Below are 56,437 nucleotides of genomic sequence, written 5' to 3'. Positions count from 1 at the left end.
CAGCGATGTCTGGCGCGACAGCCCCGAGCCGGAGGAAAACGCCTCGCTCAAGGCCCTGCTGCTGATCGCGGGCTACGACCCCGCCGAGCTGCACGACGTGCCGCTGGAGCGTCAGGCCGTGATCGGTTTCCTGCGTGCCAGCGGCCATCCGCTGGGCGAACTGACCGATGCCGCGCTGCAAGGCGTGATCCGGGTGGTCGAGAACAACAACCGCCTGGTGCGTGGCCACCGCCACCGCCGCTACGAGGGCGACGTGCTGTACTTCCGCGCGGCGCTCGACCATGTCGGCACCGGACTCGATCCGGCCCTGTGGCAGCCTTATGTCCGCGGCATCGAAGTCCACGATGTGCCGACCCTGCACGCCCACCTGACCGGCACGCAGGCGGTGCAGGCGATCGCGCCCGTGCTCAATCGCCTGCTGGCGACGGACTGAGCGCCGGGCGGCTGCGACGCGGGCGCGTCCTTCGGCGCCCAGAGACACGAAAGTCCGGCACGGCCACATGGCGCGCCGGCCCGGACCGGGCGACAATAGCACCGGTGCCGGATGCCTCTCGCGGTTTCCGGCGCCCTCCGGCCCCTCTGCCCCTGTCCTGCCCTTCTGCCTACCCGTGACGACCGCCGACGCTTCTTTTTCCCCTGCCCTGCCGGACATGCCGCCCCCTTCGGGTGCGCTGACCCGCAACCGGCCGGGCCGTGAAAGGATCATGGCCAGCATCCGGGCCGCGGCCATCACCGAGTTCAGCCGCCACGGGCTCAAGGGCTCTTCCACCCAGGGCATCGCCGAGCGGGCCGGCCTGACCAAGCCCCAGCTGCATTACTACATCGCCGGCAAGGACGAGCTGTACGAAGAGCTGCTGATGCAGGTGCTGCACGACTGGAAGGTGGTGTATGCCTTCGAGGGGCAGCTGCACGATCCGGCGGCCGTGCTCGGCACCTACATCCGGCAGAAGCTCGACCATGCCTTCGACCATCCCGAGATCTCGCGCATCTTCACGCGCGAGATGCTCGACGGCGGTCACAACCTGGCCGCCTTCTGGCCCCACGCCCGCCAGTGGACCCAGAAAAAGGTCGACATCATCAACGGCTGGATCGCGCGCGGCCTGATGCGGCCGCTCGACGCGCGCCTGCTGCTCATGCACATCTGGGCCATGACGCAGCACTATGCCGACTTCGCGCCGCAGGTCGAGGTCATGCTCGACAGCGGGCACGGGCCCCAGCAGCCCGATCGCGAGGTCATCGCCCGCGAACTGATCGCCTTCATCCTGTCCGGCTGCGGCATCGCCGTGCCGGCCTGACGCATCCGCCCGCCGACATCTCGGCCGGGCGCGGGCGACACCCCACCGATATCGCAAGCTGCAGGGCGGGCTCGCCGAACGCAGTGCTTCGCCTCGATTTGGCACAGTTCATGCTTAATTTGACCGATCGATCAAATTAAACGGTCAAATTAACAACCGCCTGCACCCGTGTCCGATTTTCCGCACCTTTCCAGCGCACCCCGCCGGGTACGCATCGAACAAATCACCTGGCAGACGGCCGACGTGATCAGCCTGCGGCTGCGTGGCCTGGACGGTTCGCTGCCGGGCTGGCAGGCCGGGGCGCACATCGACATCCATCTGCCCGACGGGCCGGTCCGGGCCTACTCGCTGTGCGGGGTGCCTGATCCGGGTCCCGACCATTACGAGATCGCCGTCAAACGCGAAGCCCAGAGCCGGGGCGGTTCGCAGGCGGTGCACGACCGTCTGCGTGTCGGCATGGAACTGACGATCGGCGCACCCCGCAATCTGTTCGGGCTGGCCGATTCGGCGCCCCATCATCTGCTGCTGGCCGGCGGCATCGGCCTGACGCCGCTGGTGGCCATGGCCCATGCCCTGCATGCGCGCGGCGACGCGTTCACCCTGGCGGTGTTTGCGCGCAGCGCCGAAGCGGTGGCCCTGCGCACCGTCCTGGTGAATTCGCCCTGGCAAGCGCGGGTGCAGATGCACCTGGATGATGCGCCGTCGCGCCGGACGGTGGACAGCCTGGTCGCCGAGGCGCCCGACGGCAGCCACGTGTACTTCTGCGGCCCCGCCGGATTCATGCAGCGGGCACGCGAAGCGGCAGCCCACTGGCCCGCAGAGCGCGTGCACGCCGAGTACTTCGCGGCACCGCCCGCGGCCCCCGCTGCGGCGCAGGCGTCCCCGGCTGCCGGAGGCTTCGAGGTGAGGCTGGCCCGGCGCCGGATTCAATTGACCGTCGCCGCCGACCAGAGCATCGCCCAGGCGCTGATGGCCGCCGGCGTGGCCGTCGACACCGTGTGCGAACAGGGCATCTGCGGTTCGTGCGTGACGCCCTACCTGGAAGGCGACATCGACCACCAGGACCTGTGCCTGTCGCCGCAGGAACGCGGCAGCCACCTGGCCCTCTGCTGTTCGCGCGCCGGCGCGGGCGGCGTGACCCTGGATCTCTGAAGCATGACGACCGACACATTTTTCCCCGCGTCCGCCGCCGAGACAGCCCCCCGACGTCTGCTGGGCGCTCGCCTGCCGGCCTGGCTGCTGCCGGCGCAATGGCCCGCCGCCTCCAGCGGCCAGCCGGCCTGGGCCGATCTGACGCTGGATCGGGACCGCATCGCCGCCATCGCGCCGCATGCCGTTTCCTCGACCGGCGCGGCCCCGCAGGCGGGCGACGAACGGCTGGACGGGGCCCTGGTGCTGCCCTGCTTCGTGGACGCACATACCCATCTGGACAAGGCCTACACGGTGTCGCGCCTGGGCCAGGCCGAGCCCGGCCTGCTGGGCGCCATCGAGGCCATGGTGGCCGACCGGGCACACTGGACGGCGGCCGACGTGCGGACACGCGCCACACGCGGCCTGGCACGCGCCTGGGCGCACGGCACACGGCATCTGCGCACCCACGTGGACTGGACCGAAGCCGACGGCATCCCCCTGGCCTGGCCGGTGCTGCGGGAGCTCGCGCAGGAATGGCGCGGACGCCTGGTGCTCGAGCAGGTGAGCCTGATGAAGCTGCCGATGTTCGAGGACCCCGCGCGGGCCGACTGGCTGGCCCGCCAAGTCGCGGCGACCGGCGAGGGCGCGGTGCTCGGTGCCTTCGTGCACAGCACCAACTGGAACGAGAACGCCCTGCGTCATCTGTTGCAGGCCGCCCAGCGTCACGACCTCGACGTCGACCTGCACGTGGACGAGGAACTGCAGCCCCGGGCCCAGGGGCTGGCCGCCACCGCCCGGATCATGCGCGAGCTCGGCTTCGAAGGCCGCGTGGTGTGCGGCCACACCTGCGCCCTGGCGGTCCAGGACCACGACAGCGCCCTGCGCCTGCTCGACGAGATCGGCCAGTTGCCCCTCACCCTGATCGCGCTGCCCACCACCAATCTGCTGCTGCAGGACGCCACCACCGGCCGCACGCCACGCACACGCGGCATCACGCTGATCAAGGAAGCCCGCGCACGCGGTATCCCGGTGCTGCTGGCCAGCGACAACGTGCAGGACCCCTTCTGCCGCATCGGCAACTTCGACCCGGCCGAACTCATGGGCACAGCCACCCTGGCCGCGCAGCTCGAACGGCCCTTCGACGACTGGTCGGACAGCCTCTGCCGCAGCGACTGGCTGGCACGCCCGGGTGCCGCATCCGCGCCCGCCGCCCGGCCCACGCTGATCGGCCGGCCCGCCGACCTGGTGGTCTTCGACGAAGCCGATGCCTGGAGCTGGCCCGCCCATGCCACGCCTCGCCGGGTGCTGCGCGCCGGCCGCTGGCGCCAGGCGTCCGCCACCTGATTCCCGTCTTTTTGTTCGACACCCGCAACCCAACGACCTCACCATGCTGCACGGCTACATTCCCCCGCACCGTTTCCTGCCCTACCTGAGCTGGACCGACATCAACGCGCTGCCGGACCGCGAGAACACCGTGGTCGTGCTGCCGTGCGGCGCCATCGAACAGCATGGCCCGCACCTGCCGTGCTCGGTCGACAGCGTGATCGCCTCGGGCGTGATCGGCAAGGCGCTCGAACGCCTGCCTTCGGACGTGCGGGCCTTTGCCATGCCGCCCATCACCTACGGCAAGTCGGAAGAACATCTTCATTTCCCCGGCACGATGACGCTGACCGGCACCACCCTGCTGTCGACCCTCGTCGAGATCGGCGAGTCGGTCTACCGCAGCGGCTTTCGCAAGCTGCTGCTGGCCAACGGGCACGGCGGACAGCCGCAGGTGCTGGAGATGGCCGCCCGCGAACTGCGCCTGCGCCATGGCGATTTCGTGATCGTGCCTTTCGGCGTGAGCCGGCTGCCGAGCGCCGCCAGCCGCCAGGTCGGCGAGCAGGAAAAGAAACTGGCCATGCATGCCGGCCATTCGGAAACCGCGCTGATGCTGGCGCTGGCGCCCGACACCGTGCACATGGAACGCGCAATCGCCAACTTCCCGCCGGCCTTCCCCTCGAAGATGCTGTCGTCGGACGGCCGCCCGGCCTGTGCCTGGGTGGCACGCGACTTCGGCCCCACCGGCATCATCGGCGACCCGACCACCGCCACCCGCGAACAGGGCGAGGAAATCCTCGACACCCTGGCCGACAGCTGGGTCCAGGCCCTCACCGAGCTCTACCAGTTGCAATGGGCCGAACGCCCGCAGGCCACCTGGGGCCGCAGCAACGAAACCGGCTTCATCCAGGGCTCCGAACAGCACGTTCCCACCCCCTGAAGCGCCGGCTCCCCGGCCGTCCCGTTTCCTTTTTTCCTCTCGTCGTCGTCCGTCTCCCTTATCCATCGATCCGGAGTTCTCCATGTCCGCACCCGCCCGCGCCACTTTCCGCCTTCGCCCCCTGGTCCGCTGCAGCGCCCTGGCGCTGGCCGCATTCGCCGCCCTGCATGCACCCGCGCAGGCCGAAGAAAAGTTCACCTACATGACCAACTGGTATGCCCAGGCCGAGCACGGCGGCTTCTACCAGGCCGTGGCCACCGGCATCTACAAGAAGCTGGGCCTCGACGTGACCATCAAGATGGGCGGCCCGCAGGTCAACATCCTGCAGCTCATGGGTGCCGGCCAGACCGACTGCATCATGGGCAGCAGCGATCTGCAGATCATGACGGCACGCGCCGGCGGCCTGCCGGTGGCCACCGTGGCCAGCACCTTCCAGAAAGACCCGCAGGTGCTGATCGCCCACGAAGACGTGAAGTCGTTCGAGGACATGAAAGGCAAGACCATCCTGATCTCGCCCAGCGCCACGCGCGGCTACTGGGCCTGGCTCAAGGAACGCTACGGCTTCACCGACTCGCAGACCCGTCCCTACACCTTCAACATCCAGCCTTTCATGGCCGACAAGACAGTGGTGCAGCAGGGCTACCTGACGTCCGAGCCGTATGCGATCCAGAAGGCCGGCGTCAAGGCCAACACCTTCCTGTTCGCCGACCACGGCTATCCCTCGTATGCGGCCACGATCTCGTGCATGGACCAGACCATCGCCAAGCGCGGCGCGGCCGTCTCGGCGTTCGTGCGCGGCACCATGGAAGGCTGGAAGAGCTACCTGGCCGATCCGGCGCCGGGCAATGCGCTGATCAAGAAGGACAACCCCAACATGACCGACGAGCAACTGGTCTACAGCGTGGCCAAGCTCAAGGAAATGGGCATCGTCACCAGCGGCTACGCCGTCACCCACGGCATCGGCGCCATCGACCCGAAACGGGCCCAGGAAAGCTACGAGTTCCTGCTGCGCAACAAGATGATCGAGGACGGCAAGCTCAAGCTGGCCGAGGCCTACAGGCTCGACGTCATGAAGGACATCAAGGTCCTGCCCTGATCCGTCGCGATTGCCGCAACCCGCCCGACCCCGAACCGTACATCGCCCCATGACCGATAGACCCGATGCGTTCGCCGCCGCCCCGCCGGCCGTCGAGATCCTTTCCGCCCAGAAGACCTACCCCGACGGCACGGTCGCGCTGCAGCCCGTGGACCTGCGCATCCGCGAAGGCGAATTCGTCACGCTGATCGGCCCGTCGGGCTGCGGCAAGAGCACGCTGCTCAAGATGGTCGCCGGCCTGCTCGACACCACCGACGGCCGCATCCATGTCTGGCGCAAGCCCATCGAGCAGTTGACCGACAAGCGTTTCACCTTCGTCTTCCAGGCCCCCACCCTGATGCCCTGGGCCAGCGTGCAGACCAACGTGCGCCTGCCGCTGGATCTCGCGGGCGTGGAGCGCGGCGAAGCCGACCGCCGCGTCGCCGATGCCCTGCGCCTGGTGGGCCTGGACGCCTTCGCGCAGGCCCTGCCGCGGGCCCTGTCGGGCGGCATGCAGATGCGGGTATCGATCGCCCGCGGCCTGGTCGTCCAGCCGCATCTGCTGCTCATGGACGAGCCGTTCGGTGCACTCGACGAGATCACCCGCAACCGGCTGGATGCCGACCTGCTCGAGCTGTGGCGTGACCGCAAGCTGACCGTGATCTTCGTCACCCACTCCATCCACGAGGCGGTGTTCCTGTCGTCGCGTGTGGTGGTCATGGCGCCCCGTCCGGGCCGGGTGGTCGAGGACATCGCCATCGACGCCCCTTACCCCCGTGGCGCGGACTTCATGGTCTCGCCCGAGTTCTCGCGTTACGCCAAGCGCCTGCAGGATGCGCTGCAGCGCGCCAGCGCCCAGGAGATTTCCGCATGAGCACGCCAACCCCACCGATCAACGCCCGCGCCCTCAAGACCCCCCTGCTGCACGACCGCCGGGTGCAGCGCGTGCTGCTGCCGCTGGCCGTCGCGCTGGTCCTGCTGTCGGCCTGGCAGTGGCTGGTCGTGGCCCTCGAGCTGCCGCCCTACGTGCTGCCCACGCCGCTGCAGATCATGGCCACCCTGTGGACCGATGCCGGCATGCTGAGCTCGGCCCTGCTGGTCACGCTCAAGATCACGCTGCTGTCCTTCGGCATGGCCACCGTGCTGGGCGTGCTGATCTCCTTCCTGTTCGTGCAGAGCCGGCTGATCGAGACCGCCCTGTTCCCCTACGCCGTGCTGCTGCAGGTCACGCCCGTGGTGGCCATCGCACCGCTCATCATCATCTGGGTCAAGGATCCGACCCTGTCGCTGGTGATGTGCGCCACGCTGGTGGCCCTGTTCCCCATCATCGCCAACACCACGCTGGGCCTGCGCAGCGTGGATGCCGATCTGCAGAGCTATTTCCGGCTCAACCGCGCCACGCGCCTGCAGACGCTGGTCCGCCTGCGCATCCCCAGTGCGCTGCCCTACTTCTTCGGCGGCCTGCGCATCTCGAGCGGCCTGGCGCTGATCGGCGCCGTGGTGGCCGAGTTCGTGGCCGGCACGGGCGGTTCGGCCACCGGCCTGGCCTATCAGATCCTGATGGCCGGCTACCAGCTCAACATTCCGCGCATGTTCGCCGCGCTGCTGCTGATCTCGGTGGCCGGGGTGGGCCTGTTCGCCGCCATGGCCTGGCTGAGCCGGCTGGCACTGGGCTCGTGGCACAGCAGCGAGTCGTCGCCGGACTGACGCACGGCCCCTTCACGCCGTCCCTTCACGCCGCCCTTACACGCCGCCTCTTCCCGACGTATTCGATTGCATCGCATGACCTCATCCCCCTCTCCCTCTTTTGCCGAACAGTTGCCCACCCTGGACTGGGTGACCGACGCCCTGAAAGTGGCCCGCCTGTCGCAGGACTTCTTCTGGTTCAGCCCGGTGCTCAAACGCCAGTTGCAGGGCCTGTGCGCCGACGGCGTGGTGCGCCCGCGCACCGAGGACGACGTGCGCCAGATCGCCAGCTTCTGCGCCCGCAACCGCCTGCCCCTGACGCTGCGCGGCGCGGGCACCGGCAACTACGGCCAGAGCGTGCCCCTGCAGGGCGGCATCGTGATGGACATGAGCGCCTTCAACGGCATGCTGTGGCAGCGGCCCGGTGTCGCACGCGCCCAGGCCGGCATCCGGCTGGGCGACTTCAACCGCCTGCTGCAGGACGGCTCGGGCCAGGAACTGCGCTGGCTGCCCTCGACCTACCGCAGCGCCACGCTGGGCGGCCTGTTCTCCGGCGGCTTCGGCGGCGCCGGCTCCATCACCTACGGTCCGCTGGCGGCACCCGGCAACATCCTGGGCGCCAAGGTGATGACGCTCGAAGAGCACCCCCAGGTGATCGAACTGCGGGGCGCGGAGGCCATGCGCCTGCATCACATGTGGGGAACCAACGGCATCGTGCTGGAAATCGAAGTGGCACTGGCGCCGGCGCATGAATGGCTGGAAAGCATCGGCGTGTTCGACGATTTCGAGGCGGCCCTGCGTTTTGCCGACGCCGTGGCGCGCAACCCCGGCCTGGTCAAGAAGGAAGTCGCCGTCCTGGCCGACCCCATCCCCGCCTACCTGACCGCGCTGAAGGCCCATCTGCCGGCCCATCGGCACGCCGTGCTGCTGGTCCACGCCGCCTCGGGCGAGTCCACCGTCGAGGCCCTGGCGGCGGCCCACGGCGGCGCGATCAGCTATCGCCAGAGCCATGCCGAAGCCCAGGCGGGCGGCCACACCCTCATCGAATACGCCTGGAACCACACCACCCTGCACGCCCTGAAGGTCGACAAGGGCCTGACCTATCTGCAGACCGCCTTCATCCCGGGCAAGCACATCGAACAGGTGCTCAGGCTCAAGGCTATGTTCGAAGGCGAAGTGCTGATGCACGTCGAGTTCATCCGCAACGTCGACGGCCACCTCACCTGCACCGCGCTGCCCCTGGTGCGCTTCACGACCGAAGAGCGGCTGGCCGAGATCATCGCGCAGCACCGGGCCGAGCAGGTGCGGGTCAACAACCCCCACACCTTCATCATCGAGGAAGGCAAGCAGGGCGGCGACCTGGCCCCCGAGCTGCTGGAGATGAAGCGCCGGCTCGATCCGCATGGCCTGCTCAACCCCGGCAAGATGCGCGCCTGGCCCGCGCTGGGCCCTCAGGAGCAAACCGCATGAGCATGGGCAAACCGATGGCCAACTACGCGGCCGCCAAACGCGTCGGCGATTTCGTCTTCATGAGCGGCGTGGTCGCGGTCGACCCGGCCCGGCGCCAGGTGGTGCGCAGCTTCGAGGACATCCCGACCGAAGCCCGCGCGCAGTTGCAGACGCTGGGCTACTGCACCGGACAGATGACCGTCGACATCTTCGAGTCGCCGATCGTGGCGCAGAGCTGGTTCGTGCTCGAACGCATCCGGCAGCTCGTCGGCGAGTACGGCGGCACCATGCAGGACGTGTTCAAGCTCGTGCAGTACTTCCGCGAACTGCCCCACTACGCGCCCTACAACCGCGTGCGCGGGCTGTTCTATCCCGGCGAGCCGCCCGTCAGCACGGTGGTCGAGGTCTCGCGTTTCATGCCCGGCGACGAGGTGCTGATCGAGATCGAAGCCACCGCCTACCTGCCCCTGCGCCAGGCCTGAAGCCACGCCGGGAGGGATACCGGCCCCGCCCGGCCGCCAAATGCCGAATAATCACAGCCTCACCGGGCTCACGCCCCGGCCACCCTATTCGCGCGAACGGCCATGACACTCGAAACCCCGCCTCTCATCCTGTCCATCCAATCCCATGTCGCGTGGGGCCATGTCGGCAATGCGGCCGCGGTGTTCCCCCTCCAGCGGCTGGGCTTCGAGGTGCTGCCCGTGCACACCGTGCAGTTCTCCAACCACACCGGCTACGGCCAGTTCAGGGGACAGGTTTTCGGGGCCGACCACATCCGCGAGATCATCGCCGGGCTGCGCGAGCGCGGCGTGCTGCAGCGGGTCTCGGCCGTGCTGTCGGGTTACCTGGGCGATGCAGGAACCGGCGCCGTCATCCTCGATGCCGTGGGCGAAATCCGCCGCGAGAACCCGGCCGTGCGTTACCTGTGCGACCCCGTGATGGGCGACGTGGGGCGCGGTGTCTTCGTGAACCCGGCGATTCCGGATTTCCTGCGCGACCAGGCCATGCCCAATGCCAACATCATCACGCCCAACCAGTTCGAGTTCGAACTGCTGACCGGCAGCAAGCCGGCCAGCGTCGCGGAAGCCGTGCGGACCGCGCGCCTGCTGCGCGGACGCGGGCCCGACACCGTGGTCGTCACCAGTCTGGCCACGCCCGACATCGCCGCCGATGCCCTGGGCACGCTGGCCGTCAACGGCGAAGGGGCCTGGCTGGTCACCACGCCCAGGCTCGACCTGCACCCGCTGCCCAACGGCATGGGCGATGTGTTCTCGGCCACGCTGCTGGGCCGGCTGCTCAGCGGCCGGGCACTGCCGCAGGCCCTGGAGCTGGCCACCTCCACGCTGTATGCGCTGGTGCACGCCACGGCCGCCGGCGCACGCGATTTGCCGCTGGTGGCCGCGCAAGACCGGATCGCCGCGCCCGAGCCGCGTTTTGCCGCCCGCGCGCTGGCGCCGGCCTGACACCTCGTCCACGGTTTTCAGGGACTGAGCAACGCCACGCGGCGGATGCGGCCGGTCGGGGCCGCCGCCTTCAGGACGGAAAAACGAACAGCACACCCGCATAGGTGTGCAGCAGCCGGTCGCTGACCTCGCCCGCCGTGAACACGCCCACCAGCGGCACATGGCCCAGCGCACGCCGAACGATCTGCAGTTCCGCGTTCGGTCCGCCGAAATAGGCGCCGCCGCGCGAGGCGCAGCTGAAATAGATCGCTCCGGCCACGCCCCGTCCTGCAGGCGCCAGCGAACGCGCCTCGTCGTCGAGCCGGGCATGGATCTGGTCGTGCGACAGCGAAGCCGGCTCCAGCATCTCGCGCACCTCGGTGCAGGCCCTCACCAGGTCGCGCCGGGCCGTGCGCAGGTCGCGCTGGCAGAACGTCATCTCCATGCCCACCCGGACGGCGCCGTTGCCGCCGGCCAGCGCCAGCCCCTGGCGGGCCAGGTCGACACCGATGATGGGCCGCGCCTGCGACTCGATCGGGCCGTGCACACGATGCCCGCCTTCCTCGACACCCAGCGCGGGTACTTCCGTCATGCCGCTCGCCGATGTGGCCTCGGACCAGCTCGCCGCCACTTCGCCCTCGCCGAGCTCCAGGCAGATGAGCGTGCGGCGCAGCAGCGCCATCAGATCGGCCCGGGCCTGCAGCGAAGCGTCGAGCGGCAGTTGCGAGTCCTGCAGCAGCATGGCCAGCGCGGGCTGGCCGTCGAGCTCGGTCACCACCTGCCCTTCGGCGGCGGTGATGCGGCGCCGCGGCCCGATCGGGTGGCAACCCTGCGCCAGCTTGGCGGCCCAGACCACCTCGGTGCCCAGCGCCACGCCGCTGATGCCGCCTTCGATCATGCCGCGCCCGTCCACCTGAAGATCCGGCAACTGGCCATGGCTGCTCCAGGCGACCTGCCAGGGCTGGCGCCGGCTGGCCACCAGTCCGCCGTGCAGACTGCGTTCGCGGGTGCGCTCGGCCAGTTCGGCCACGAGCTCCTGCAGATCCGGCGTCTGCGCGTCGGCATGGACCAGCATGGTCGAGGCCGCAAACTGCTGCGGCAGCGGCGAGATGCCCGAAAACACCCGGTACTGCGAAGCATCGAGATCGCACAGCATGACGGCCAGGGCCGGCTCGTCCATGTACTCGGCCTCGCCGGCCATCACGCCCAGGCCCGCGCTGCCGACCCAGTCCGACACGTGCGGCAGCGCCGCCGACAGGGTATCGAGCAGCTCCTGCGCATGCTCGGCGTAGTGATCCGTGAAATAAAGCAGTCCCAGCGGCGGCGCGGACGCGTAGTCGGGCAGGGCCGACTGCGCACGCAGTTGCGCGACGATCAGGCTGCAGGCCATGCGCCAGTCGGGATGCGTGGCGTGGGCGTGTGGAAACAACTTCATGACTTGGATGGCAAGGGCGACGCACCGCGGCGGCTGGCGGCGGCGGTCTTCGACTTGGGCTGGGACTTGGACGCGGATCCGGAGGCGGACTTGGGCCTGGGCGTGCCGGGCGGAGCCTTGCCGGCAGACGCAGCGGCACTTCGGCGGCCTGCAGCGGCGCGGGATCCGCTGACCGGCGCTTGGGCAGGCAGGGGCCGGGCCGGGGTCGTCGCGCCCCCCGCACCGCTGGCGGATGCGCGCGGCTTGGCGGCCTTCTGGGCCGATGCCGCCTTTTTCGGGACGGCCTGACGCCGCGCAGTCGGAGGGGCCGCGCCGCCGGCCGCCTTCGGCCGGCTGGCCGATGTCGATGTCGATTCCGCGTCGGCCGCCGGGGCCGATTCCGCGGAACCGTCCGGCGCCGCCGTCGCAGAGGCACTCGCACCCCGCAGCGCCTGCTGGGCAATCGCCTGGAACTGCTGCCCCAGCGCGCTCCACCAGGCCAGCGGATCGGCGCCCGGCGCCGATGCCGACGCTGCTTCTGTGGCGGCCGCGTCCGGCGCGGCCGCATCGCCCTCCGGTTCTGCCACGGTCTCGGGGGCCGGCCGGTCGGCGAAGAACGACGGGGCGGCCGCAGACGGTTCGGCCGCCGCCGCTTCGTCGGCATCGCCACGGGTGCCGGGCCAGGCGGGGGCCGGTTTGGGCTGGGCCGCCGCGCGCAGATTCTCGGCCAGGTCGGCCATGTTCATGTTCATCCGGCGCAGCGACTCGATGGTCAGCTTCTGCACCTCGAGGGCCTGGATGGTGGCGACGATGGCGCGCGTGTTCTGCTCCAGCCAGAACTGCACCGTCTTGAGTTCGTCGATGCGCTTGTCCAGCGCGTCGGCATCCAGCGTGGGCGTCAGCCACGAGGCCAGCGGCGGCATGCCGGGGGGCGCCTGCTGCGCTGCGCCCCGCGTGAGCTGCTGGAAAAAATCGAAACCCTGGCCGAAGCCCGACCACGGGGCGCCGAAACCGAAGGGCGACGCGCCCGCCCCTTCCGCGGGGGCAGCGCCTTCTTGGCCGTGACGGGCAAACGGCGAATGGGGGGCACTCATGCGCGATCTCCTTGGGCTGTACTGGGTTGCCGCCTAGCATACCGAAGAAATCCGCGCGCAGGTCCTCACCCGCACCGCATGCCACGGCCGTCCTACGTCCAGGGGGTGGCCGGCGGGCGCACAATGAAGACCTCGAGACGGCCCTTGCGGCCTGCCGCTGTTTCAAATCGCTGTCCGACCCTCCGGTCGCCACGTGCCCGTTTGCCGCCGATGTCCACCAGAGCCCAACCCTTTCCGATCAAGGTCATGACGATCAACACCCACAAGGGGTTCTCGTCGTTCAACCGCAAGTTCATCCTGCCCGCGCTGCGGGACGGCGTCCGGGCCGTGGGTGCCGACATCGTTTTCCTTCAGGAGGTGACGGGCGCGCACACCCGGCATGCCAGCCGCGTCGCCGACTGGCCCGCCGCCTCGCACTACGAGTTCCTGGCCGACACCATCTGGCCCCAGTACGCCTACGGCCGCAATGCGGTCTACCCCTCGGGCGACCATGGCAATGCCATCCTCACCAAGTTTCCGATCGAGCGTCACCTCAACCACGACGTCTCGATCGCCGGCCCCGAACGCCGCGGCCTGCTGCACTGCGAGCTGCGTGCGCCCGGGTTCGACCGCCCCCTGCACGTCATCTGCGCCCATCTCGGCCTCGCCGAGAACCACCGGCGCAAACAGCTCGAGATGATGTGCGCCATCATCCGCAACGACGTGCCGCCCGACGCGCCCATCATCGTGGCCGGCGACTTCAACGACTGGCGCCGCCATGCGCACCGCATCCTCAAGGACGGCGCCGATCTCGACGAAGTGTTTCTCACCGCCAACGGCCGGTCTGCCCGCACCTTCCCGGCCAAGTTCCCCGTCTTGGCACTCGACCGCATCTACGTGCGCGGTGTCGCCAGCCACCGGCCCTCGCCGCTGCCCAAGCATCCCTGGGCCAGCCTGTCCGACCACGCGCCGCTGGCGGCCGACCTGGTGCTGTAGACCGGGACCGGGATTTACCGCAAATTTGCGTGTCCCCAGGATCGCGGCCCATCGCCACACCGTACCGGACGACACGACTTGCCCATAATGCAAGTCAGGAACCAACGGGGGGCGAGCCGACTCCAGCCCTGTTCGAAGCGCCGCTCGGCCGCACCGGCGACCGGCGCCCGTGCGTTCCCTGTCCGATGACCCCCAGTCCGTTTCGCCAGACCTGATGGAAGTTATGCGTCCCACTGCCTTTTCCCGTCTCTCCGCCGGGCTGCTCGTGCCGGCCGCCATCGTGGCGCTGCTGGCGGGCTGCGCCACCAAGAACGTCGACCTGGCCCACGAGGCCTTCGACGACACCACCACCTTCACGCGCAACTACGGCACCGCCGCCGAGAACAGTTGCGAAGCCGCGCGCCGTGCCCTGCTCAGCCAGGCCTACATCATCACCACGGCCACGCCGACCAGCCTGGCCGCACGCAAGCACTTCCAGCAGAACCGCGAGCAGCACTACGAGATCGAGTTCAACATCACCTGCGTGCCCGACCGCTCGGGAACCAGCACGGTGTTCGCCAACGCCGTCCAGCAGCTCTACGCGCTGCGCAAGACCAACACCTCGGCCTCGCTCGGCGTGAGCGTGCTGGGCTCGCTGTCCATGCCGATCGGCTCGTCCGACGATTCGCTGGTCAAGATCGGCAGCCTCACGCTGACCAAGTCCGGCCTCTACGACCGTTTCTTCGGTTTGCTCGAGGAGTACCTGTCGTCCACCACCACGGGCCAGGAGCCGCCGCCCATTGCCCCGGACGCGCTCACGCCCAAGGCGAGCGACACGGTCCAGCCGCCGACCGAGCCGGTGCCCGTCCGGCCTTCGCCGCAGGCCCTGCAGCCGCTGGGTTGAGTCGCGTCGAATCGCGTTGCGCCGAGCCGAATCGAACGAGCCGCAGGCCGCGCGCCGCAGAGGCTGCGCGGGCACTGCGGCCCAAGAGCTCAGGCGGCATCCCGGGGATGCGCCTCTTGCCTGAAAGCGGGCGGCCCGGCTTCTAGGCCGAGCGACGCCGCACGCGGGCCGGCACCCACACCGAGACCGGCTCGGTCTCGCCCTGGATCAGCGCCAGCACCGTCTCCAGGCTGGCACGCGCCAGGCCCTCGCTGTCCTGCGCCACCGAATCCACAGGCAGCGGCAGGCAGTCGAGCAGCGGATGGTCGTCGAACGTGATCAGCCGCAGCGCATGCGGCGTCGCGTCCAGGCCGCGGCCCAGCAGATGGCTGGCCTGCAGGTCGGCCAGAACCCCTTCGAGCAGGCCGATGCCGCCGGTGAACAGCACATCGGGCACCCGGCCGCCATGGGCCTGCCGCCACTGCGCCATCATGGCCAGACCGGAACTGCGCAGGTAGTCGCGTTCGACCACCGTGCCGTCCCCCTCGGTCACGCCGGCCGCGGCCAGCGCGCGGCGAAAGCCGGCCAGCCGGTCACGGCTGGGCGACAGCGCCGACTGTCCACCGAAATAAGCCACCACCGGCAGCTGCGCCCCGGCCAGCGCATCGCGCGACTGGCCGAGCGCCTGTGCGGTCAGCGCGCTGACCGCATCGGTGGCATCGCTGACGGCAAATGCGATGCCGCAACCCTCGATGCGGCGGTCGGCAAACACCAGCGGCAAGCGGGACTGCCAGCCCAGGTAACGCTGCGCGTCGGCGCTGGCCGGCACCACGATCAGTCCGTCGATCTCGCGCGCCACCAGTTGCGCGATGCCTTGCGCCTCCTGCTCGGCATCGTCGTTGCTCGTGGCGATGAGCAACTGGTAACCCGCGGCGCGGCTCTGCACCTCCAGCGCCTGCGCCAGGCTGGCGTGGGCGTAGTTCACCAGCTCGGGGATCACCAGGCCCAGCGTGCGGCTCTTGCGGCTGCGCAGGGCCCGTGCGGATTGCGAGGGCACATAGTGATGCGCCTCGGCCACCGCCTTGACCCGCGCCACCGTCGCCGCGGCGATCCGGTAGCGTTCGGCCTGCCCGTTGAGCACCATGCTGGCGGTGGTCCGCGAGACCTGGGCCAGCCGCGCGATGTCGTCGATCTTCAGACGTTCGAATTGACTCATGGACGGCAAGCTTACTGCTTGACCAGGTCCAGCGGCACCGGAATGCTCTTGTCCACGGTCTGGCCGTCGATCAGCTTCTTGGCCGTCTGCACGCCGTACTGGCCGATCAGGTCGGGCTTCTGCTGCACGGTGGCGGCCAGGCTGCCGGCCTTGACGGCGGCGACCGCATCCGGCGTGGCGTCGAAGCCGACCACCACCACGTTCTTCAGGCCGGCCGCTTCCACGGCTTTCTGTGCGCCCAGCGCCATCTCGTCGTTGTGCGCAAAGACGCCCTGCACGTCCTTGTTGCCCTGCAGGATGTTCTCGGTCACCGACAGGCCCTTGGCCCGGTCGAAATCGGCCGGCTGGCGTGCCACCAGCTTCACGCCGTCCTTGCCGTCGACCACCGAGTGGAAGCCCTGGCCCCGTTCACGCGCGGCCGATGTGCCGGGCACGCCTTCGAGTTCGACCAGATTGCCCTTGCCGCCCAGCTTCTCGAGCAGGAACTCGGCCGCTAGCTTGCCGCCGGCGACGTTGTCCGAAGCGATGTGCGAAGCCACTTCGGCGCCATTGACGCTGCGGTCCAGCGACACCACGGCGATGCCGGCAGCGGTGGCCTGCTTGACCACATTGGCCACGGCGTCGGAATCCGTCGGGTTGATCAGGATGACCTTGACCTTCTTCTGGATCAGATCCTCGACGCTGGCGATCTGCTTGGCCGGATCGTCCTGCGCATCCACCGTGATCAGGTTGATGCCGTCCTTGCTGGCCTCGGCCTGCGCACCGTCGCGCAGCGCCACGAAGAAGGGGTTGTTGAGGGTCGAGATCGACAGGCCGACCGACACGGCGGCATTGTTGCCCGCAGCCGGTGCGGCAGCGGTCTCGGGGCCTTGCTTGGAGCAGGCGACAAGGCCCACGGCCAAGATGCTGGCCAGCAGAGTCGGGACAAAACGGTTCATGGATGGCTCCTGGTGGATGTTGAAAACGGATGAATGTGTCTAGGCACGAATAGCGGACTGCCGGGGCTGCGCCTGCCCCGCTTATTTCTTGCCCGCGCGGTCGATCAGCACGGCCAGCAGAATGACCACGCCCTTGATCACCTGCTGGTAGAAGGACGACACGCCCAGCAGGTTCAAGCCATTGTTGAGCACCCCGATGAGCAGTGCGCCCACCAGCGTGCCGAAGATCCAGCCGCGGCCACCGGCCAGGCTGGTGCCGCCCAGCACCACTGCGGCGATCGCATCGAGCTCGTAGCCCGTACCGGCCGTGGGCTGGGCCGAATTCAGGCGCGACGTCAGAATCACGCCAGCCATCGCCGCCATCGCACCCGACAGCGTGTAGACGCCGATCTGCACCCGGTCGGTCTTGACGCCCGACAGCCGGGCGGCCTCGGGGTTGCCGCCGGTGGCGTACACATGGCGGCCGAACACCGTCTTGCGCAACACGAACCAGAACACGGCAAAGGCCAGCAGCATCCACACCACGGGCACCGGGACCCAGCCGGCCACGTAGCCGCCGCCCAGCATCGCGAACAGGTCGCTGTCGAGTCCGCTGATCGGGCTGCCGTTGGAGAGCACCAGCGAGAGCCCGCGCAGCACCGTCATCATGCCCAGCGTGGCGATGAACGGCGCCACCTTGCCCTTGGCGATCACCAGCCCGTTGGCCAGCCCCATGAGCGCGCCCGAGGCGATGCCCAGGGCCGTGCAGAGCATCGGATCCCAGCCGTCCTTCATGAACATCGCCGTGAGCACCGACGACACCGCCAGGATGGCTCCCACCGACAGGTCGATGCCGCCCAGCAGGATGACCAGCGTCATGCCGAAAGCGATCAGCGCATTGATCGAGACCTGCCGCATGACGTTCATGAGATTGCCGACCGTCAGGAAATCGGGGCTCAGCGTGGCCAGCCCGACGCCCACGATCAGCAGCGCGAAGAATGGGCCGAGCTTCTGCAGCAGGGCTTTTTGAGAGGGAGACATGATGGTGTTGTGGTGTGCTTGGGAAAAGAAAGGGGTGGCCTCACTGGCCGCCGGTCGCCGCCGTCATCAGCAGCTCCTGGGTCGCGCTGCGGGCATCGAAGATGCCGGCCTGGCGGCCCTGGTGCATGACCAGGATGCGGTCGCTCATGGCCATCACCTCGGGCAGCTCGGACGAGACCATCACGATCGCCGTGCCGGCCGCTGCCAGCCGGTTGATGATGGTGTAGATCTCGGCCTTGCCGCCGACGTCGACGCCCCGGGTGGGCTCGTCGAGCAGCAGCACCTTGGGCGGCTGGGCCAGCCATTTGGCAAAGACCACCTTCTGCTGGTTGCCGCCCGACAGCGACTTGACCTCGAGCTCGGCATCGCGGGTGCGGATGCGCAGGTCGGCGATCAGCTGCTGCACCGCGGCCCGCTCGGCACGTGCATCGACCACGCCTGCGCGGGCATAGTCGGAGAGATGGACCAGCGTGGCGTTCTCGCGCACCGACAGGCCGAGCACCAGACCTTCGCTCTTGCGGTCCTCGGTGACGAAGCCGATGCCGGCCGCGATGGCCTGCGTGGGCGAAGCCAGCGCCACGGCCTGGCCGTCGATGCGCACCGTCCCGGCGGCACGGCGGTTGACGCCGAACAGCGTCTTGAGGATTTCACTGCGGCCGGCGCCCATCAGCCCGGCGATGCCCAGCACTTCGCCCGCACGCACCTCGAACTCGATGCCGCTGACATGGCCCGTGTCGGCCAGGCCCTGCACCTGCAGGCGCACCGGGCCGTGGGCCAGGCTGCGGGCCGGAAAACGGTCGCCGATCTCGCGGCCCACCATCATCTGCACGATCTCCTCGAAGCGGGTCTGCCGGATCACGCGCTCGCCCACGAAACGGCCGTCGCGCAGCACCGAGATCTTGTCGCAGATCTGGAAGATCTCTTCCATGCGGTGCGAGACATAGACGATGGCCACGCCGCGCTGCTTGAGCTCGGTCATGATCTGGAACAGCCGCTCGATCTCGCGCTCGGTGAGCGCGGCGGTGGGCTCGTCCATCACCAGCACGCGGGCGTCCAGCGACAGCGCCTTGGCGATCTCCACCATCTGCTGCTGCCCGATGGACAGCGTGCCGGCCTCGGTCTCCGGATCGATGTGGGCCGCGCCCACCATGGCCAGCCAGTGGCGGGACTGCTCGCGCATGCGGCGGGTGTCGATCACGCCCCAGCGGCTGGGCTCGCGCCCCAGGAACAGGTTCTCCATCACCGACAGTTGCGGGATCAGGTTGAGTTCCTGGTGGATGATGGCGATGCCCAGGGCCTCGGCCTCGGCCGTGCTGCGGATCTGCACGGCCTGCCCTTCCACCGCGATGGCGCCGGCGTCGGCCTGATAGACCCCGCACAGCACCTTCACCAGCGTGGACTTGCCGGCGCCGTTTTCGCCCATCAGCGCGTGGATTTCGCCCGGCGCCAGCGAAAAATCGACGGCTTCGAGCACCTTGACCGGACCGAAGGCCTTGCTGATGCCGCGCATGGCCACCTGCGGCACGGCGGCGGCCGGGGCGGTGGCGTTCGGAGACAGTTCGGCCGACATCAGAAGATCACACCCGAATACAGCACCACGTTGGCATAGGGCGTCGCCTCGCCGGTGCGGATGATGACGTGGGCGCCCTGCGTGAGGCCTTTCAGATCGGCATGGCCGACGAACTCCACCGCCACGCCCTGTTCGGCCAGGGCACCTGCGCGCGCGGCGACCGCTGCGTTGGCCTGCTGCGCCTCGTGCGCAAACACCGCCCGTTCGACCTGGAAGTCGGCCAGGACCGTGTCGAGCACATCCATGAACGACGGCACGCCGAGCTGCAGCGACAGGTCGATGCAGGGCACGCCGGCCGGCACCGGCAGGCCGCAATCCGCGATCACCAGGCGATCCGTGTGGCCCATGGTGGCCAGGACACGGGCGATGTCGCGGTTGAGGTGTCCGAGCTTCTTCATGCGCGGGACTCCAGGAAAGCCTCGAGCTGCGCCCGGCCGGGCATGCCCGACTGCGCGCCGGCGCGTGTCACCGACAGCGCGGCCGCGGCGCAGGCCAGCCGCATCGCCGCCGCCATGCCCAGCGGCCAGAAAGCCGCCAGTGCGCCGTTGAAGGTGTCGCCTGCGCCCGTGGTGTCGACCGGCTCGACCGCAAAGCCCGGCTGGTGGTGCATCGCACCGTCGGCGCCGAGGTGGTAGGCACCATCGGCACCGCGGGTCATGGCCACGCGTCCCGGCAAGCGGGCCATCAGTTCGCGCCAGTCCTGGGCCGGCTCGGTGGTCTCGGCATCCAGGGTCACGGCGAGTTCGTGTTCGTTGGGGGTCAGCAGCGCGCAGCCTGCCAGCAGCGCTTCGGGCAGCGGCTGGGCCGGTGCCGGATTGAGCAGCAGCGGCTTGCCGTGCCGTCCGGCCAGCCGTGCGGCATGCGCCACGGTGTCCAGCGGCACTTCCAGCTGCACCAGCACCACGTCGGCCTGCGCAAAGGCGGCGTCGGCGTTGTCCAGATCGGCCGGCGTCAGCGCCAGGTTGGCGCCGCCCACCACGATGATGGCGTTGTCCGACTGGCTCACCGTGATCGCGGCGATACCGGTCGGCACGCCCTCGGTCTCGAGCACCCACCGGGTGTCGATGCCCTCGGCCACCAGGCCGGCTTTCAGTTGCGCGCCGAACGCGTCGCGGCCCACGCGGCCGATCAGGCTGACCTGCGCACCCAGGCGCGCCGCCGCCACCGCCTGGTTGGCCCCCTTGCCGCCGGCATGCGTGGCAAAACCGTCGCCGGCCAGGGTCTGGCCGAGCTGCGGCACCACCGGGGTGGTCACCACCAGGTCCATGTTGATGCTGCCCACCACCAGTACCCGAGTTACCGGGGATTGCGCACTGCGTTCGATATCCACTGTCGTCTGCCTCGTTCAATTCAAGCGGAAAACCCGACCTGCCCCCTGAACCGGATGCTCGGAACAGCCCAGGTAACCGCTTCGTAATTCAATTACAGGAATGCTGAAATCGTTTGCTAAAACGTTATCAGCACGGTCGGATTTATAGCAGAACGGCTTCAAAAAGCATCCGATCCTAGGGTTTTCACTGAGTTACCGTTGGGTTTCCGCTCTAGTCCCCAAGGCCATGGACACGCGGCTGTTGCAGGAATGCCGCAGCACCCGACCGCGCCATCGCCTCCAGCGCATGCGCCGCCTGCGGCTTGGGCGATGATCCGGGTCGGCGCTTCGGTGCCGACCCCGCGCGAGCCCCGCCGGCCCGCTGGCGGACCCGCTTGGCCCCTCTCCTCCCTCTACTTCCTTCGACGGATTGCCGCCCCATGCTGCTCGCGCTCACTTTGTTCGTGGCCACTCTGGTCCTGGTCATCTGGCAGCCGCGCGGCCTGAGCGTGGGCTGGAGCGCCAGCGCGGGCGCCGCGGCCGCCCTGCTGACCGGCGCCGTGCAGCTGTCCGACATCCCGGCCGTCTGGCACATCGTCTGGAACGCGACCGCCACGCTGATCGCCATCATGGTGACCAGCCTGCTGCTCGACGAGGCCGGGTTTTTCGAGTGGGCGGCGCTGCACGTGGCGCGCTGGGGCGGCGGCCAGGGGCGCCGGCTGTTCGTGCTGATGGTGCTGCTCGGCGCCGTGGTCACGGGCCTGTTCGCCAACGACGGCGCGGCGCTCATCCTCACCCCGATCGTGATGGCCATGCTGCAGGCGCTGGGCTATGGGCCCGGCCCCACGCTGGCATTCGTCATGGCCGCCGGCTTCATCGCCGACACGGCCAGCCTGCCGCTGGTGGTCTCCAACCTGGTCAACATCGTCTCGGCGGATTTCTTCGGCATCGGCTTCGGCGACTACGCAGCCGTCATGGTGCCCGTCAACGCGGTGGCGATCGTCGCCTCGCTGGCCGTGCTGATGGCGTACTTCCACCGCAGCATTCCCGCACGCTACGATCCGCAGGCGTTGCGCGCGCCGCACGAAGCCATTCGCGACCGGGCCACCTTCCGGGCCGGCTGGATCGTGCTGGCCCTGCTGCTGATCGGCTTCTTTGCGCTCGAACCGCTGGGCGTGCCCATCAGCGTCGTCGCGGCCGCCGCCTCGGCCCTGCTGCTGGCCGTGGCCGCACGCAGTCCCGCCATCCCCACCCGGCGCGTGCTGCGCGAGGCGCCGTGGCACATCGTGGTGTTCTCGCTGGGCATGTATCTGGTGGTCTACGGCTTGCGCAACGCCGGCCTCACCGACGCCCTGGCCCGCCTGCTCGACATCCTGGCCGGCCACGGCGTATGGGCCGCGGCCCTGGGCACCGGGGTGCTCAGCGCAGGCCTGTCGTCGATCATGAACAACCTGCCCGCCGTGCTGGTGGGCGCACTGTCGATCGATGCCAGCCACGCCACCGGCAGCGTGCGCGAGGCCATGATCTACGCCAACATCATCGGCAGCGACCTCGGCCCCAAGATCACGCCCATCGGCTCGCTGGCCACCCTGCTGTGGCTGCACGTGCTGGCGCGCAAGGGGGTGGTGATCACCTGGGGCTACTACTTCCGCACCGGCATCGTGCTGACGGTGCCGGTGCTGCTGCTGACGCTGGCCGCGCTGGCCCTGCGCCTGTCCTGAAGGCCCTTCGGCAGCCCCTCAATACGCCGCCACCGCACCGTCCGACCGCGGATCGAAACCGCCTTCGAAGGTCCCGTCCGGACTGCGCACGATGCACCCGGCATGGCCGAAGGTCTCGTCGAAATCGCCCAGCACATCGACCGCGTGGCCCCGCGCACGCAACGCCTCGACCGTCGCGGCCGGGAAACGGCCCTCGAGCTTGAGCGTGTCCGAACTCTCGCCCCACGTGCGGCCCAGCAGCCAGCGCGGCGCCGAGACTGCCGCCTGCGGATCCATGCCCTGCACGACCGTGCGGGTGAACACCGCCGACTGGCTCTGCGGCTGGCCGTCTCCGCCCATGTTGCCGTAGACCAGCGTGCGGCCGTCCTCGAGCAGCGCCAGCGCCGGATTGAGCGTGTGGAACGGCTTCTTGCCCGGCGCCAGCGCGTTGATGTGGCCCGGCACCAGCGAGAACGAAGCCCCCCGGTTCTGCCAGTTGATGCCCGACTCGCGCAGCACCACACCCGATCCGAACTCGTGATAGATGCTCTGGATCATCGACACCGAACGGCCCTCGCCATCGATCACGCCCATCCACACCGTGTCGGCCGGTCCCTTGCCCTCACCCCATGGCGCGGCTTTGTCGCGGTCGATGCGGGCGGCCATCGCGTCGAGCGAGGCGGGCTCGAGGAAACGTTCCGGGTCCACGGTCATGCAGGCCGGATCGGTGATGTGCGCGTCGCGCACCGCGAAGGCCTGCTTGACCGACTCGACGGCGGCATGAACGTAATCGGCCCCCAGGTGATCGGAGCGGCCGCCCTCGAGCCTGTCCATCAGACCCAGGATCATCAGCGACACCAGTCCCTGCGTGGGCGGCGGCATGTTGAAGACGCGGCCCCGGCTGTGGGCCAGCTCGAGCGGCCTGCGCATCGCCGCCCGGTGGGCCTGCAGATCGGCCAGCACCAGCGGACTGCCTGCCGCGGCCAGATCGGCAGCCAGGCTGCGTGCCAAATCGCCCCGGTAGAAATCGTCCAGCCCCGCACGCGCCAGGTGCTCCAGCGTCGCCGCCATGCGCGGCTGGCGGAACAGGCTGCCCGCGGCCGGCACCTGGCCGTCCGGCAGAAACGCCTCGGCAAAGCCGTGCACATCGGCCAGGCCCGCCAGCTTGCCCAGGGTGTTGCGGTGCTGGCTGACCGTCACCGGCATGCCGTGCCGCGCATAGTCGACGGCATCGGCCAGCAGGCGCGACAAAGGCAGCCGTCCGCCCAGCCGCTCGCGGCTGACCGCCAGGGCCTGGTCCCAGCCCGAGACCGTGCCCGCCACCGTGATGGCGGCGTTGCCGCCCCGAAACGGAATGGCCGGCAGGCCCGCGTACTGCCCGGCAGAAGCCGCCAGCGCTGCCGCGCCGCAGCCCTCGATGCCCAGCACCTCGGTGTCCCCCGAAGCCTGCGGCAGGCCGACCAGCCAGAAGCTGTCGCCGCCGATGCCGTTCATGTGGGGATAGACCACGGCGATGGTCGCGGCCGCCGCCACCATCGCCTCGATCGCGTTGCCGCCTTCGCGCAGCACCGCCAGGGCCGACTGGGCCGCCAGGCCGTGCGGTGCCACCGCCATGCCTCGGCGGCCGCGGCTCGGTTGTTGTGTCATGTCTGTTCCTTCGACGCTGTCGGTTTCAGGCGGCCTGCCGCTCGCCCAGGTAGGCCGCCGCCAGGGCACCGTCGGCGGCGATCTCCGCCGACGTGCCCTGCGCCACGATACGCCCACTTTCCATCACGTAGGCCCGATCGGCCAACGCCAGCGCCAGGCCCGCCATCTGGTCGACCAGCAGCAGCGTCATGCCTTCGCGGCGCAATTGATCGAGCGCGGCAAACAGCTCGGCAATGATCTTGGGTGCCAGTCCCAGCGACGGCTCGTCGAGCAGCAGGATGCGCGGCTGCGACATCAGGGCACGCGCAATGGCCAGCATCTGCTGCTCGCCGCCCGACAGCAGGCCTGCACGCTGATGCAGCCGTTCGCGCAGACGCGGGAACCGCAGCAGCATGGCCTCCACCCGCTCCTCCCGGCCTTCGGGTTTCAGGAAAGCGCCGAGCCGGATGTTGTCGAGCACCGAGAGCTCGGGAAAGACCTGGCGGCCTTCGGGCACCAGCACCATGCCGCGCGCCACGATCTGCTCGGGCCCGGCATGCATCAGCTCCTCGCCGTCGAGGTGGATGCCGCCGCCCGCCAGCGGCCGGTGCAGGCCGCTCAGGGTGCGCATCAGCGTGGACTTGCCCGCGCCGTTGGCCCCCAGCAGCGCCACCGCCTCGCCGCGACGCACCCGCAGGTCGATGCCGTGCAGCACCGGCTCGGCACCGTAGCCCGCCACCACGCCGCCCACCCCCAGCATCTCGGGGCCGGTCTCGCGTCTGTCCGCCCGGCCTTCGCCGGCAGGACCGGCATCGAGCGACTCGCCCAGATAGGCCTGCTGCACGGCCGGCGCCGCCTGCACCTGCGCGGGCGTGCCCTGCGCCAGCCGGCGGCCGGCGTCGAGCACCACCACATGATCGGAGATGCCCATCACCAGCGCCATGTCGTGCTCGACGATGAGCACGCCGACGCCTGCACCGGCGATGCGCCGCAGCAGCACGGCCAGGCGATCCTTGTCCTCGCGCGACAGGCCGGCGGCCGGCTCGTCGAGCAGCAGCATGTCCGGGTCCAGCGCCAGTGCGCGGGCGATCTCGACCAGGCGCCGGTCGACGTGGGACAGATCGGCCGCAGGCACCTCGGGCGCCCCGCCGTAACCGCACCAGGCCAGCAACGCCCGCGCCCGTGTGGCGACCTCCGCATCCCTCAGGCGGCGCGCGCCCAGCAGCGGCCCCAGCCGCCCGCGCTGCATCGCCAGCGCCACGTTGTCCTGCACGCTGAGCGTGCCGAAGAGCTGCGAGGTCTGGTAGGTGCGCGCCACGCCGCTGCGGGCGATGTGCACCGCCGACTGCCCGGCCAGCGCCTGTTCGCCCAATGCGAAGCGGCCCGCCGTCGGCACGTAAAAGCCGCTGAGCATGTTGAGCGCCGTCGACTTGCCCGCCCCGTTGGGGCCGATCAGGCTGGTCACGCGGCCGGCTTCGGCCACGCAGCCCAGGTCGTCCACGGCCCGGACGCCGCCGAACTGCATGGTCAGCCCCTGCGCACGCAGCGACTGGCGTGCACGGGTCGCCAGGATCGGCTCGGCACACGATGCATCCGCACCGGCCTGCCCGTCCGGACCGGGCATCCCCCGCGTTTTCCGGCGCAGCAGTTGTCCCAAACGCCGCACCATGCCCACCAGCCCGTCGGGCGCGGCCCACAGCACCACCAGCAGCAAGGCACCGAAGAACAGCAGCCGGTACTCCTCCAGGCTCGCCAGCAGCTCCGGCAGCAGGCCGACCACCACGGCGCCCACCAGCGGTCCGGCCACCGAACCCGCCCCCCCCAGCAGCACCACCAGCACGAACAGGATGGACTGCAGGAAACCGAAGGTATGCGGCGTGACAAACGTCGACAGCGGCGCAAACAGCGCGCCTGCCGCACCTGCGCAGGCCGCCGACACCGCAAACGCCGTCGCCTTGATGGCCAGCGGATGCAGGCCGATGGATTCGGAGGCCACCTCGCTGTCGCGCACGGCGCGCATGGCTGCGCCCCAGGTGCCGCGCGCCAGCCACGCATAACCGGCCAGGGCCACGCCCACCGCCGCCAGCGCCAACAGCGCGATGCTGCGTTCGGCTTCGGCGCCGGCCCACAGCTCGGGCGCCAGGATGCCCATGATGCCGTTCTGCCCGCCCGTGAGCTCGCGCATCTCGACGATGCCGTGCTCGACGATGAAACCGAAGGCGATGGTGATCATGGCCAGATAGGGCCCCTTCACCCGCAGGGCGGGCAGCGACACCAGGGCGCCGGCCGCGCCGGCCAGCACCGTCGCCAGCGGCCAGGCCGCCCAGAAGCTCAGGCCGGCGCCGGTGGTCAGAATGGCGACCGTGTAAGCGCCGATCGCATAGAAGCCGACATGCCCGAACGAGACCTGCCCCGTCAGGCCGATCAGCACATTGAGGCCGACGCCGACCACCGCCAGCAGCGCCACATTGGCCAGCACATACACGTAGTAGGTGTTGAGCGACAGCGCCGCCGCCACGCCCGCACCCAGCACGGCCAGCACCAGCACGATCTGCCAGGCCGAGCCCAGGCCCAGCAAAGGCCCGCCCGGGGCGCGCAGGGCGCCTCGTTTGCGTTGTTGTTCCATCGGTTTCATACCTTGCGCACCTCCGCGCGGCCGAACAGGCCGTTGGGGCGGCACGCCAGCGCCACGATCACCAGGCCGAACGTCACGATCTGCGTGTAGCCCGAACCCAGCGTGACCGTGACGGTGGCCTCGATCAGGCCGAACAGCAGGCCCGCCACCATCACGCCCCAGGCGCTGGTGATGCCGCCCAGAATCGCCACGGCAAAGGCCTTCAGGCCAAACAGCGTGCCCATGTCGGAATGCACGTTGAAGAGCGGCGCGATCAACACCCCCGCAATGCCCGCGAACAGCGTCGACAAGGCAAAGGCCACCGCCACCAGGCGCCGGATCGGGATGCCCATGAGCCGCGCCGCGGCCCGGTTCTGCACCACCGCCAGCATGGCCGTTCCCCAGCGCGTGCGGCGCGAAGCCAGGTGCAGCGCAGCCGCCAGCGCCAGTCCCACGACGGGGATCAGCAACTGCAGCGGGTACACGCTCAGGCCCAGGCCGCCCAGGTCCAGCGGCGTCTGCGCCAGCGGCGACGACAGGCTGCGCGGCTCCTTGCCGAACACGAACATCGCCACGTTGTCGAGCACGATGCCCAGGGCGACCGTGGCCATCAGCCAGGCATCCGAGCCGCGGCTCACGAAAGGCCGCACCGCCAGCGCCTCGACCACCAGGCCGTACGCCGCGCAGGCCAGCAGGGCCAGCGCAATGGCCAGCGGCATCGGCAGGCCCAGCGTGTGCGAGAACGAAAAGGTCAGCACCGCCCCCAGCATCATCGAGCTGCCCTGGGCAAAATTGACCGTCCCCGAGACCGCGTAGGTCACGTAGAAACCCAGCGCCATCAGCCCGTACATGCTACCCAGGCCGAGTCCGCTGATCCATGCAGACAACAAAAGCATCACCAGATCCTTGACGGGCGGTGCCCTGCACCGCCGATGGACGATTTATTTCGCGGAGCCGACCGGCAGGATGCGGTCGCCGATGAACTGGGCCCACACATAGTCCTTGTCGGACAGGGCATCGTGGTTGTCCTCGGTGAACGGCTTCACGTAGGTCTTGATCAGGCCTTCGTAACGCGCGATCCGGGTGTAGCCCTCGCGCACGGCCTCGCCATCCGTCGAGCCCGCGGCCGCAATCGCCAGGGCCGACAGTTGCATCGCGTCGTAGGCATTGGCCACGCCGACGGCCGGCGTGATGTTCTCGGGGCCCTTCACGTCGGGGTACTTGGCCATCAGCGCCTTGACCACCCGCTCGCGCACCGGCGTCTGCGCGCCGAAGAAGCTGTAGGTCTGCACAAAATGCACGTTCTTCGCGTTCGGTCCGGCCAGCTCGGTGAAGCGGCCGCCGGCAGGGCCCCAGTGCGACACCACCGGCACCTGCCAGCCCATGCGGTCGAGCGACTTGACCACCTGGGCCGAGGGTCCGACATTGCCCACCATGAACAGCGCATCGGCCCCGGCGGCCTTGAGCCGCGTCAGTTGCGGCACGACATCCACGTCGTTGGCCTCGAACTTCTCGACACCGGCCAGCTCGACCTGCTTGGCCGTCATCGCCGCGCGCAGGCCCCTTTCGTTGGATTCGCCCCAGGGGTTGTTGACCAGGATCATGCCGGGCTTCTTGGCCCCGAAGCTGGCCTGCGCGTAGTCCAGCATGGCCACGTCCACGATCTCGTCGACGGCCGACACACGGAAAGCGTAGTTGGGCTTGGCGCCGTTGCGCGTGATGGGTGTGCCTGCAGCCCACGGCACCATGAACGGCGTCTTCGACTGGTTGACGAGCGGCACGATCGCCGTGGCCACCGGCGTGTCCAGACCGCCGAACAGCACGGCGACCTTCTCGCGATGGATCAGTTCGCGCGCTGCCGACACGCCCTTGGCCGGATTGCCCTCGTCGTCGCGGCGCACCAGCTCGAGCGGGCGGCCGCCCAGCAAGCCGCCCTTGGCGTTGATCTCGTCGATGGCCACCGAAATGCCGCGTGTGATCGACTCGCCGGCCAGGGCGGACTGCCCCGACAGCGCCGTCACCAGGCCGATCTTGATGGGCTCGGCCGCCTGGGCGGGCGCGGCGGCCCATCCGCACACGGCAATGAGAGCGGCGGCGGCCAGCACACGGCGGCGGCCCTGGGGTTGAGCGGTGGAGCAGACGGTCAGCATGGCGATTCTCCTCATGAGGCAGGTTTGGGATACCGCCCTTCATGCAATCGCCATGCCAACGTCAACAATATTTAGAATTTATCGAAAAACATATACACATCATATTGTCGACAATTTGGCACAAGCCTTGCAGACAAGAAAACATGCACACGACGGAACCCTGCTTTTCGACGGCGTGCACCACTTCGGAGAAAAACCATGGACAACGCATCAAATCAGGGCGCATCCACGCCCCAAATCCAGGCATCCGGACATCCGCGGAGCCCCGCCGAGCTGGTCGACGAGTACCTGCGCGTGCTGATGATTCCCGACCCCGCCGGCGTGCAGTCCTTCATCGCGCCCGGCCTGCGCATCCGCTTCACGGGCGGCCGGGCGATGAGCGCGCCGGCCGAATGCGCGGCCTTCAACGCCGGCCGCTATGCCTGGGTCAAGAAACGCATCGAACGCACCGAGGTCGTCGCCGGCGGCACACCCGAGGAAACCGTGGTCTACAGCCTCGGCACGCTGTACGGCGCCTGGCCCGACGGCACGCCTTTCGAAGGCAACCGGTATGTCGATCGCTACGTCGTCAGCCACGGCCTGATCACCCACATGGACGTGTGGAACGACAGCGCCGAATGGCTGCTCGACCGCCAGGCCGGCACCACGCCGCCGGAGGCCGCATGACCTCGGCCTACGAAAGCCTGCTGCCCACGCACGGGCGTTTCGACTACCAGGCCATCCACGGCCGCCCCGACTACGCCTGGCCCAACGGCGCGCGCCTGGCGGTCTACCTGGGCTTCAATCTCGAACACTTCGCCTTCGGCGAGGGGCTGGGCGCGGCCATCGGCCCGGTCTCGCCCGAGCCCGACGTGCTCAACTACGCGTGGCGCGAATACGGCAACCGCGTGGGCGCGTGGCGCTGCATCGAGCTGTTCGACCAGCTCGCGCTGCCCTGTGCGACGCTGGTCAACACCGCCCTCTACGACCATTGCCCCGATCTGCTGGCCGCCTGTGCCGCACGCGGCGACGAGATCGTCGGCCACGGCCACACCAACGCCGAACGCCAGGGCGACTGGCCGCCCGAGGCCGAACGGCGCCTGTTGGCGGGCTGCCGCGATCGCATCGCACGCGAAACGGGAACGGCGCCACGCGGCTGGCTCTCGCCGTGGATCTCGGAGAGCCGCCTCACACCCGATCTGCTGGCCGAGACCGGCTACCGCTACACCCTCAACTGGTGCCACGACGACCAGCCGCTGCCCATGCACACCCGCGACGGACGCGTGCTGTGGTCGGTGCCCTATCCGCAGGAACTCAACGACATCCCGGCCATCGTCGCGCGCCGCATGGACGCCGGCGCCTTCGCGCAAATGGTTGTCGACAATTTCGAGGAGATGCGCGAACAGTCCCGCGCCCAGCCGCTCGTCATGGGCCTTGCGCTTCATCCCTACATCGTGGGCCAGCCCTACCGGCTGCGCCACCTGCGGCGGGCACTCGAGCACCTGGCCCGCGCGCGCGACCGCGGCGAGGTCTGGCTGACCACGCCCGGCGCCATCTGCGAACACTCCGAAGCCGTGCTCTCGGCCGCTTTGTCCTGACATCCGCTTTTTTTCGAGAACAGACCCGATGATGGATTCGAATTTCCCCATCTCCGACACCGTGGGCGCCTGGGTGCCGCATGGCCGTTTCACCATTCCCGCACACGCCGAGGGGCCGCTGAGCGGCTTGCACTTCGCCGTCAAGGACGTGTTCGACGTCGCCGGCCACCCGACCGGCGCGGGCAATCCCGTCTGGCTGGACAGCCACCCCGTCCCCACCGCCAGCCACCCGCTGGTCGACCGCCTGCTCGATGCCGGCGCCACGCTCATGGGCAAGGTGCTGACCGACGAGCTGGCCTACAGCATCCACGGCGACAACATCCACTACGGAACGCCCGTCAACAGCGCAGTGCCCGACCGGGTGACCGGCGGCTCCTCCAGCGGCTCGGCCGCGGCCGTGGCGGCACGGCTCGTCGATTTCGCGCTGGGCACGGATACCGGCGGCTCGACCCGCGTGCCGGCCAGCTACTGCGGCCTGTGGGGCCTGCGCACCAGCCACGGGCTGCTGCCCGGCGGCCACATGGTGGCGCTGCACCCTCTGTTCGACACCTGCACCTGGCTGGCCCACGACGCCGCCACCTTTGCACGGGTCGGCGCCACCCTGCTGCCCGATACGGCCGGCGCCTTCGCCCGCGTGACGGTGCTGGAGGACGCCTGCGCCGAAGCCGACCCCGGCTTTGCGCCGCTGGTGGCCCGTGTCCGCGATGCGCTGTGTGCGCACCTGGCCTGCACCGCCAGCGTCGCCCGGGCAGCCGGCGCAGACCACGAGCCCGACAGCCTGGGCGGCCTGGACAGCTGGCGCCAGACCTATGTCACCGCCGGAGCCTACGACGGCTGGGCCACCCACGGCGAGTGGATCGCCAGCCACCCGCCACGATTCGCGCCCGCCGTCGCGGCCCGCTGGCAGTACGCCAGCACGGTCACGGCCGATGCCGCCGCCGCCGCGCGCCAGACCGCCCGCGCCATCGCTGCCCACGTGCGCGAATGGCTGGGCACGGACGGCGTGGCGATCCTGCCCTCCGCCGCCAGTGCCGCACCGCTGCGCACGGCCCCGCCCGAGGCGGTCGACGCCGCACGCATCCGCACCCTGCGCATCACCTGCATCGCAGGGCTGGCGGGTCTGCCCCAGGTCAATATCCCGATGCGAGGCGCTGAGGGCCTGCCCATGGGCATCTCGCTGCTGGGTCCGGCCGGCAGCGACCTGCGCCTGATCCGGCTGGCCACGGCCCTTCAGCCTCTTCTGTCCTAGGCAGCGGCCGGCACGCAGCGGCCCCGGCTGCGTTCCGCCCCGCGCCAATCGGAGTAAGCTCTGCGCCCATCATGACCGTGAAGTCACCCTCATCCGCCCCCTCCCGCAAGACCGGCGCGCCCGCCAAAGTCAAGGCCAAGGCCAAAGCCGAGATCCAGGCCCCTGCCGCGGCCGACATCGACCTCGCGCCGCCGCGCATCGGCGGCGCCATGGCCGACGCCGCCGATGACGGCAGCGTCGAATCGCGCATCTACCGCACGGTCTTCGACAGCATCATGGACCAGCGCCTGACGCCGGGAACCAAGCTGCCCGAAGCCACGCTGTGCGAGCTGTTCGGCACCACGCGCGCCACCGTCCGGCTGGCCCTGCAGCGGCTGGCGCACGACCATGTCGTGCAACTGCGGCCCAATCGCGGCGCCATCGTCGCCGTGCCCACGCCCGAGGAAACACGCGACATCTTCGAGGCCCGGCGCGGCCTCGAAGACACCCTGGTGCGGCTGGCCGCGCAGCGCGTCACCCCCGAGAACATCGCCGCGCTGCGCCAGCAGCTCAAGGCCGAGCACGAGGTCATGCACCGCTTCAACCAGCCGGCCTGGGCGCGCCTGGCCAGCAGCTTCCACCTGAAGATCGGCGAGCTGGCACGCAACCCCATCCTTTACCGCTATCTGGTGGAAATGGTGTCGCGTTGCTCGCTCATCGTGGCGCTCTACCAGCCGCCCGGCAATGCCGCCTGCGAACACGACGAGCACGACCAGATCGTCGACTGCCTCGAACGCGGCGACGCCGACGGCGCGGCCCAGCTCATGTCCCGCCACCTCGAGGAACTCGAACACCACGTCGGCCTGAGCGCGCCCTCGGCCGACCATGGCCTCAAGGCGATGCTGGGCCTTTCCTGACACGCCAGGGCACCGGCTGCAAAGCCTGCCGTGCATGCGCCAGAAAGGCCTGCAGGCGGGCCGAAGCCCCCAGCCGGCTGGGCACCAGCGCCAACACCGGCGCATCGTCGAGCCGCCACTGCGGCAGCACCGGCACCAGCCGGCCGGCCCGCAGCAGCGGCGCCACCTCCCACTCCGAGCGCACCATGATTCCCAGGCCGCGCAGCGCCCAATCGCAGATCACCTCGCCGTCGTTGCTCGACAGACCGGGTCGCACCCGCACCTGCAGCGAACGGCGCGCGGCGCCATCGGCTGCGTGGCCCGCATCGCGGTCACCCGGTGCGGCGGCCGACGGCAGGAACCGCCAGCGCGTGACATCCTCGCCGTTTTCGCGCAGGCACAGGCAGTCGTGCAGCGCCAGCTCCGACGGATGCGCCGGCATGCCGCGCCGGCGCACATAGGCCGGACTCGCGCACAGCAACCGGTCGTTGGGGGCCAACGGATGCCCGATCCAGGCCATGTCGCGCACGGCGCCCACATGGATCACCACGTCCATGCCCGCCGCATCGGCCAGCGGCCACTCCGACAGCGTGAGCGAGGCCACCACCGCCGGATGCAGGCCGCGAAACGACGCCAGCAGCGGCGCCACATGCCGGCGGCCAAAACCGAAAGGCGCCACGATGCGCAGGCTGCCCGCCATGGCCCGTGCCGGCCCCGCGACCCGTTCGGGCACGGCTTCGAGCGCACGCAGCAGGCTCGCGGCCTCGTCGCGCAGGCGCAGGCCCTCGTCGGTGAACGCCGTGCCGCGCGCCCCCCGCACCACCAGGCCCACGCCGAGCCGCTGTTCCAGGCGCTTGAGGCGCATCGACAGCGCCGGCGGCGTGAGGTCGAGCTCGCGCGCGGCAGCGGCCAGCGAGCCGCAGGCATCCAGCGCCCGAACCAGTCGCAGATCGTCGAGATCCAGCATTCAATTTTCCTTAACGCTGCAGTGAAACTGCATTAAACACAAATCGCAGTCTTCGCACTACAGTCTGACCTCGCCATCCGTTCGGCCCCGCCATCCCCTAGACCCCTTGCCACCCGCCATGCACGCCCCATCCACGCCCATCGACACCCCCGCCCTGCTGCTCGACAGCGCCCGCATGATGCGCAACATCGCCGACATGCAGCAGCGCATGGACAGCCTGGGCGTGGCCTTTCGCCCACACGCCAAGACCAGCAAGAGCCCGCAGGTGGTCCAGCGCCAGCTCGAAGCCGGTGCACGCGGCATCACGGTGTCCACGCTCAAGGAAGCCGAACAGTTCTTCGCCGCAGGGGTGGACGACATCCTTTACGCCGTGGCCATCGTGCCGTCCAAGTTCGAACACGCAGGCCGCCTCATCCAAGCCGGCCTGCGCCTGACGCTGCTGGTCGAGTCCGCCGAAGGCGCACGGGCCCTGTCGGATTTCGGCCGCACCCGGGGCCTGGTGCTGCCGGTACTCGTCGAGATCGACACCGACGGGCACCGCAGCGGCATCGCACCCGATTCGCCCATGCTGCTCGAGGTGGCCCGCGCTTTCTCACACGACGCCCAGGGCGGCGCCGAACTGCACGGCGTGCTCACCCACGCCGGCAGCTCCTACGGCCTGCGCACCGACGCGGCACTGGCGGCCCTGGCCGAACAGGAACGTGCGGGCTGCGTGCGGGCAGCCGAGCGACTGCGGGCTGCAGGCTGGCCCTGCCCGGTCGTCAGCGTCGGCTCCACGCCGACGGCGCTGCGTGCCCGTGCGCTCGACGGCGTGACCGAGGTGCGCGCCGGCGTCTATGTTTTTTTCGACCTAGTGATGGCCGGCGTGGGCGTCTGCGCGCTCGACGACATCGCGCTCTCGGTGCTGTGTACCGTGATCGGCCACCAGCCCGAGGCCGGCCGCCTCATCACCGACGCCGGCTGGATGGCCATGAGCCGCGACCGCGGCACGCAGAAGCAGGCTCACGACCATGGCTATGGCCTGGTCTGCGATGCCCAGGGTCAGGCCATCCCGCAACTGGCCTTCAACGACGCCAACCAGGAGCATGGCGTGCTGCAATGGACCGGCGACCCCGGTACCGATCTGGCCCGCCGTTTCCCTCTGGGCAGCACCCTGCGCATCGTGCCCAACCATGCCTGCGCCACCGGCGCACAGCACGCGGCCTACACCGTGTCGCGGCCCGATGGCGGGCACGAAAGCTGGCCGCGCTTCAACGGCTGGTAACGCCCCGGCGACAATGTGGGCCGATGGGTCCGAATCCGGGCCCCGCACGGCCTGCCGTCCGAAGCGGCGGGATCCGTTTCCTCCGCGTCTCGCCATGCCTTTGCCCACCTCGCCCTCCCTCCTTTGCGCTTGCCCCTGGTGGCCGGCCATGCAGGCGCTCACCCGCCGCGAGCCGGCGCTGCCGCGCGTGCCCCTGATCGCCGGCCCGCACGCCATCGGCTCCATCGCCCGCCCGTTGCTGGCCGAACTGCTCGCCGCGCCGCTGCCCCTGGCCGAACACGGCGGAGCGGCCCACCTGCAAGCCCCCTGGGACGAGGCCCTCGACACCCTGGCCGACTGGCTGCGCGCCAACGGCCACGCCGGCCGCTGGCGCGACGAACGCATCGCCGTTCCCGACAACTGCACCGGCCAGCGCGTCAGCCGCGTCGAACGCGGCGTCTCCCGCAACCTGGGCATCACGACCTGTGCCGTTCAGGTCCACGCCGCCGTCCAGGGCCAGCCCCTCTGGTGGCTGCAGCAGCGGGCACTCGACAAGGCCACCGACCCGGGCCGCTGGGACAGCCTGGCCGGCGGGCTGGTCGCCGACGGCGAACATCCTGCCCAGGCCGCCGTGCGCGAAGCCTGGGAAGAAGCCGGCGTGCGCGTCGAGCAGGCACTCGACGTCCGCGCCTGCGGCCGATACACCGTGCGCCGGCCCGTCGACGATTCGGGCAGCCACGGCTACATGGTCGAAGTCGTGCACACCTACGCCTGGCTGCTGCCGCCCGGCCTGCAACCCGACAACCGGGACGGCGAAGTCATGGCGTTTGCGGCCCACGACACGCAAGCCATCGACGACCGTGTCGCCCACGGCGAGCTCACGCTCGAGGCCGCCGTCGCCATCGCCCTGTCCGCAGGCGTGGCCCAGGCCGACACGGCCTGAAGCCCCGCGGCCGCTGCGATCGGTGCAGGCTCTGCATGCACAATGCACCGATCCGTCCAGACCTGGCCCGCAGCCCTGCCGCGGGCGCTTCAACATGCGCCGAAAAATTCCATCGACCCAGGCCCTGCAATGCTTCGAAGCCGCCGCGCGCCATGAAAGCTATACCCGCGCCGCACAGGAGCTGGCCCTCACCCAGAGCGCCGTGTCGCGCCAGATCACCGCGCTCGAGGAAAGCCTGGGCGTGCTGCTGTTCCGCCGCACCCGCCACGGCATGGTGCTGACCCCCGGCGGCACCGAGTACGCGCGGCAGGTGCGCCAGCGGCTGGATGCGATCGAGCGCGACACCCAGGACGTGATGACCGGCCAGGGCAGCGGCGGCACGCTGCGCCTGGCGACCGTGCCCACCTTCGCCACGCGATGGCTGCTGCCCCGTCTGCCCCAACTGCGGCAGCATCACCCCGAACTCGTGATCCACATGGAGACCCGTACCCGGCCCTTCCTGTTCGGCGACACGGGTTTCGATGCCGCCATCTACGCGGGCACCGCCGAGCAGGTGCGGGATTGGCCCGGCGTCACGGCCACCGCACTGCTGCAGGAGGACGTGATCGCCGTCTGCGCACCCGCCCTGCTGGCCGCCCACACGGCATTGGCCCGGCCCGACGACGCCGACCAGCGCGGCCCCCTGACGCCCGACGAACTGGCCGACTGGCCTTTGCTGCAGATCAGCACCCGCCCCGATGCCTGGCGCCGCTGGTTCGAGGCCCAGGGCGTGCCCGCCGCGCTCACCCCGCAGGCGACGGCCGGCCCGCGCTACGAACTGTTTTCGATGGTCGCCGCCGCGGCGGTGCACGGCCTCGGCGCGGCCCTCGTGCCGCGCCTGCTGGTCGAGCCCGAACTGCGCCGCGGCGAGCTGGTCATCGCCTGCCGGGCTCACCGCTTCGGCGACCGCCGTTATTACCTCGTGCAGCCCGAGCGGCGCGAGCCGCGTGCCGCGCTCGGCCTCTTCACCGCCTGGCTCGACGGGGCGATCGGCCACTGCCCCGAAGCCCAGGCCATCGCACCGTGAATCGCGCCCGGGATCAATCCGCCGACCCCTGATAATTGATGACAATCGTTTGCTTTTTATAGGAAGTTACCCGCATCTCCCTTGATTCGCAGTGCATCAGCATTCGAGCTTTCCCGCTCAAAAGTCACACACATGCACTGCTTCAAACACGCCCTGACCCCGGCCGCCGTGGCCGTCACCCTGATCCTGATGGCCGGATGCGGGGGCGGAGGTGACGGCGACGCCGACCAGCCCGTGCCCCCCACACCCGTCGGGCCCGTGCGCGGCGACCTGATCGACCCGCCGCAAATCCTGGCCACCCTGAGCGCCCAGCAGATCACCCAGTTCGCGACCAGCCAGGGCCTGCTGCCCCTGACCGGCGCCGCACGGTGCGACGTCAAGGTCGTGTCGCTCAACTACCTCACCCCCACGGTCAAGGGCGAAGCCGACAGCAACGCCTCGGGCGTGCTGCTGCTGCCCGCCGGCACCGGACAGGGCTGCGGCACGCCGGCCTCGCTGCTGGCGTACGCCCGCGGCACCGAGCTGGTCAAGACCCGCACCCTGGCCAATCCGCAAGACCCCGAAACCCTGCTGCTGGCCAGCTTCTATGCCACGCAAGGTTATGCGGTGGTCGCCACCGACTACCTCGGCTATGCCAAGTCGGCCCACCCCTATCACCCCTTCCTGCACGCCGACTCCGAGGCCGCGACCGTGATCGACGCCATCCGCGCGGCCCGCCACGCAGCCCCGCAGATCGGCTCGGCGCTGTCCGGACGGGTCCTGCTCAACGGCTACTCGCAAGGTGGGCATGCCGCCATGGCCGCGCAACGCGAGATCGAGGCCAACCTGTCCACTGAAATCAAGGTCGACGCCGCAGCCTTCATGGCCGGTCCGTACAACCTCACGGGTGCGCTCCAGCTGCCGCAGGCCATCGCCGGCTACCAGTTCTTCATGCCCTTCGTCACCACCGCCTGGCAGAAAACCTATGGCGACCTCTACAGCGACGCCAGCCGGGCCTTCAAGGCACCGTACGCTGAAGGCATCGACGACCTGCTGCCCAACCCCACCCTGAACGCCGAAGGCCTGATCAAGGCCGGCAAGCTTCCCGGCGGCCCCTCGGTCACACCCGACGAAGCCCGCGCCCTGCTGATCCAGCCCGCCTTCCTGCAAGAGATGCAGAACCCGCGAAGCGGCGTGGGACGTGCCGCAGCGGCCAACAGCCTGCTGCAATGGAAACCCGCAAGCCGGGTGATGCTGTGCGGCGGCAGCGGCGATCCGACCGTGCCGAAGGCCGTGCACATGGACCCCCTGATCTCGGCCTGGCAGAAAGCCGGCGGCGTCGACCTGCTGGCCACCGACGTCGACCCGATGATCCAGGCGGCCTTCGGCGTGGATGGCCATGCCCCCACCGATCCCTCCAGCCCCGCCTTCGCGACCTACTACGCCAACTACCACGGCACCTACGAGCCGCCCTTCTGCATGGCTGCGTCGCGCAGCTATTTCGCCCAACCCTGAGCCTGCGCCGGTCTTCCTCCGGCCAGCCTTGCCCAGCACCGGCCGCTGACGTGCCGGCGATCCGGGCGGGGGCATCCTTCCTGTCCCCTGAAGGGTCACCAGCGCGTCAAACCGCAGTCCGGTCCCTTGGCGGCCGTGAAGGTCCGCACGGGTGCCGGCTGGGTGGCATCGGCCACCACCAGGGTGAGGCGGCAGGCCTGGCCGGGCTTGCCCGTGGCGCTGAGCGTATAGCCCTTGGCGTCGAACGACGCCCCGTAGTTGTAGAACTCGCCGGCCCTGGGCGTCCAGCCCTGAGCGTAGAGCTGCTGCATGAGCGAGACCGTGGTCGTCACCGTGCCGGTCGGCAAGGCGACCGACACCACGGGCGACGGCACCGGCAGCACCGACTGGTCGAGCGCCGGCCCTGCCCCTTCGTTGCGCAGCAGGTAATCGCTCAGGCTCGCGTCGAGCGCCGACAGATCGGCCGCCGCCAGCGCGGCATGGCGTTCACGCAGGTACTTCTGATGCACCGGCATCGCCGCCATGGCCACCGCGGCCAGTGCCGTACTGGCGACCATCATCTGCACCAGCGTGAGCCGTCCCGGCGCGCGATGGCCGACACGGGCCGGAGCCTGTGGAGAAGTCGTGCGGGAAAAAAGGGTCATGGCTTGAAGATCGTGCGTCGTGACACACGCCCCGGACCTCACGGCCCCGGGCGGGCCGCGCCGTGCCGGCCGGACGCGCGCGTTCACCCGACAGCATACCCTGCCCGCAACCCCTACGGCCGCCCGTCCGCCTGGCCCCCGTCCACGGATCGGCGCGCCGCCAGCCCGGTCTATTCAGCCGCTTGCGGCAGGGCCTGCCGCCGCTCGGCAAAGGCGACGAACCAGGCCAGGCTCTCGGGATTGGCCATGGTGGCCCGGTTCAGCACCCGCTCGAGCGGCTGGCCCAGCAGCAGTTTCTTGATCGGCAGTTCCTGTTTTTTGCCCGTCAATGTCCGGGGCACCTCGGGCACCTGAAAGATCGCATCGGGCACGAAGCGCGGCGACAGGGCGGCACCGATCGTCTTCCGGATGGCCGCCTCCAGCGTGTCGTCGAGCACCGTGCCGGCGCGCAGCGCCACGAACAGCGGCATGTAGCTCTCTTTGCCCAGGTACTCGAGGTCGACCACCAGGGCATCCACCACCTGCGGCAGGCGCTCGACGGCCGCATAGATCTCGCTGGTTCCCATGCGCAGGCCATGGCGGTTGATGGTGGCGTCGCTGCGCCCATAGATCACGCAGCCGCCCTGCGGCGTGATGCGGATCCAGTCGCCGTGGCGCCAGACGCCCGGATAGGTGTCGAAATAGCTGGCGAGGTAACGCGCATGGCCGCTGTCGCCCCAGAAAAACAGGGGCATGGAGGGGAGCGGCCGCGTGCACACCAGTTCACCCACCTCGTCGACCACCGGTTCGCCCTGCGCGTTCCAGGCCTGAACCGCCGCACCGAGCTGCCGGCATTGCATCACGCCCGGCACACGCGGCAGTTCGGCGTTGCCGCCGATGAAGGCGCCGGCAAAGTCGGTGCCACCGGAGATGTTGGCCCACCACAGTCCCGGCCGTCCAAGACGTTCGAACCCGGCCGTGCCCCAGCGCTCCACCTCTTCCGGCAGCGGCGAACCCGTGCTGCCCAGGGCCCTCACCCGCGTCAGGCCGGCGTACGTCGCCAGATCCAGGCCGGCTTTCATGCACTGCCCATAAAAGGCAGCCCCCGCACCGAAAAACGTCACCCCGGTCTGCTCGGCAAAACGCCACAGCACGGACCAGTCCGGCTGCGCCTTGCTGCCGCCCGGACTGCCGTCGAAAAGACAGCATGTGGTGCCGTCGAGCAGGCCGCCGACCTGACAGTTCCACATCACCCAGCCGGTCGAGCTGTACCAGAAGAAGCGCTCACCCCGCGTCTCGGGCCGGTAGCTGCAGCCCACGTCGTTGTGCAGGACCAGCAAGGGCAAGGCCATCAGCATCACGCCGCCATGGCCGTGCACCAGCGGCTTGGGCAGGCCGGTGGTGCCGCTGGAATAGACGATCCACAAGGGATGGTCGAACGGCACCCAGTGCGGCTCGAATGCCGCGACAGCCGCGTCGTCGCGCGCCACCGCGCAATGGAACCGGTCGTGATCGACCCCCAGCTCGGGCCGCTCCAGCCCCGGCAGGTTGTCGAGCAGCAGCACGTGCCGCAGGCTGGGCAGGCCGGCGCACAGGGCCTGCACGCTCTCGCGGCGGTCGTGTTCCCGCCCCGCATAAACCACCCCGTTGCAGGCGATCAGCACCTTGGGCTCGATCTGGCGAAACCGGTCGAGCACGGCATCCGTGCCCATGTCCGGCGCACAGACACTCCAGACCGCGCCCAGGCTGGCCGTCGCCAGAAGCGCCACCACCGCAGCCGGCACATTGGGCAGATAGGCAGCCACCCGGTCGCCGCGTCCCACCCCCTGGTCCTGCAGATGCAACGCCAGCGCGGCGACCTGGCGGCGCAGCTCGGGCCAGCTCATCTCGGCCGCTGCCCGCCCCTCGGCCAACGACTGCTCGTTGTGGCTGACCAGAGCCGGCTGGCCCGCCGCGTGTGCCGCATCGGCATGGCGCAGCACCTGCCGTGCGTAGTTGACCTGCGCCCCCGGAAACCAGACCGCACCCGGCATGCGGTCGTCGGCCAGCACCGCCGTGTGCGGCGTCGGCGACTGCAGTTCGAAGTAGTCCCAGATGCTCTGCCAGAACGCATCGAGCTCGGTCACCGACCAATGCCACAGGGCCTGGTAATCGGCATCGAAGGCCAGTCCGCGTTCCTGCGCCAGCCAGGATCGGTAAGCCTGCATCCGGGGCACACGCTGCACACCGACGCCGGCGGCAGGGGCTGAAAAAGAAGATCGGGATTCGGCTTGCATGTCCGGCAGGCTAGAGCGAATGCCCCCGCCGCACCATAGCGGAAATCACCGATTCAGGGTCACCCAGCGGACACGGCCACCCACACGCCATTGACCATCACTCATGTTTTGATACCATGATCCGCAGATCCACGTCGGCCAGGGCCGTGCATCCGTTCGGCCTGCACGGGCCGTGGCGTGCACCGGACCTGCCCATGACGTTTTCCAAACAGCTCCCATCCACCACCACGCTGCTCGACGCGGCCAAGGCCGTCGGCAACTGGCGTGCGCTGGCGCTGTCGGCCCTCACCGTGCTGCTGTCGCTTCTGGTCTTCGGCCTCTTTGCGTCGTCCGGCCTGGCGCCGGTGGCCTTCATCGGCCTTCTGGGCGGTCTGGCGGTCCTGTTCTACGGTCTCAACGCAGTCGGCATCATGCTGATGGACGATTGCCGCCTGGGCCAGGTGCCCTCGCTGCGTTCGGCCGTGCGCCGCGCGCTGACCAGCAGCCACCGCGTGCTCGCCGTGGCCCTGATCGCCCTCGGCGGCATGTTGGCACTGGTGGCGCTGGTGGCCCTGCTGCTGGTGCTGTGCAAGATTCCCCTGCTGGGCCCGCTGCTGTTCGCGGCCGTACTGCCCCTTTCCACCGTGCTGCTGGGGGCCGCCGCGCTGGCCCTGTTCTACGTCTACGTGCCGCTGACCGCCTGCGCCATCTGGACGGGCGCCAGCGTGATGCAGGCCGTTTCGGTCCTGCTGACCGTGGTGCGCCGCCGTCTGCTGACGGTCATCCTGCAGGAGTTCGTACTCACACTCATCGTGGTGGTGGTGTCCTTTGTCGTCGGCGCGGTGTTGATGATGGGTCTGTCGATCACCGCCAGCCTGTCCGCCGGCATCCTCGGGCCCCAGGCCCTGTCGATCAACCCCGCAGGCCTGATGATGGGATACGCCGGCAGCAGCCACCTGCTGGCCGCCATCGTCGGCGGCACCCTGCTGGCGGCGCTGGCCGGCATCGTGCCGGGCCTGATCCTGATCCAGGGTTTCTGCCGCATCTATCTCGAAGCTTCGGACAGCCTGGCCGGCGAACTGCCGACCCGCACCGGAGACGATGTGCTCAATACCGCGGCCCGCCTGCGGGCGGCCGAGGAAACCGCACAGGCCCAGCAGCGCGAACACGAGGCCGCTCAGCAGACGGCATCCCACGCCATCGACCCCGCCTCCGGTGCGCCATCGCCCGACCGGCCGGCCGGCGCCCGCATCGAACCCACCATCGGCGATGTCCCTGCAGCGGCTCCCCTGCCGGCGGACTCCGCCGCGACGCCATCGGCCGATCCGTCCCAGCCGGTGGCACCGCCTGCCCAACCGCCTGCACCGGCCTCGCCGCCCACGCAGCAAAACCTCGGTTTCCCATCCGACGAACCGCCACGCAAGGACGGCTGAAGCGCCCTCTCAAAAAACGCGCACACGCACTTCCCTTCCCTCATCGCGCCCAGCGCCCCGACCGTGATCACCCTTCAGACCGCTCTTGCGTTTTTCACCGCCTCGCTGCTGCTGAGCGCCACGCCCGGACCGGACAACCTCTTTGTGCTGATGCAGTCGGCCACGGCGGGCCGCCGCGCCGGCCTGAGCGTGGTGCTCGGCCTGTGCACCGGCCTGCTGGTGCATACCTCGGCGGTGGCACTGGGCCTGGCGGCCCTGTTCGCGGCCTCGGCGCTGGCCTTCACGCTGCTCAAGATCGCCGGTTCGGCCTATCTGCTCTACCTGGCCTGGGGCGCCTGGCACGCCCCGGCCCAGGATCTGGATGCGGTCGCCCGTCCGGCCGAAGGGACAGCGCGTCGCGGCTGGACATCGTGGCTGTCGGCCCCGATGTACCGGCGGGGCGTGGTGATGAATCTCACCAACCCCAAGGTGGTATTCTTTTTCCTGGCATTCCTGCCGCAGTTCGTGCAGCCGGGCGCGCCGGGCACGGGCCCCGTCGCCCTGCAGATCGTCTGCCTGGGCGCACTGTTCATCCTGGCGACCCTGCTGGCGTTCGGCGCGGTGGTGTTCTTTGCCGCTGCGTTGCGCGAACGGCTGCTGCGTTCGGCCCGGGCACAGCGCTGGCTCAACCGGGCAGCTGCGCTGGTCTTCGCCGGTCTGGCGGCCCGCCTGGCGCTGGCCCAGCGCTGAGCGGATCGTGGCGCCCGAAGTCGGGCCACCGGTCCGGAACGGCCGACGACGCCGGCAGACCCACGTTCAGCCCAGCACAAAGCCCGCAAAGATCGTCAGCCCCAGCCAGTGGTTGAGCCTGAACGCCTTGAAGCAGCCGTCGCGCGAGCGATCGCGGATCAGCCGCCAATGCCACAGCACCTGCGCCGCGGCCGCCAGCATCGCGACCGCCCACACCCCGAAGTTCGCGTAACCGTAGAGCACCGTCCCCCAGACCGCCAGGAACACGGCGTAGAACCCCATCACGGCGGCCACATCCCAGCGCCCGAGCGTGATCGCCGAGGTCTTCATGCCGATGCGCAGGTCGTCGTCGCGATCGACCATGGCGTATTCGGTATCGTAGGCCAGGACCTGGCACAGATTGCCCAGCACCAGCCACAGGGCCACCGCCGGCACGGCCTGCCAGGCCTGCGACCACAGCAGCGGATCACCGGTGTAGAGATTGAACGCAGCGCCGCCCTGCACCGCCGTGAAGGCCATGGGAATGCCGAAGCTGAAGGCCACGCCCAGCACCGCCTGCGGCATGGACACATGACGTTTGGCATAGGGATACAGCAGCGTCACGGCCAGGGCCGCAGGCGTCCAGAGCAGGGTCGCTGCATTCAACGTCGTCGCCAGCACCAGCGCAGCCAGGGCCAGCACCGCGCCCACCGCCAATGCCTCGCGCACCGAGATCCGGCCCGCGGTCACCGGACGCTCGGTGGTGCGCTTGACGTGGCGGTCGAAGTCGCGGTCGGCCACGTCGTTGATGCAGCAGCCCGCGCTGCGCATCAGCACCGTCCCGAGTACAAAGACCGCCAGCAGGTGCCAGCCCGGAAATCCGCCCGCAGCCAGCCACAGCGCGCTCAGCGTGGGCCACAGCAGCACCAGCCATCCGACCGGTCGGTCCCAGCGGATGAGTTGCAGGTAGAGCCGCAGGCGCGACGTGGTGGGGCCCGATGCAGGCCTGGAGGAAAGCATGTTCGACATGCGCTTATTGTGCCGCCAGGTGTTCGGCGCGGGTCGCTCGGCCGCGTGGCTCAGCCCTTGTCGCTCAGCCGCCAGGTCGCCGCCAGCGCCAGCAGCACGGCCACGACCAGCACGCCGGCCACGCCCGTCCACTGCCCCCACGACCACAGCAGCCCCGAACTCGAGCCCACCAGGCTCGATCCCAGGTAGTAGGCGCTGAGGTAGAGCGCCGCCGCCAGCGCCTTGGCCGACTGCGCCCGCGCGCCGACCCAACTGCTGGCCACCGCGTGGCCTGCAAAGAAGCTGAAGGTCAATCCGGCCACGCCCGCCACCACCAGCACCAGGGCATCGGTCAGCGTCAGCAGAAGGCTGGCCGCCATCACGCCCAGCATGGTCCGCAGCACCGGCCCGCGGCCGAACCGGCGGCTCAGCCGACCCGACAGCGCCGAGGCCAGCGTGCCCACCATGTAGAGCATGAAGATGAAGCCGATGACGCTGTGGCTGAGGAAAAAGGGCGCGCCGGCCAGGCGAAAGCCCAGGTAGTTGTACAGGCTCACGAAGGCGCCCATGATGAGAAAGGAGGTGGCGTACAGCGCCAGCAGGCCACGGTCGCCCAGCGCCTCGCGCAGTCCCGCCGCCAGGCTCGCACGCCCCTCGGCACTGAACGGCAGGGGCCGCGGCACAAAACGGCGCGAAGGCGGCAGCCGGCGCAGGAAGTAAACCGCACCGGCCAGGCCGACGAGACCGACCGCCACCGCGGCCATGCGCCACGACAGCGCATCCGCCAGCCACACGCCGACCAGCCGCCCCGACATGCCCCCCAGGGCATTGCCGCCGATGTACAGGCCCATCACGCTGCCCAGCGCGGCCGGATCGAACTCCTCGGCCAGATAGGCCATCGCCACCGCCGGCATGCCGGCCAGCAGCAATCCGCACAGCAGCCGCAGGGCCAGCAGCCCGTGCCAGTCGGGGGCCACGGCCATCACCAGTGTCAGCAAGGCCGCGGCGAGCAAGCCGCCGCACATCAGCGTACGCCGGCCGTAACGATCGGCCAGCAGGCTGGCCGGCAGCAGCGCCAGCGCCATCGCACCCGTCGCGAAGGACAGGGCTGCACTGCTCGAGGCGGGGCTGAGGCCGAAATCATGGGCCAGCATGGGCATGAGCGGCTGCACCCAGTACAGCAGCCAGAAGGTCGAGAACCCGCCGGCGAACAAAGCCAGGCGCGTCGCGCGGAAAGCCGGTTCGCCCGCGTGGATCGGCGGCGGCAAGGTGCCGGCGGGCGGCACCGGCGAGGCGGGTGAAGACGGGCGGCGAGTCACAGCTTCAACCGTCCCGGCCCATGCGCAGCGGCCGCACCAGCAGACTCAGCGCACCCAGCCAGCCCAGAGCCAGCAGCCAGCCGGCCAGCACGTCGCTGGCGTAATGCACCTCCAGCCAGACCCGGCTGGCCCCGATGGCCACGGCCAACACGGCGATCGCCACCGCCAGCCGACGGGCCGGACTGCCCGGCAGATCCAGCCCCGCCGTGCGCGCCGGCCGGCGTCCCCATCCCCACAGGATCACGGCCAGCAGCCCATAGACCACCAGCGAAGACATCGCATGCCCGCTCGGAAAACTGTAGCCATGCACCTCCAGGTAAGGCGTGTCGGGCCGGCTGCGGCCAAAGACCTGCTTGCACCAGCGCACCAGCAGGCCATTGCCCGCCGTCGCCAGCAGCCACCATCCCATGGCCAGCCAGCGTCCGCGCCAGGCCAGGGCCAATGCCACCAGTACCGTCACACCCGTGAGCGTGTTGAAGTCCCCCAGGTGCGTCAAGGCCACCAGGGCCTGCAGGGCGAACTCGGGCCAGGCCGTGCGATGCCCGGCGACCCAGCCGTCCAGCGCCACCAGCCAGGCGGGCGTCGTCTCGGCCATGACCTGCGAAGCCAGCAGCGCAAATCCGCCCAGGCCCGCCAGCGCCAGCAGGGCCGATCCAGCGGCGCCCGGTGCGGCGGCCAGCAGCAGCGAGGGCACACCACCCGGTGTCGAGGCGCTCTGGCGCGCCTGCACCGCGCGCAGACCCAAAGCGAGCACACACACCAGCAACAGGCCCCAGCCTGCCGCATGATCGATCAGGGGATAAACGAACTGCATGGTTTGAAGACCCAAAAAACAACCCGGTCCGCCGGCCGGGACTCAGAACCCCTGAAGCCGAGCCACCGAGGCATCGGCGACCGCACCTTCGTGCAGCAGCAGCCAGCGTTTGCGCGCCAGCCCGCCGGCATAACCGGTCAGGCGCCCGTCGGCACCGATCACGCGGTGGCAGGGCACGATGATGGAAATCGGATTGAGCGCATTGGCACGCCCCACGGCCCGCGCCAGGCGGCCCGCACGGCGCATCGCATCCATCGAGGCAATGGCCATGTCGCGAGGCGGGGTGGCGGCGTCGGCCGGCTCGTCGCAAGCGGCTTCGGCGGGCGCGATGCCGACCCGGCGGGCCAGGTCGCCATACGACGTCACCTGTCCGGCCGGGATCTGGCGCAGAGCGGCCCAGACCCGGCGCTGCAGCGGGCTGCCGTGATCGGCCACCGCCAGCGCGTCGAGCGCCTGGAGCTCGCCCGCGAAATAACGCTCGATGGCCTCGACCACCGGATCGGCCGGCGAGCGGCGGGCACGCACCGGCTCGTCGAGGGTGTGGTGGCGGTAGTGCTTGGCCAGCAGGCTGCGCAGCCGCGCTTCGTTCTCCGCGAACTCGAGGGCGCGCACCCGATGCTGTGCATCGGTCACCAGCATCAGCGGACCGACGGGACTGTCGAGATGCTGCAGCTGGAAATTCAGGCGGACCGGCACGGTACGCGGCCGGGCCGGGGACTTGGCGGAGGCGACCGGCACGGCGGTGCCGGCAGCGTCGAAGGGCAGATCGATGGACATCACCCGCCCGAGTGTAGAGGCTGGGCGCCGCCGGCGCGCCGAAAGGTCAGGTTGATGCGCTGCTCGCCCACCACCGGGTGCACGCCCGGGCGCAGCGGCAGCACCCCGTGAAAACGCATCCGGTCCACGCCGCCCCATACCACCACATCGCCGTGCAGCAGCCCGTACCGCGCCGTGGGCAGGGTGCGTTCGAGTCCGCCGAACAGGAACACCGCCGGCAGCCCCAGCGACACCGAGACGATCGGCGCCGTGCGATCCCGCTCGTTCTTGTCCTGGTGAAGCGACATGCGGGCACCGGGCACATAACGGTTGATCAGGCAGGCGTCGGGCGCGAAGCCGTCAAAACCCGCCTCGGCCGCAGCCCGTGCCGCCAGTGCCTGCAGGGCCGCCGGCAGCGCAGGCCAGGGCTGGCCGCTCAGCGGGTCGCGCGGCGTGTAGCGGTAGCCCTGCTCGTCCGAGGTCCAGCCCAAAGCGCCGCAGTTGGTCGTGGAGACCGACATCGTGTAGCCGCCCGGCGTGCGCATCTGGCGCCAGGGTGCGGCGCGCAGCACGGTGCGCAGCGCCGTGCGCAGGGCCTCGACATGCGGCAGCGCAAATCCGCGCAGCAGCCAGGCCTGTTCGCCCAGGGCGACGCGGGCGGGCGGCTGCACGGGCGCGTCGAAAAGGTCGGGCAAAACACCTGGCATGGATAACAACCGGGTTGCAGCCTCAGGCCACCGGCTCGCCCGCCGCCAGGCCGATGACGGTGCCCTGGCCCGCCGCCACCTCGGGCGGCGGCAGCAGTTCGGTTTCGAGCACGCGCACAAAACGTCCGGCGCCCGGCAGGCGGCCCTCCACGTTGCCGGCTTCGCCCTCGGCATGATGGGGATCCTGGGCCGCACGCTGGAAATCCCATTGCTGAACCGACACCGCGCGGGGCAACACCCGCCCCGCCGCATCGCGCATGCCGGGCGGCCGATAGCAGATCAGATTGACCGAGTTCGGCTGTTCTCGCCTGACCCGGCTCGACACCGCCGTGCCGGCCTGCACCGCCCACAGCGCGGGCAGCACGCCCGAGGCCGATTCCGACAGCGCCACGGCGTAGGCCGAATGGATGTGACCCCCGAGGATGAGATCGGCGCCGGCCTGGGCCCATCGGCGCACGGCCGCTTCGTGCCCGATCAGCAGGTTCTTGCGTTCGGCCGGGTCGACCACATGCACGGGCTGGTGTGTCACCACCACCCGCAGCTGGCCGGGCGCTGCGCGCTGCAGCCGCCGTGCCACCCGTTCGATCTGGGCATGGGAGACCTCGCCGTCCTTGTGGCGCCAGCGGCGCACCGTGTTGACGCACAACACCAGCGCCTGGGCGTCGCTGTGCTCCGGCTCGAGCTGTTCGCTGATGCTGCGGCGGTACTCGCGCAGCGGCCAGGCCACGCGCGCGGCCACGTCGAACAGGGGAATGTCGTGGTTGCCGGCGATCGCCAGCCAGGGCGCGCCGCAACAGGCCTGCAAGCGGTCGATGAAACGCCGTGCCGCCTGATACTGCTCGCGCCGCGCGCGCTGCGTGATGTCGCCCGACACCACCAGCAGCGTGGGCCGGACGGCAGCCGTCAGTTCCTCGAGCGCCCGTACGGCATCGGCCCGCTCGGTGCCGAAATGCGGATCCGACAGATGCAGGATGCGGCAGACCGAGCCTTCGGCCGCGCCCTGCGCCATCGCTGTCTGCAACGGATCGGATGGCAGGGCCGGTGTCTTCCCGCCCGCAAGGTCGGGGTCGGTCATGCCGCGACGCCTCCCGGCATCGCGACGGCGGGCTCCTGCGCCATCGCGGCACGGGCTTCGCGGGTCTCGGCTGCGATCGCATCGGGCCAGGGCACCAGCACCTGCAGCGGCTGGGGCGAGACCTCGAACACCATGGGAGAGGCATATTCGGTGATCTCGCCATCGACCGCGACCTTGAAACGGAAACCGGGCGCCGGCCGGCGCACCGCGACCTCCAGGCGATCGAAGGCAAAACGCTCCAGGCGGTCATCGTCGGTCAGGCGCTTGAGCGCGCCGCGCAGGGCCAAGGCCAGCAACTGCCAGCGAGAGGTGGAACGCACCACCAGTCCCACCAGTTGCCCCTCCTCGATGGCTTGCGCCTCGGGCAGGCCCAGATTGGCCATCTGCAGGGCGTTGTCGCTGACCAGCAGCGTGCTGGTCTTGACGGCCTCGGTGCGGCCGTCGGCCCCTCGCAGGCGCAGGCGGAGGGTGCGATGCTCGCCCAGCAGCGTCATGAGGCCGGACCACAGCGCCACGATCTTCTTGCGCCCCAGCTGCTGCTTCCAGTACTCGCGGTCCTGGATGATCTGGGGATAGAAACCCAGGCTGGCACTGACCAGGAACACCTGGCGGCCGGACGCATTCAGCTCGCCGACCTGGCCCAGGTGCATGCTGCGCAGGCAAGGATCGAGCAGGGTCTGCAAGGCCTCTTCGAGCTCGATCGAGATGCCCAGGTTGCGGCCGAAGAAATTGAACGTGCCTTGCGGGATGACGCCCAGCGGCACATCGGCGGCCAGCGCGGCACCGGCGACGACATTGATGGTGCCGTCGCCACCGACGGCCACCAGCACGCCGTCGCGTTCATGCGCCCGCGCCGCCGCTTCGGCAGCCCGGGCCCGCAGTTCGCTCGCTTCTTCGATGAGGACGAACTCGAGCGGCCGGCCCGCGTTCTCGCAGACCTGCGTGATGGTGTCGCGCACCGCCTGCGCCTCGTTGCTGCCCGAACCGGCGTTCATCACGAACACCAGCGGCGCATAACGCAGCCAGGCGGCATCGCCATGGCGCACTTCGGGCAGCAGGGCCTGCACACGCTCCGGTCCGCTGGCGGGCACATCGTCATCGCCCGTCGTGGCGGAAGGATTCTGGGTCATGATGGCCTCGGCAAGGCGACAGGGAGCCCTGGCCGCCGCGCGCGGCAAGCCAGCCAGGGACGGGAAGAAGAGATCAGGCCTCGAGCAGCGAACGCAGCATCCAGGCCGTCTGCTCGTGCGAGTTCACGCGCTGGGTCAGCATGTCGGCCGTCGGCTCGTCCGACACCTTGTCGAGCAGGGGGAACAGCTCGCGCGCGCCGCGCGCCACGGTTTCGTGACCCTTGACCAGGATGCGGACCATCTCGTCGGCCTTGGGCGGCTTGACCGGCACATCGGGCACCGATGCCAGCTCGGCGAACTCCTTGTAAGAGCCGGGCGCGTAGAAGCCCAGCGAACGGATGCGTTCGGCGATCGTGTCGATGGCGTTCCACAGCTCGGTGTACTGCCCCATGAACATGGCGTGCAGCGAGTTGAAATGCGGACCCGTCACGTTCCAGTGGAAATTGTGCGTGGTGAGGTACAGGCCGAAGGTGTCGGCCAGCACGCGGTTCAGGCCCTTCGAGATCGCCGCGCGATCGCGTTCGGTCAGGCCGATGTTGATGGCCGGTGCGCTGCCCAGCACCTCGACCTTGGCGGCGGTGCGTGAGCCCTTGCTGATGCGGCGGGTCTTGGCGGCATGCGCGGCGACGCTGGTCTTGAGGCCCGCGGTCTTGCGGGGGGCAGTCGTTTTGGTAGCGGTCTTGCGGGCGGTAGCCATGCTGGGATACTCCTCTTTCGTGGAAACAACACCACAGTACTATGCCCCGCTCGACCCTGCAACCGTATCGGACGCGACTGACAGCCGCCGTCGGACAAGCCTAGCCCTTCGGGCGGCCGGCGCGTGCCGCCGCGCTCAGGTCAGACGTTGCACGCCCGGCAGCTCGCAGGCCATGATGGCATTGCGCAGTGCCGCGATCGCTTCGTAGCGCGTGAAACTGCGCCGCCACACCAGCACCACGCGCCGGGTCGGCGGGTTGCCGTCGAAGGGCAGGTATTGCACCGGATCGCGCGAGGTGAGCGGCGCGGCCTCGCCGGCGGCGTCCAGCGCACTGGGCGGCACGCTGAGCCGCGGCACCACGGTCACGCCCATGCCGGCGGCGACCATGTGTTTGATGGTCTCGAGCGACGAGCCCTCGAAGCTCTTGCGTATGCCCTCGGCGTCGCTGGAGAAACGGGCGAACTCGGGGCAGAACTCGAGCACGTGGTCGCGGAAGCAGTGACCGGCGCCCAGCAGCAGCATGGTCTCCTGCTTGAGCGCATCGGCGTTGACCCGCGGCTTGCGGGCCAGCATGTGCTGGGCCGGCACCGCGACGTAGAACGGTTCGTCGTAGAGGGGCGCCAGCGCCAGCCCTGCATCGGGAAACGGCTCGGCGAGGATGGCGCAGTCGATCTCGCCCAGCCGCAGCATCTCCAGCAGCTTGACCGTGTAGTTCTCCTGCAGCATGAGCGGCATCTGGGGGGTGCGGGCGATCACCTGACGCACCAGGTCGGGCAGCAGATAGGGGCCGATCGTGTAGATGACACCCAGACGCAGCGGTCCGGCCAGCGGATCCTGACCGCGCTTGGCGATCTCCTTGATGCCGGCGGCCTGCTCCAGCACGGTCTGCGCCTGGCGGATGATCTCCTCGCCCAGAGGGGTCACGCTGACCTCGTTGGCGCTGCGCTCGAAGAGCTTGACCTCGAGTTCGTCCTCGAGCTTCTTGACGGCTACGCTCAAGGTCGGTTGCGAGACATGGCAGGCTTCGGCCGCTTTGCCGAAATGGCGTTCGCGCGCCACGGCAACGATGTACTTGAGTTCGGTGAGCGTCATGGTTGACGCCAATGATACGCAGTTGTTCGGCCCCGTGCGCCTTGGGGATCAACCGGGTCTCGCGGCCACGGTGCCGGGTGTAAGACAATGACCGCATCCGCCGGCCCGGTGGAACTCGCGGCGACTCCGATCATGACCCTGCAAGCCTACCTGTTCTTCCTGCCCGCCTGCCTGGCGCTCAACCTCTCGTTCGGCCCCAACAACCTGCTGTCCGTCACCTATGGCGCCCGCTACGGGCTGCGCCAGGCCACGCTCGCCGGCAGCGGCCGGCTGGCGGCTTTCGCCATCATGATCACGCTCTCCGGACTGGGCATGGGCACCCTGCTGCTGGCTTCGGAGACCGCCTTCACCGTGGTCAAGTTCGCCGGTGCCGCCTACCTGGTGTGGCTGGGCATCAGGCTGCTGCGTGCGCCCGCGCCGACCGTCGCCCCCCTGCATCGGGCCGAGGCCGAGCCCGAAGCCGTGCCGCCCCTGAAGCGGCTGATCCGCCAGGAGTTCACGGTCGCCATCGGCAATCCCAAGGCCATCCTCATCTTCACCGCCTTCCTGCCCCAGTTCGCGGTCGCCGACGCCTATGCGCTGAGCTACACCCAGGTGGCGCTGACCTTTCTGGCGCTGGAGTGGACGACCCTGCTGTTCTATGGCTGGCTCGGCCTGCGCATGGGCCGCTGGACCTCGAAGCCCGGTGCCATGCACTGGCTCAACCGTGTCAGCGGCGGCATGATGGTGTTTTTCGGCGTGCTGCTGGCCCTGGCGCGCCGTCCGGCCACCTGAAAGCGTCTGGGCCAGCCTGACGGCTGCCGCGCCGGACGCGTCAAGCCTTCAGGAACTCGGCCTTGCCGCCCATCCAGCGCTCGATATGGCGCTCGGCCTGCGCCGGCTGTCCGGCCAGCAGGCGCGGCGCCAGCTCGCGGGCCCACTCCAGCAGCTCGCCATCGGTCTCCAGGTCGGCAAAACGCAGCATGGCCGCGCCGGACTGCCTCGCGCCCAGAAACTCGCCCGGGCCCCGGATGTCCAGGTCGCGCCGCGCGATCTCGAAGCCGTCCTGCGTCTCGGCCATGGCCCGCAGCCGCGCCCGGGCCGATTCGCTCAGGCGCCCGCCTTCGGGCAAGGCGTACATCAGCACACAGGCCGATGCCGCCGCGCCGCGCCCGACCCGTCCCCTCAGCTGATGGAGCTGCGACAGGCCGAAGCGCTCGGCGTGCTCGACCACCATGAGCGACGCATTGGGCACGTCCACGCCCACTTCGATGACCGTGGTCGACACCAGCACGGCCATCCGGCCGCTCGAGAAGTGTTCCATCACGGCCTTCTTCTCGGCCGCCGGCATGCGCGAATGCAGCAGACCCACCTGCACGCCGGGCAGCGCGGCACTGAGCTCGGCATGGGTATCGGTGGCGGTCGCCAGATCCAGCGCCTCGCTTTCCTCGATCAGCGGACAGACCCAGTACACCTGCCGGCCGGCATCGACCTGATCGCCGATGCGCGCGATCAACTCGTCGCGCCGGCTGTTGGCAATGACGCGGGTGACGATGGGTGAACGCCCGGGCGGCAATTCGTCGATGGTGGAGACATCGAGGTCGGCGTAATAGCTCATGGCCAGCGTGCGCGGGATGGGGGTGGCACTCATCATGAGCAGGTGCGGCTCGTAGGCGGGCAGGCCCGGCTCGGGCAGGGCTCCGGCTTCGGCGGGGGCGGCAGGCCCGGCCATCTTGCCGCGCAGCGCCAGCCGCTGGGCCACGCCGAAGCGATGCTGCTCGTCGATGATGGCCAGCGCCAGGTTGCGGAACACCACGCTGTCCTGGATCACGGCATGCGTGCCCACGACCAGCATGGCCTCGCCGCTGGCCACACGCGCCAGCGCCTCGCGCTTGGCCTTGTTCTTGGCGCCGCCGGTCAGCCAGGCGACCTGCACGCCCAGCGGCTCGAGCCAGCCCACGAGCTTGCGGAAATGCTGTTCGGCCAGGATCTCGGTCGGCACCATCAGCGCGCACTGCCAGCCGGCGTCGATGCAGGCCGCCGCCGCCAGGGCCGCCACCACGGTCTTGCCCGAGCCGACATCGCCCTGCAGCAGCCGGTGCATGGGCCGCGGGAGCGCGAGGTCCTGCACGATCTCGCCCACCACGCGCTGCTGCGCGCCGGTCAGCGCAAACGGCAGCACGGCCGCCAACTGCTCGTACAGCCCGCCGGGCCGCGGCAGCAGCACGGGCGCCTGCAGACCGGCCCGCTCGCGGCGCGCGACCTGCTGCGACAGCTGCTGGGCCAGCAGCTCTTCGGCCTTCAGGCGCTGCCAGGCCGGGTGGCTGCGGTCTTCCAGCGTGGCCAGCGCCGCGTCGGGCGACGGGTGATGCAGGAAACCCAGCGCCGTGGTCAGCGAGTACAGCGGCATCGAACCGATCAGGCGCGTGAACTCGGGCGGCAGGGTCTCGTCGAGCAGGCCGTCGCGGCGCGCCCGTGCCAGGCCGTCGGCCACGGCGTGGCGCAGCACCGGCTGCGACAGACCGGCCACGGTGGAATACACGGGCGTGAGCGACTGCGGCAAGGCCCCGCTCGCCGCCCGGCACACCGGGTGCAACATGGTCAGGCTGCTGCCCGCCCAGGCCGAGACATGGCCACGCAGCTCGCCGCGCGCCCGCACACGCTTGCCCACCGCCAGCGATTTGCTCTGCGAGGGGTAGAAATTGAAGAACCGGAGGGTGCAGGTCTGCGTGCCGTCGTCGACCTTGACGATGAGCTGCTTGCGCGGCTGGTACTGGATGCTCTGCTCGACGACCGTGGCCTCGATCTGCACCAGCTCGCCCTCCCGGGCATCGGCCAGGCGCGTGATGCGCGTCTCGTCCTCGTAGCGCAGCGGCAGGTGCAGGGCGAGGTCGATGTCGCGCACCAGGCCGAGCTTGGCGAACGCCCGCTCTTCCTGGCTGGCGGCGGTCGAGGACGGCTTTTTTGGCATGCCGGCATTGTGCCTGCGCGCAAGGGCCGGGAACGGCTCGCGCGTGCTTCGACGCCCGGGATCAGAAGCCTACGGCCTGGCCGTCGCGCCGCGTGTCGCTGGCGGCCACGTACCCGTGGTCGCTGTCGCTGCCCGAGAGCCGCCAGATAAACTGCCCGGCACCGAAGTCCATGTAGGGGTCTTCGATGGACTTGAGGGTGTGGCCCATCTTCTGCAGTCCCTCGACCGCATCGGCGCGCATGGTGGATTCGACGTCGAGCGTGAAGTCGCGGTTGACTTTCCAGCGCGGCGCGCAGCAGGCCGCCTGGGGCTGCTGGTCGTAGTCCAGCATGCGCACCACGGTCTGCAGATGCCCCTGGGGCTGCATGTCGCCGCCCATCACGCCGAAGCTCATGACCGGTGCGCCGTCCCGCGTCAGGAAGCCCGGGATGATGGTGTGGAACGGCCGCTTGCCGCCCGCCACCACATTGGCCGACTTCGGGTCCATGGAAAAACCCACGCCCCGGTTCTGCAGGCTGATGCCGGTGCCCGGCACGACCACGCCCGAGCCGAACCCCATGTAGTTGGACTGGATGAACGAGACCATCATGCCGCTCTCGTCGGCGGCCGTCAGGTAGATGGTGCCGCCCGCATGCGGCCGGCCGGCCGCGAAATGCGTGGCCCGGTTGGGGTCGATGAGCCGGGCGCGCTCGGCCAGATAACCGTCGTCCAGCATCTGCTCGGGCGTGACGGCCATGCTGCGCGGATCGGCCACATACCGGTAGAGATCGGCGAACGCCAGTTTCATGGCCTCGATCTGCAGATGCTGCGACTGCGCCGAATCGACCGGCAGACCGGCCACGTCGAACTGCTCGAGGATGCCCAGCGCGATCAGCGCCGCGATGCCCTGCCCGTTGGGCGGGATCTCGTTGAGCGTGTAGCCGCGGTAGTCCTTGGCGATCGGCTGCACCCACTCGGGCCGGTAGGACCGCAGGTCGTCCAGCGTGAGTGCGGCGCCGCACTGGGCGCTGAAGGCCACCATGCGCTCGGCGAGTTCACCTTCGTAATAATCGCGTCCCTTGCTCCGGGCGATGAGGCGCAGTGTCCGGGCCGCATCGGGAAAACGGAACTTGTCGCCCACCCGGGGCGCGTGGCCCTGCGGCAGAAAGGCCTCGGCAAAACCGGGCTGGTCGCGCAGCTCGTCTTCGGCCGCGGCCCATTTGTGGGCCACCACGGGCGGCACGGCATAACCGCGCTCGGCGATCTCGATGGCCGGTTCGAACAGCTCTTCGAAAGGCAGCTTGCCCAGCTTGCCGTGCAGGGCGGCCCAGCCGGCCACCGCGCCCGGCACGGTGACGCTGTCCCAGCCGCGCTTGGGCTGGCGCGCCAGCCCCTGGCCGTCGACGCCATACTTGCGTTCGAAGTAACCGAGGTTCCAGGCCGCCGGCGCCACACCCGATGCGTTCAGGCCGTGCAGTTGCCGGCCGTCCCAGACCATGGCAAAACAGTCGCTGCCCAGGCCGTTGGAGACCGGCTCGACCAGCGTCATGCAGGCCGCCGTGGCGATCGCCGCATCCACCGCATTGCCGCCCTTGAGCAGCATGCGCAGGCCGGCCTGCGACGCCAGCGGATGGGAGGTCGAGACCACATT

Annotated in this window: 51 protein-coding genes (2 of these 51 only partly in view); 25 read left to right on the top strand and 26 right to left on the bottom strand. The window is 69.7% G+C overall.

Annotated features, from left to right (window positions below):
* The 11 genes from EC845_RS14135 to pdxY form a co-directional block, all read left to right on the top strand.
* Positions 1-433: the final stretch of a non-ribosomal peptide synthetase gene (locus EC845_RS14135; protein ID WP_233598066.1), read on the top strand. It extends 3,602 nt beyond the left edge of the window; 433 of the gene's 4,035 nt are visible here — the last part of the coding sequence; its start codon lies beyond the left edge, outside the window; it ends in the stop codon at positions 431-433.
* A 217-nt stretch (positions 434-650) separates the two neighbouring features.
* The gene (locus EC845_RS14130; RefSeq protein WP_123298736.1) at positions 651-1,295 is read left to right on the top strand and encodes a TetR family transcriptional regulator C-terminal domain-containing protein; all 645 of its coding nucleotides are present in this window, start codon (positions 651-653) and stop codon (positions 1,293-1,295) included.
* 168 nt (positions 1,296-1,463) lie between these two features.
* Complete coding sequence (locus EC845_RS14125; RefSeq protein ID WP_123298735.1) at positions 1,464-2,447, top strand: PDR/VanB family oxidoreductase; 984 nt, start codon at positions 1,464-1,466, stop codon at positions 2,445-2,447.
* Positions 2,448-2,450: 3 nt separating this feature from the next.
* The gene (locus EC845_RS14120; RefSeq protein ID WP_123298734.1) at positions 2,451-3,770 is read left to right on the top strand and encodes an amidohydrolase family protein; all 1,320 of its coding nucleotides are present in this window, start codon (positions 2,451-2,453) and stop codon (positions 3,768-3,770) included.
* Between the two features lie 43 nt (positions 3,771-3,813).
* On the top strand, positions 3,814-4,686 hold the full coding sequence (locus tag EC845_RS14115; RefSeq protein ID WP_123298733.1) for a creatininase family protein: 873 nt from the start codon (positions 3,814-3,816) through the stop codon (positions 4,684-4,686).
* A gap of 82 nt (positions 4,687-4,768) precedes the next feature.
* Positions 4,769-5,782, top strand: coding sequence for an ABC transporter substrate-binding protein (locus EC845_RS14110; RefSeq protein WP_123298732.1), 1,014 nt, complete (start codon positions 4,769-4,771; stop codon positions 5,780-5,782).
* Positions 5,783-5,831: 49 nt separating this feature from the next.
* The gene (locus EC845_RS14105) at positions 5,832-6,635 is read left to right on the top strand and encodes an ABC transporter ATP-binding protein (RefSeq protein WP_123298731.1); all 804 of its coding nucleotides are present in this window, start codon (positions 5,832-5,834) and stop codon (positions 6,633-6,635) included.
* Positions 6,632-7,468 (top strand): ABC transporter permease, encoded by an 837-nt coding sequence (locus tag EC845_RS14100; protein ID WP_123298730.1) that lies wholly within the window; start codon positions 6,632-6,634, stop codon positions 7,466-7,468. Before EC845_RS14105 ends, EC845_RS14100 begins: the two co-directional genes overlap by 4 nt.
* 75 nt (positions 7,469-7,543) lie before the next feature.
* Entirely contained in the window at positions 7,544-8,917 is a 1,374-nt protein-coding gene (locus tag EC845_RS14095) for an FAD-binding oxidoreductase (protein WP_123298729.1), read from the top strand.
* Entirely contained in the window at positions 8,914-9,378 is a 465-nt protein-coding gene (locus EC845_RS14090) for a RidA family protein (protein ID WP_123298728.1), read from the top strand. Before EC845_RS14095 ends, EC845_RS14090 begins: the two co-directional genes overlap by 4 nt.
* Positions 9,379-9,480: 102 nt before the next feature.
* Complete coding sequence (gene pdxY, locus EC845_RS14085; protein WP_123298727.1) at positions 9,481-10,359, top strand: pyridoxal kinase PdxY; 879 nt, start codon at positions 9,481-9,483, stop codon at positions 10,357-10,359.
* Positions 10,360-10,429: 70 nt separating this feature from the next.
* Here the strand turns inward: pdxY and EC845_RS14080 are convergent, their stop codons facing one another.
* Positions 10,430-11,773 (bottom strand): FIST N-terminal domain-containing protein, encoded by a 1,344-nt coding sequence (locus EC845_RS14080; protein ID WP_123298726.1) that lies wholly within the window; start codon positions 11,771-11,773, stop codon positions 10,430-10,432.
* Positions 11,770-12,846, bottom strand: a complete 1,077-nt coding sequence (locus tag EC845_RS14075; RefSeq protein WP_123298725.1) for a PhaM family polyhydroxyalkanoate granule multifunctional regulatory protein — start codon at positions 12,844-12,846, stop codon at positions 11,770-11,772. The genes EC845_RS14080 and EC845_RS14075 overlap by 4 nt, the downstream gene beginning before the upstream one ends.
* Positions 12,847-13,056: 210 nt before the next feature.
* Here EC845_RS14075 and EC845_RS14070 point away from each other — a divergent pair, with 210 nt between their 5' ends.
* Positions 13,057-13,821 (top strand): endonuclease/exonuclease/phosphatase family protein, encoded by a 765-nt coding sequence (locus EC845_RS14070; RefSeq protein ID WP_123298724.1) that lies wholly within the window; start codon positions 13,057-13,059, stop codon positions 13,819-13,821.
* Between the two features lie 223 nt (positions 13,822-14,044).
* On the top strand, positions 14,045-14,704 hold the full coding sequence (locus EC845_RS14065) for a DUF2242 domain-containing protein (protein ID WP_158615699.1): 660 nt from the start codon (positions 14,045-14,047) through the stop codon (positions 14,702-14,704).
* 142 nt (positions 14,705-14,846) lie between these two features.
* On the opposite strand, the gene EC845_RS14060 is transcribed toward EC845_RS14065, so the two are convergent.
* The 6 genes from EC845_RS14060 to EC845_RS14035 all read right to left on the bottom strand — a co-directional run bounded on the left by EC845_RS14060 (position 14,847) and on the right by EC845_RS14035 (position 20,694).
* On the bottom strand, positions 14,847-15,899 hold the full coding sequence (locus EC845_RS14060) for a substrate-binding domain-containing protein (RefSeq protein ID WP_123298722.1): 1,053 nt from the start codon (positions 15,897-15,899) through the stop codon (positions 14,847-14,849).
* A gap of 11 nt (positions 15,900-15,910) precedes the next feature.
* The gene (rbsB, locus tag EC845_RS14055) at positions 15,911-16,837 is read right to left on the bottom strand and encodes a ribose ABC transporter substrate-binding protein RbsB (RefSeq protein WP_123298721.1); all 927 of its coding nucleotides are present in this window, start codon (positions 16,835-16,837) and stop codon (positions 15,911-15,913) included.
* Between the two features lie 81 nt (positions 16,838-16,918).
* Positions 16,919-17,857, bottom strand: coding sequence for an ABC transporter permease (locus tag EC845_RS14050; protein WP_123298720.1), 939 nt, complete (start codon positions 17,855-17,857; stop codon positions 16,919-16,921).
* Positions 17,858-17,897: 40 nt separating this feature from the next.
* Entirely contained in the window at positions 17,898-19,427 is a 1,530-nt protein-coding gene (locus tag EC845_RS14045; protein WP_123298719.1) for a sugar ABC transporter ATP-binding protein, read from the bottom strand.
* Positions 19,427-19,825: a D-ribose pyranase gene (gene rbsD / locus EC845_RS14040; protein WP_123298718.1), complete on the bottom strand. Its 399-nt coding sequence runs from the start codon at positions 19,823-19,825 to the stop codon at positions 19,427-19,429. The genes EC845_RS14045 and rbsD overlap by 1 nt, the downstream gene beginning before the upstream one ends.
* Entirely contained in the window at positions 19,822-20,694 is an 873-nt protein-coding gene (locus EC845_RS14035; protein WP_123298856.1) for a ribokinase, read from the bottom strand. The genes rbsD and EC845_RS14035 overlap by 4 nt, the downstream gene beginning before the upstream one ends.
* Before the next feature lie 482 nt (positions 20,695-21,176).
* Between EC845_RS14035 and EC845_RS14030 the strand changes: the two genes are divergently transcribed.
* Positions 21,177-22,457, top strand: a complete 1,281-nt coding sequence (locus tag EC845_RS14030; protein ID WP_123298717.1) for an arsenic transporter — start codon at positions 21,177-21,179, stop codon at positions 22,455-22,457.
* A gap of 18 nt (positions 22,458-22,475) precedes the next feature.
* On the opposite strand, the gene EC845_RS14025 is transcribed toward EC845_RS14030, so the two are convergent.
* From EC845_RS14025 to EC845_RS14010, 4 genes are read right to left on the bottom strand one after another with little or no spacing between them, the layout of a single operon-like run.
* The gene (locus EC845_RS14025) at positions 22,476-24,083 is read right to left on the bottom strand and encodes a gamma-glutamyltransferase family protein (protein ID WP_233598065.1); all 1,608 of its coding nucleotides are present in this window, start codon (positions 24,081-24,083) and stop codon (positions 22,476-22,478) included.
* 25 nt (positions 24,084-24,108) lie between these two features.
* Entirely contained in the window at positions 24,109-26,688 is a 2,580-nt protein-coding gene (locus EC845_RS14020; RefSeq protein ID WP_123298715.1) for a branched-chain amino acid ABC transporter ATP-binding protein/permease, read from the bottom strand.
* 5 nt (positions 26,689-26,693) lie between these two features.
* On the bottom strand, positions 26,694-27,572 hold the full coding sequence (locus EC845_RS14015) for a branched-chain amino acid ABC transporter permease (protein WP_123298714.1): 879 nt from the start codon (positions 27,570-27,572) through the stop codon (positions 26,694-26,696).
* Between the two features lie 45 nt (positions 27,573-27,617).
* Entirely contained in the window at positions 27,618-28,826 is a 1,209-nt protein-coding gene (locus tag EC845_RS14010; protein WP_123298713.1) for an ABC transporter substrate-binding protein, read from the bottom strand.
* Positions 28,827-29,024: 198 nt separating this feature from the next.
* Between EC845_RS14010 and EC845_RS14005 the strand changes: the two genes are divergently transcribed.
* From EC845_RS14005 to EC845_RS13990, 4 genes are all read left to right on the top strand, one after another.
* On the top strand, positions 29,025-29,492 hold the full coding sequence (locus EC845_RS14005; protein ID WP_123298712.1) for a nuclear transport factor 2 family protein: 468 nt from the start codon (positions 29,025-29,027) through the stop codon (positions 29,490-29,492).
* Complete coding sequence (locus EC845_RS14000) at positions 29,489-30,403, top strand: polysaccharide deacetylase family protein (RefSeq protein WP_123298711.1); 915 nt, start codon at positions 29,489-29,491, stop codon at positions 30,401-30,403. The genes EC845_RS14005 and EC845_RS14000 overlap by 4 nt, the downstream gene beginning before the upstream one ends.
* A 28-nt stretch (positions 30,404-30,431) precedes the next feature.
* Entirely contained in the window at positions 30,432-31,652 is a 1,221-nt protein-coding gene (locus tag EC845_RS13995; protein ID WP_123298710.1) for an amidase, read from the top strand.
* 71 nt (positions 31,653-31,723) lie between these two features.
* Positions 31,724-32,548: a GntR family transcriptional regulator gene (locus EC845_RS13990; protein ID WP_123298709.1), complete on the top strand. Its 825-nt coding sequence runs from the start codon at positions 31,724-31,726 to the stop codon at positions 32,546-32,548.
* Here the strand turns inward: EC845_RS13990 and EC845_RS13985 are convergent.
* A complete protein-coding gene (locus EC845_RS13985) occupies positions 32,523-33,494 on the bottom strand; it encodes a LysR family transcriptional regulator (protein WP_123298708.1) in 972 nt (323 codons plus the stop codon). The genes EC845_RS13990 and EC845_RS13985 overlap by 26 nt on opposite strands.
* A gap of 118 nt (positions 33,495-33,612) precedes the next feature.
* Here EC845_RS13985 and EC845_RS13980 point away from each other — a divergent pair, with 118 nt between their 5' ends.
* The 4 genes from EC845_RS13980 (at position 33,613) to EC845_RS13965 (ending at position 38,240) form a co-directional block, all read left to right on the top strand.
* Entirely contained in the window at positions 33,613-34,758 is a 1,146-nt protein-coding gene (locus EC845_RS13980; RefSeq protein ID WP_123298707.1) for an alanine racemase, read from the top strand.
* Between the two features lie 148 nt (positions 34,759-34,906).
* A complete protein-coding gene (locus tag EC845_RS13975) occupies positions 34,907-35,680 on the top strand; it encodes an NUDIX domain-containing protein (RefSeq protein ID WP_158615698.1) in 774 nt (257 codons plus the stop codon).
* 94 nt (positions 35,681-35,774) lie between these two features.
* Entirely contained in the window at positions 35,775-36,746 is a 972-nt protein-coding gene (locus tag EC845_RS13970) for a LysR family transcriptional regulator (RefSeq protein WP_123298705.1), read from the top strand.
* 132 nt (positions 36,747-36,878) lie between these two features.
* The gene (locus tag EC845_RS13965) at positions 36,879-38,240 is read left to right on the top strand and encodes a S9 family peptidase (protein WP_123298704.1); all 1,362 of its coding nucleotides are present in this window, start codon (positions 36,879-36,881) and stop codon (positions 38,238-38,240) included.
* A 95-nt stretch (positions 38,241-38,335) separates the two neighbouring features.
* Here the strand turns inward: EC845_RS13965 and EC845_RS13960 are convergent, their stop codons facing one another.
* Together EC845_RS13960 and EC845_RS13955 are read right to left on the bottom strand one after the other, a co-directional pair.
* On the bottom strand, positions 38,336-38,884 hold the full coding sequence (locus EC845_RS13960; protein WP_123298703.1) for a hypothetical protein: 549 nt from the start codon (positions 38,882-38,884) through the stop codon (positions 38,336-38,338).
* A 170-nt stretch (positions 38,885-39,054) separates the two neighbouring features.
* Positions 39,055-41,139, bottom strand: a complete 2,085-nt coding sequence (locus EC845_RS13955; RefSeq protein WP_123298702.1) for an acetoacetate--CoA ligase — start codon at positions 41,137-41,139, stop codon at positions 39,055-39,057.
* Positions 41,140-41,333: 194 nt separating this feature from the next.
* Here EC845_RS13955 and EC845_RS13950 point away from each other — a divergent pair, with 194 nt between their 5' ends.
* Together EC845_RS13950 and EC845_RS13945 are read left to right on the top strand one after the other, a co-directional pair.
* Positions 41,334-42,551: a hypothetical protein gene (locus EC845_RS13950; RefSeq protein WP_148077309.1), complete on the top strand. Its 1,218-nt coding sequence runs from the start codon at positions 41,334-41,336 to the stop codon at positions 42,549-42,551.
* Positions 42,552-42,614: 63 nt separating this feature from the next.
* The gene (locus EC845_RS13945; RefSeq protein WP_123298700.1) at positions 42,615-43,280 is read left to right on the top strand and encodes a LysE family translocator; all 666 of its coding nucleotides are present in this window, start codon (positions 42,615-42,617) and stop codon (positions 43,278-43,280) included.
* Between the two features lie 66 nt (positions 43,281-43,346).
* Here the strand turns inward: EC845_RS13945 and EC845_RS13940 are convergent, their stop codons facing one another.
* From EC845_RS13940 to EC845_RS13900, 9 genes are all read right to left on the bottom strand, one after another.
* A complete protein-coding gene (locus EC845_RS13940) occupies positions 43,347-44,279 on the bottom strand; it encodes a 4-hydroxybenzoate octaprenyltransferase (RefSeq protein WP_123298855.1) in 933 nt (310 codons plus the stop codon).
* A 59-nt stretch (positions 44,280-44,338) separates the two neighbouring features.
* Complete coding sequence (locus EC845_RS13935; RefSeq protein WP_233598064.1) at positions 44,339-45,586, bottom strand: MFS transporter; 1,248 nt, start codon at positions 45,584-45,586, stop codon at positions 44,339-44,341.
* Between the two features lie 4 nt (positions 45,587-45,590).
* Positions 45,591-46,400 carry a phosphatase PAP2 family protein gene (locus EC845_RS13930; protein ID WP_123298698.1) on the bottom strand — a complete coding sequence of 270 codons (810 nt, stop codon included), beginning with the start codon at positions 46,398-46,400 and terminating at the stop codon, positions 45,591-45,593.
* A gap of 42 nt (positions 46,401-46,442) precedes the next feature.
* The gene (locus tag EC845_RS13925; RefSeq protein WP_123298697.1) at positions 46,443-47,177 is read right to left on the bottom strand and encodes a methylated-DNA--[protein]-cysteine S-methyltransferase; all 735 of its coding nucleotides are present in this window, start codon (positions 47,175-47,177) and stop codon (positions 46,443-46,445) included.
* Complete coding sequence (gene alkB, locus EC845_RS13920) at positions 47,177-47,863, bottom strand: DNA oxidative demethylase AlkB (RefSeq protein ID WP_123298696.1); 687 nt, start codon at positions 47,861-47,863, stop codon at positions 47,177-47,179. The genes EC845_RS13925 and alkB overlap by 1 nt, the downstream gene beginning before the upstream one ends.
* Before the next feature lie 22 nt (positions 47,864-47,885).
* Entirely contained in the window at positions 47,886-48,938 is a 1,053-nt protein-coding gene (locus tag EC845_RS13915) for a metallophosphoesterase (RefSeq protein ID WP_123298695.1), read from the bottom strand.
* Positions 48,935-50,068, bottom strand: coding sequence for a diacylglycerol kinase family protein (locus tag EC845_RS13910; RefSeq protein ID WP_123298694.1), 1,134 nt, complete (start codon positions 50,066-50,068; stop codon positions 48,935-48,937). The genes EC845_RS13915 and EC845_RS13910 overlap by 4 nt, the downstream gene beginning before the upstream one ends.
* 73 nt (positions 50,069-50,141) lie before the next feature.
* Positions 50,142-50,765, bottom strand: a complete 624-nt coding sequence (locus EC845_RS13905) for a Dps family protein (RefSeq protein WP_123298693.1) — start codon at positions 50,763-50,765, stop codon at positions 50,142-50,144.
* A 135-nt stretch (positions 50,766-50,900) separates the two neighbouring features.
* Positions 50,901-51,857 carry a LysR substrate-binding domain-containing protein gene (locus EC845_RS13900; RefSeq protein WP_123298692.1) on the bottom strand — a complete coding sequence of 319 codons (957 nt, stop codon included), beginning with the start codon at positions 51,855-51,857 and terminating at the stop codon, positions 50,901-50,903.
* Between the two features lie 132 nt (positions 51,858-51,989).
* Here EC845_RS13900 and EC845_RS13895 point away from each other — a divergent pair, with 132 nt between their 5' ends.
* Positions 51,990-52,631: a LysE family translocator gene (locus EC845_RS13895; protein WP_123298691.1), complete on the top strand. Its 642-nt coding sequence runs from the start codon at positions 51,990-51,992 to the stop codon at positions 52,629-52,631.
* Positions 52,632-52,671: 40 nt separating this feature from the next.
* On the opposite strand, the gene recG is transcribed toward EC845_RS13895, so the two are convergent.
* The gene (gene recG / locus EC845_RS13890) at positions 52,672-54,807 is read right to left on the bottom strand and encodes an ATP-dependent DNA helicase RecG (RefSeq protein WP_123298690.1); all 2,136 of its coding nucleotides are present in this window, start codon (positions 54,805-54,807) and stop codon (positions 52,672-52,674) included.
* 61 nt (positions 54,808-54,868) lie between these two features.
* On the bottom strand, positions 54,869-56,437 hold the 3' portion of the coding sequence (locus EC845_RS13885; protein WP_123298689.1) for a gamma-glutamyltransferase family protein. The gene runs 60 nt beyond the window's last position; 1,569 of the gene's 1,629 nt are visible here — the last part of the coding sequence; its start codon lies beyond the right edge, outside the window; the stop codon is at positions 54,869-54,871.

This window comes from Comamonas sp. BIGb0124, from assembly GCF_003752175.1.
Taxonomy (GTDB): domain Bacteria; phylum Pseudomonadota; class Gammaproteobacteria; order Burkholderiales; family Burkholderiaceae_C; genus Comamonas_F.
The sequence above is the reverse complement of the archived record's forward strand: the minus strand, read 5'-3'. Positions and strand labels throughout refer to the sequence as shown.

What these genes read in the sequence shown, in the direction of transcription:
- EC845_RS14120 (WP_123298734.1), top strand. Translation starts at nt 2,451, where the DNA reads ATGACGACCGACACATTTTTCCCCGCGTCCGCCGCCGAGACAGCCCCC.
- EC845_RS14060 (WP_123298722.1), bottom strand. Translation starts at nt 15,899, where the DNA reads ATGAGTCAATTCGAACGTCTGAAGATCGACGACATCGCGCGGCTGGCC.
- EC845_RS14105 (WP_123298731.1), top strand. Translation starts at nt 5,832, where the DNA reads ATGACCGATAGACCCGATGCGTTCGCCGCCGCCCCGCCGGCCGTCGAG.
- EC845_RS14005 (WP_123298712.1), top strand. Translation starts at nt 29,025, where the DNA reads ATGGACAACGCATCAAATCAGGGCGCATCCACGCCCCAAATCCAGGCA.
- EC845_RS13905 (WP_123298693.1), bottom strand. Translation starts at nt 50,765, where the DNA reads ATGGCTACCGCCCGCAAGACCGCTACCAAAACGACTGCCCCCCGCAAG.
- EC845_RS13990 (WP_123298709.1), top strand. Translation starts at nt 31,724, where the DNA reads ATGACCGTGAAGTCACCCTCATCCGCCCCCTCCCGCAAGACCGGCGCG.
- EC845_RS13955 (WP_123298702.1), bottom strand. Translation starts at nt 41,139, where the DNA reads ATGCAAGCCGAATCCCGATCTTCTTTTTCAGCCCCTGCCGCCGGCGTC.
- EC845_RS14110 (WP_123298732.1), top strand. Translation starts at nt 4,769, where the DNA reads ATGTCCGCACCCGCCCGCGCCACTTTCCGCCTTCGCCCCCTGGTCCGC.
- EC845_RS13975 (WP_158615698.1), top strand. Translation starts at nt 34,907, where the DNA reads ATGCAGGCGCTCACCCGCCGCGAGCCGGCGCTGCCGCGCGTGCCCCTG.
- EC845_RS14130 (WP_123298736.1), top strand. Translation starts at nt 651, where the DNA reads ATGCCGCCCCCTTCGGGTGCGCTGACCCGCAACCGGCCGGGCCGTGAA.
- EC845_RS14050 (WP_123298720.1), bottom strand. Translation starts at nt 17,857, where the DNA reads ATGTCTCCCTCTCAAAAAGCCCTGCTGCAGAAGCTCGGCCCATTCTTC.
- EC845_RS14070 (WP_123298724.1), top strand. Translation starts at nt 13,057, where the DNA reads ATGTCCACCAGAGCCCAACCCTTTCCGATCAAGGTCATGACGATCAAC.
- EC845_RS14090 (WP_123298728.1), top strand. Translation starts at nt 8,914, where the DNA reads ATGAGCATGGGCAAACCGATGGCCAACTACGCGGCCGCCAAACGCGTC.
- EC845_RS13925 (WP_123298697.1), bottom strand. Translation starts at nt 47,177, where the DNA reads ATGTCCATCGATCTGCCCTTCGACGCTGCCGGCACCGCCGTGCCGGTC.
- rbsD (WP_123298718.1), bottom strand. Translation starts at nt 19,825, where the DNA reads ATGAAGAAGCTCGGACACCTCAACCGCGACATCGCCCGTGTCCTGGCC.
- recG (WP_123298690.1), bottom strand. Translation starts at nt 54,807, where the DNA reads ATGCCAAAAAAGCCGTCCTCGACCGCCGCCAGCCAGGAAGAGCGGGCG.
- EC845_RS13980 (WP_123298707.1), top strand. Translation starts at nt 33,613, where the DNA reads ATGCACGCCCCATCCACGCCCATCGACACCCCCGCCCTGCTGCTCGAC.
- EC845_RS14080 (WP_123298726.1), bottom strand. Translation starts at nt 11,773, where the DNA reads ATGAAGTTGTTTCCACACGCCCACGCCACGCATCCCGACTGGCGCATG.
- EC845_RS14035 (WP_123298856.1), bottom strand. Translation starts at nt 20,694, where the DNA reads ATGGACCTGGTGGTGACCACCCCGGTGGTGCCGCAGCTCGGCCAGACC.
- EC845_RS14045 (WP_123298719.1), bottom strand. Translation starts at nt 19,427, where the DNA reads ATGTCGGCCGAACTGTCTCCGAACGCCACCGCCCCGGCCGCCGCCGTG.
- EC845_RS14100 (WP_123298730.1), top strand. Translation starts at nt 6,632, where the DNA reads ATGAGCACGCCAACCCCACCGATCAACGCCCGCGCCCTCAAGACCCCC.
- EC845_RS13985 (WP_123298708.1), bottom strand. Translation starts at nt 33,494, where the DNA reads ATGCTGGATCTCGACGATCTGCGACTGGTTCGGGCGCTGGATGCCTGC.
- EC845_RS14065 (WP_158615699.1), top strand. Translation starts at nt 14,045, where the DNA reads ATGCGTCCCACTGCCTTTTCCCGTCTCTCCGCCGGGCTGCTCGTGCCG.
- EC845_RS13965 (WP_123298704.1), top strand. Translation starts at nt 36,879, where the DNA reads ATGCACTGCTTCAAACACGCCCTGACCCCGGCCGCCGTGGCCGTCACC.
- EC845_RS14075 (WP_123298725.1), bottom strand. Translation starts at nt 12,846, where the DNA reads ATGAGTGCCCCCCATTCGCCGTTTGCCCGTCACGGCCAAGAAGGCGCT.
- EC845_RS13940 (WP_123298855.1), bottom strand. Translation starts at nt 44,279, where the DNA reads ATGCTTTCCTCCAGGCCTGCATCGGGCCCCACCACGTCGCGCCTGCGG.
- EC845_RS14010 (WP_123298713.1), bottom strand. Translation starts at nt 28,826, where the DNA reads ATGCTGACCGTCTGCTCCACCGCTCAACCCCAGGGCCGCCGCCGTGTG.
- EC845_RS13915 (WP_123298695.1), bottom strand. Translation starts at nt 48,938, where the DNA reads ATGACCGACCCCGACCTTGCGGGCGGGAAGACACCGGCCCTGCCATCC.
- EC845_RS13950 (WP_148077309.1), top strand. Translation starts at nt 41,334, where the DNA reads ATGACGTTTTCCAAACAGCTCCCATCCACCACCACGCTGCTCGACGCG.
- EC845_RS13910 (WP_123298694.1), bottom strand. Translation starts at nt 50,068, where the DNA reads ATGACCCAGAATCCTTCCGCCACGACGGGCGATGACGATGTGCCCGCC.
- EC845_RS14025 (WP_233598065.1), bottom strand. Translation starts at nt 24,083, where the DNA reads ATGACACAACAACCGAGCCGCGGCCGCCGAGGCATGGCGGTGGCACCG.
- EC845_RS14095 (WP_123298729.1), top strand. Translation starts at nt 7,544, where the DNA reads ATGACCTCATCCCCCTCTCCCTCTTTTGCCGAACAGTTGCCCACCCTG.
- EC845_RS14030 (WP_123298717.1), top strand. Translation starts at nt 21,177, where the DNA reads ATGCTGCTCGCGCTCACTTTGTTCGTGGCCACTCTGGTCCTGGTCATC.
- EC845_RS14000 (WP_123298711.1), top strand. Translation starts at nt 29,489, where the DNA reads ATGACCTCGGCCTACGAAAGCCTGCTGCCCACGCACGGGCGTTTCGAC.
- EC845_RS13960 (WP_123298703.1), bottom strand. Translation starts at nt 38,884, where the DNA reads ATGACCCTTTTTTCCCGCACGACTTCTCCACAGGCTCCGGCCCGTGTC.
- alkB (WP_123298696.1), bottom strand. Translation starts at nt 47,863, where the DNA reads ATGCCAGGTGTTTTGCCCGACCTTTTCGACGCGCCCGTGCAGCCGCCC.
- EC845_RS13930 (WP_123298698.1), bottom strand. Translation starts at nt 46,400, where the DNA reads ATGCAGTTCGTTTATCCCCTGATCGATCATGCGGCAGGCTGGGGCCTG.
- rbsB (WP_123298721.1), bottom strand. Translation starts at nt 16,837, where the DNA reads ATGAACCGTTTTGTCCCGACTCTGCTGGCCAGCATCTTGGCCGTGGGC.
- EC845_RS14115 (WP_123298733.1), top strand. Translation starts at nt 3,814, where the DNA reads ATGCTGCACGGCTACATTCCCCCGCACCGTTTCCTGCCCTACCTGAGC.
- EC845_RS13895 (WP_123298691.1), top strand. Translation starts at nt 51,990, where the DNA reads ATGACCCTGCAAGCCTACCTGTTCTTCCTGCCCGCCTGCCTGGCGCTC.
- EC845_RS13970 (WP_123298705.1), top strand. Translation starts at nt 35,775, where the DNA reads ATGCGCCGAAAAATTCCATCGACCCAGGCCCTGCAATGCTTCGAAGCC.
- EC845_RS14015 (WP_123298714.1), bottom strand. Translation starts at nt 27,572, where the DNA reads ATGCTTTTGTTGTCTGCATGGATCAGCGGACTCGGCCTGGGTAGCATG.
- EC845_RS13995 (WP_123298710.1), top strand. Translation starts at nt 30,432, where the DNA reads ATGATGGATTCGAATTTCCCCATCTCCGACACCGTGGGCGCCTGGGTG.
- pdxY (WP_123298727.1), top strand. Translation starts at nt 9,481, where the DNA reads ATGACACTCGAAACCCCGCCTCTCATCCTGTCCATCCAATCCCATGTC.
- EC845_RS13900 (WP_123298692.1), bottom strand. Translation starts at nt 51,857, where the DNA reads ATGACGCTCACCGAACTCAAGTACATCGTTGCCGTGGCGCGCGAACGC.
- EC845_RS14020 (WP_123298715.1), bottom strand. Translation starts at nt 26,688, where the DNA reads ATGGAACAACAACGCAAACGAGGCGCCCTGCGCGCCCCGGGCGGGCCT.